At 63.1% G+C, this 55,996-nt stretch carries 55 protein-coding genes (2 of these 55 running past the window's edge); 14 read left to right on the top strand and 41 right to left on the bottom strand.

Annotation, left to right across the window (positions count from 1 at the left end; translation table 11 throughout):
* Positions 1-1,790, bottom strand: the 5' portion of a protein-coding gene (locus ACVOLI_RS01065) for a monovalent cation:proton antiporter-2 (CPA2) family protein (protein ID WP_481533165.1). 22 nt of this gene lie to the left of the window's left edge; only the first 1,790 of its 1,812 coding nucleotides appear in the window; its start codon is at positions 1,788-1,790; its stop codon lies beyond the left edge, outside the window.
* A gap of 326 nt (positions 1,791-2,116) precedes the next feature.
* Here ACVOLI_RS01065 and mgtE point away from each other — a divergent pair, with 326 nt between their 5' ends.
* The 3 genes from mgtE (at position 2,117) to ACVOLI_RS01050 (ending at position 7,551) form a co-directional block, all read left to right on the top strand.
* Positions 2,117-3,487 (top strand): magnesium transporter, encoded by a 1,371-nt coding sequence (gene mgtE, locus ACVOLI_RS01060; protein ID WP_481533164.1) that lies wholly within the window; start codon positions 2,117-2,119, stop codon positions 3,485-3,487.
* A gap of 381 nt (positions 3,488-3,868) precedes the next feature.
* The gene (locus ACVOLI_RS01055; protein ID WP_481533163.1) at positions 3,869-6,574 is read left to right on the top strand and encodes a bifunctional acetate--CoA ligase family protein/GNAT family N-acetyltransferase; all 2,706 of its coding nucleotides are present in this window, start codon (positions 3,869-3,871) and stop codon (positions 6,572-6,574) included.
* A gap of 248 nt (positions 6,575-6,822) precedes the next feature.
* A complete protein-coding gene (locus ACVOLI_RS01050; RefSeq protein ID WP_481533162.1) occupies positions 6,823-7,551 on the top strand; it encodes an alpha/beta fold hydrolase in 729 nt (242 codons plus the stop codon).
* Positions 7,552-7,578: 27 nt separating this feature from the next.
* On the opposite strand, the gene ACVOLI_RS01045 is transcribed toward ACVOLI_RS01050, so the two are convergent.
* Positions 7,579-8,466, bottom strand: coding sequence for an SDR family oxidoreductase (locus tag ACVOLI_RS01045; protein WP_481533161.1), 888 nt, complete (start codon positions 8,464-8,466; stop codon positions 7,579-7,581).
* Positions 8,467-8,584: 118 nt separating this feature from the next.
* Here ACVOLI_RS01045 and ACVOLI_RS01040 point away from each other — a divergent pair, with 118 nt between their 5' ends.
* Entirely contained in the window at positions 8,585-9,502 is a 918-nt protein-coding gene (locus tag ACVOLI_RS01040) for a LysR family transcriptional regulator (protein WP_481533160.1), read from the top strand.
* 80 nt (positions 9,503-9,582) lie between these two features.
* Here the strand turns inward: ACVOLI_RS01040 and dkgB are convergent, their stop codons facing one another.
* Together dkgB and ACVOLI_RS01030 are read right to left on the bottom strand one after the other, a co-directional pair.
* Positions 9,583-10,383: a 2,5-didehydrogluconate reductase DkgB gene (gene dkgB, locus ACVOLI_RS01035; RefSeq protein WP_481533159.1), complete on the bottom strand. Its 801-nt coding sequence runs from the start codon at positions 10,381-10,383 to the stop codon at positions 9,583-9,585.
* 81 nt (positions 10,384-10,464) lie between these two features.
* Complete coding sequence (locus ACVOLI_RS01030) at positions 10,465-11,679, bottom strand: MFS transporter (protein WP_481533158.1); 1,215 nt, start codon at positions 11,677-11,679, stop codon at positions 10,465-10,467.
* Positions 11,680-11,800: 121 nt separating this feature from the next.
* Here ACVOLI_RS01030 and ACVOLI_RS01025 point away from each other — a divergent pair, with 121 nt between their 5' ends.
* Positions 11,801-12,706, top strand: coding sequence for a LysR substrate-binding domain-containing protein (locus ACVOLI_RS01025; RefSeq protein ID WP_481533157.1), 906 nt, complete (start codon positions 11,801-11,803; stop codon positions 12,704-12,706).
* A gap of 266 nt (positions 12,707-12,972) precedes the next feature.
* On the opposite strand, the gene ACVOLI_RS01020 is transcribed toward ACVOLI_RS01025, so the two are convergent.
* Positions 12,973-13,260, bottom strand: a complete 288-nt coding sequence (locus ACVOLI_RS01020) for a hypothetical protein (protein WP_481509538.1) — start codon at positions 13,258-13,260, stop codon at positions 12,973-12,975.
* Between the two features lie 78 nt (positions 13,261-13,338).
* On the bottom strand, positions 13,339-14,295 hold the full coding sequence (locus ACVOLI_RS01015) for an aldo/keto reductase (protein ID WP_282265992.1): 957 nt from the start codon (positions 14,293-14,295) through the stop codon (positions 13,339-13,341).
* A gap of 180 nt (positions 14,296-14,475) precedes the next feature.
* Here ACVOLI_RS01015 and ACVOLI_RS01010 point away from each other — a divergent pair, with 180 nt between their 5' ends.
* The gene (locus ACVOLI_RS01010) at positions 14,476-15,333 is read left to right on the top strand and encodes a class I SAM-dependent methyltransferase (protein ID WP_481533156.1); all 858 of its coding nucleotides are present in this window, start codon (positions 14,476-14,478) and stop codon (positions 15,331-15,333) included.
* Between the two features lie 149 nt (positions 15,334-15,482).
* The gene (locus tag ACVOLI_RS01005) at positions 15,483-16,022 is read left to right on the top strand and encodes a pseudouridine synthase (RefSeq protein ID WP_481533155.1); all 540 of its coding nucleotides are present in this window, start codon (positions 15,483-15,485) and stop codon (positions 16,020-16,022) included.
* A 361-nt stretch (positions 16,023-16,383) separates the two neighbouring features.
* Here ACVOLI_RS01005 and ACVOLI_RS01000 read toward each other — a convergent pair whose 3' ends face one another.
* The 17 genes from ACVOLI_RS01000 to ACVOLI_RS00920 form a co-directional block, all read right to left on the bottom strand.
* A complete protein-coding gene (locus ACVOLI_RS01000; protein WP_481533154.1) occupies positions 16,384-16,734 on the bottom strand; it encodes a hypothetical protein in 351 nt (116 codons plus the stop codon).
* A gap of 374 nt (positions 16,735-17,108) precedes the next feature.
* On the bottom strand, positions 17,109-17,489 hold the full coding sequence (locus ACVOLI_RS00995; protein ID WP_481533153.1) for a VOC family protein: 381 nt from the start codon (positions 17,487-17,489) through the stop codon (positions 17,109-17,111).
* A 326-nt stretch (positions 17,490-17,815) separates the two neighbouring features.
* Positions 17,816-18,142: a hypothetical protein gene (locus tag ACVOLI_RS00990; RefSeq protein WP_481533152.1), complete on the bottom strand. Its 327-nt coding sequence runs from the start codon at positions 18,140-18,142 to the stop codon at positions 17,816-17,818.
* 124 nt (positions 18,143-18,266) lie between these two features.
* On the bottom strand, positions 18,267-18,446 hold the full coding sequence (locus tag ACVOLI_RS00985; protein WP_481533151.1) for a hypothetical protein: 180 nt from the start codon (positions 18,444-18,446) through the stop codon (positions 18,267-18,269).
* Positions 18,443-18,943: a hypothetical protein gene (locus ACVOLI_RS00980; protein ID WP_481533150.1), complete on the bottom strand. Its 501-nt coding sequence runs from the start codon at positions 18,941-18,943 to the stop codon at positions 18,443-18,445. The genes ACVOLI_RS00985 and ACVOLI_RS00980 overlap by 4 nt, the downstream gene beginning before the upstream one ends.
* A gap of 446 nt (positions 18,944-19,389) precedes the next feature.
* The gene (locus ACVOLI_RS00975) at positions 19,390-19,731 is read right to left on the bottom strand and encodes a ribonuclease E inhibitor RraB (protein WP_481533169.1); all 342 of its coding nucleotides are present in this window, start codon (positions 19,729-19,731) and stop codon (positions 19,390-19,392) included.
* 81 nt (positions 19,732-19,812) lie between these two features.
* Positions 19,813-20,133 carry a DUF2004 domain-containing protein gene (locus ACVOLI_RS00970; protein ID WP_481533149.1) on the bottom strand — a complete coding sequence of 107 codons (321 nt, stop codon included), beginning with the start codon at positions 20,131-20,133 and terminating at the stop codon, positions 19,813-19,815.
* A 361-nt stretch (positions 20,134-20,494) separates the two neighbouring features.
* On the bottom strand, positions 20,495-21,010 hold the full coding sequence (locus ACVOLI_RS00965; RefSeq protein WP_481533148.1) for a hypothetical protein: 516 nt from the start codon (positions 21,008-21,010) through the stop codon (positions 20,495-20,497).
* Positions 21,011-21,682: 672 nt separating this feature from the next.
* Positions 21,683-22,093: a hypothetical protein gene (locus tag ACVOLI_RS00960; protein ID WP_481533147.1), complete on the bottom strand. Its 411-nt coding sequence runs from the start codon at positions 22,091-22,093 to the stop codon at positions 21,683-21,685.
* A gap of 107 nt (positions 22,094-22,200) precedes the next feature.
* A complete protein-coding gene (locus ACVOLI_RS00955) occupies positions 22,201-22,416 on the bottom strand; it encodes a hypothetical protein (protein WP_481533146.1) in 216 nt (71 codons plus the stop codon).
* Between the two features lie 122 nt (positions 22,417-22,538).
* Positions 22,539-22,922: a GFA family protein gene (locus ACVOLI_RS00950; RefSeq protein WP_481533145.1), complete on the bottom strand. Its 384-nt coding sequence runs from the start codon at positions 22,920-22,922 to the stop codon at positions 22,539-22,541.
* 79 nt (positions 22,923-23,001) lie between these two features.
* On the bottom strand, positions 23,002-23,367 hold the full coding sequence (locus tag ACVOLI_RS00945) for a TfoX/Sxy family protein (protein ID WP_481533144.1): 366 nt from the start codon (positions 23,365-23,367) through the stop codon (positions 23,002-23,004).
* A 74-nt stretch (positions 23,368-23,441) separates the two neighbouring features.
* Positions 23,442-23,828 carry a ribonuclease E inhibitor RraB gene (locus ACVOLI_RS00940; RefSeq protein ID WP_481533143.1) on the bottom strand — a complete coding sequence of 129 codons (387 nt, stop codon included), beginning with the start codon at positions 23,826-23,828 and terminating at the stop codon, positions 23,442-23,444.
* A 466-nt stretch (positions 23,829-24,294) separates the two neighbouring features.
* Entirely contained in the window at positions 24,295-24,708 is a 414-nt protein-coding gene (locus ACVOLI_RS00935) for a hypothetical protein (protein WP_481533142.1), read from the bottom strand.
* 2,236 nt (positions 24,709-26,944) lie between these two features.
* Positions 26,945-27,448 carry a hypothetical protein gene (locus ACVOLI_RS00930; RefSeq protein WP_481533141.1) on the bottom strand — a complete coding sequence of 168 codons (504 nt, stop codon included), beginning with the start codon at positions 27,446-27,448 and terminating at the stop codon, positions 26,945-26,947.
* Positions 27,449-27,505: 57 nt separating this feature from the next.
* Positions 27,506-27,913 (bottom strand): WapI family immunity protein, encoded by a 408-nt coding sequence (locus ACVOLI_RS00925; RefSeq protein WP_481533140.1) that lies wholly within the window; start codon positions 27,911-27,913, stop codon positions 27,506-27,508.
* Between the two features lie 62 nt (positions 27,914-27,975).
* On the bottom strand, positions 27,976-28,422 hold the full coding sequence (locus ACVOLI_RS00920) for an SseB family protein (RefSeq protein ID WP_481533139.1): 447 nt from the start codon (positions 28,420-28,422) through the stop codon (positions 27,976-27,978).
* Positions 28,423-28,931: 509 nt separating this feature from the next.
* Here ACVOLI_RS00920 and ACVOLI_RS00915 point away from each other — a divergent pair.
* The gene (locus ACVOLI_RS00915; protein WP_481533138.1) at positions 28,932-29,990 is read left to right on the top strand and encodes an integron integrase; all 1,059 of its coding nucleotides are present in this window, start codon (positions 28,932-28,934) and stop codon (positions 29,988-29,990) included.
* Here the strand turns inward: ACVOLI_RS00915 and ACVOLI_RS00910 are convergent.
* Entirely contained in the window at positions 29,978-30,583 is a 606-nt protein-coding gene (locus ACVOLI_RS00910) for a hypothetical protein (RefSeq protein ID WP_481533137.1), read from the bottom strand. The two genes, ACVOLI_RS00915 and ACVOLI_RS00910, sit on opposite strands and share 13 nt — an antisense overlap.
* A 30-nt stretch (positions 30,584-30,613) precedes the next feature.
* Positions 30,614-32,452, bottom strand: coding sequence for a dihydroxy-acid dehydratase (ilvD, locus tag ACVOLI_RS00905; protein WP_481533168.1), 1,839 nt, complete (start codon positions 32,450-32,452; stop codon positions 30,614-30,616).
* A gap of 547 nt (positions 32,453-32,999) precedes the next feature.
* Here ilvD and ACVOLI_RS00900 point away from each other — a divergent pair.
* Both ACVOLI_RS00900 and ACVOLI_RS00895 read left to right on the top strand, forming a co-directional pair.
* Complete coding sequence (locus ACVOLI_RS00900; RefSeq protein ID WP_282272394.1) at positions 33,000-33,566, top strand: DUF1190 domain-containing protein; 567 nt, start codon at positions 33,000-33,002, stop codon at positions 33,564-33,566.
* Positions 33,567-33,570: 4 nt separating this feature from the next.
* Positions 33,571-34,758 carry a glutathionylspermidine synthase family protein gene (locus tag ACVOLI_RS00895; RefSeq protein ID WP_481533136.1) on the top strand — a complete coding sequence of 396 codons (1,188 nt, stop codon included), beginning with the start codon at positions 33,571-33,573 and terminating at the stop codon, positions 34,756-34,758.
* A 183-nt stretch (positions 34,759-34,941) separates the two neighbouring features.
* Here the strand turns inward: ACVOLI_RS00895 and ACVOLI_RS00890 are convergent, their stop codons facing one another.
* From ACVOLI_RS00890 to ACVOLI_RS00840, 11 genes are all read right to left on the bottom strand, one after another.
* Positions 34,942-36,240: a DUF58 domain-containing protein gene (locus ACVOLI_RS00890; RefSeq protein WP_481533135.1), complete on the bottom strand. Its 1,299-nt coding sequence runs from the start codon at positions 36,238-36,240 to the stop codon at positions 34,942-34,944.
* 340 nt (positions 36,241-36,580) lie between these two features.
* A complete protein-coding gene (locus tag ACVOLI_RS00885) occupies positions 36,581-37,606 on the bottom strand; it encodes an AAA family ATPase (protein WP_481533134.1) in 1,026 nt (341 codons plus the stop codon).
* Positions 37,603-38,751: a DUF4350 domain-containing protein gene (locus ACVOLI_RS00880; RefSeq protein WP_481533133.1), complete on the bottom strand. Its 1,149-nt coding sequence runs from the start codon at positions 38,749-38,751 to the stop codon at positions 37,603-37,605. The genes ACVOLI_RS00885 and ACVOLI_RS00880 overlap by 4 nt, the downstream gene beginning before the upstream one ends.
* A complete protein-coding gene (locus ACVOLI_RS00875; RefSeq protein WP_481533132.1) occupies positions 38,748-40,334 on the bottom strand; it encodes a DUF4129 domain-containing protein in 1,587 nt (528 codons plus the stop codon). Before ACVOLI_RS00875 ends, ACVOLI_RS00880 begins: the two co-directional genes overlap by 4 nt.
* On the bottom strand, positions 40,324-41,316 hold the full coding sequence (locus ACVOLI_RS00870) for a stage II sporulation protein M (protein ID WP_481533131.1): 993 nt from the start codon (positions 41,314-41,316) through the stop codon (positions 40,324-40,326). Before ACVOLI_RS00870 ends, ACVOLI_RS00875 begins: the two co-directional genes overlap by 11 nt.
* Positions 41,313-42,008: an RDD family protein gene (locus ACVOLI_RS00865; protein WP_481533130.1), complete on the bottom strand. Its 696-nt coding sequence runs from the start codon at positions 42,006-42,008 to the stop codon at positions 41,313-41,315. Before ACVOLI_RS00865 ends, ACVOLI_RS00870 begins: the two co-directional genes overlap by 4 nt.
* A gap of 183 nt (positions 42,009-42,191) precedes the next feature.
* Positions 42,192-43,103, bottom strand: a complete 912-nt coding sequence (locus ACVOLI_RS00860; RefSeq protein WP_481533167.1) for a DUF2167 domain-containing protein — start codon at positions 43,101-43,103, stop codon at positions 42,192-42,194.
* An 86-nt stretch (positions 43,104-43,189) separates the two neighbouring features.
* Positions 43,190-43,729, bottom strand: coding sequence for a gamma carbonic anhydrase family protein (locus ACVOLI_RS00855; protein WP_481533129.1), 540 nt, complete (start codon positions 43,727-43,729; stop codon positions 43,190-43,192).
* Between the two features lie 64 nt (positions 43,730-43,793).
* Entirely contained in the window at positions 43,794-44,612 is an 819-nt protein-coding gene (locus ACVOLI_RS00850; RefSeq protein ID WP_481533128.1) for a nucleotidyltransferase domain-containing protein, read from the bottom strand.
* 224 nt (positions 44,613-44,836) lie between these two features.
* Positions 44,837-46,726 (bottom strand): tRNA uridine-5-carboxymethylaminomethyl(34) synthesis enzyme MnmG, encoded by a 1,890-nt coding sequence (gene mnmG, locus ACVOLI_RS00845; RefSeq protein ID WP_481533127.1) that lies wholly within the window; start codon positions 46,724-46,726, stop codon positions 44,837-44,839.
* A 490-nt stretch (positions 46,727-47,216) separates the two neighbouring features.
* The gene (locus ACVOLI_RS00840) at positions 47,217-47,831 is read right to left on the bottom strand and encodes a hypothetical protein (protein WP_481533126.1); all 615 of its coding nucleotides are present in this window, start codon (positions 47,829-47,831) and stop codon (positions 47,217-47,219) included.
* A 144-nt stretch (positions 47,832-47,975) separates the two neighbouring features.
* On the opposite strand from ACVOLI_RS00840, the gene ACVOLI_RS00835 reads away from it, so the two are divergent.
* Together ACVOLI_RS00835 and ACVOLI_RS00830 are read left to right on the top strand one after the other, a co-directional pair.
* Positions 47,976-48,938 (top strand): pyridoxal-phosphate dependent enzyme, encoded by a 963-nt coding sequence (locus ACVOLI_RS00835; RefSeq protein ID WP_481533125.1) that lies wholly within the window; start codon positions 47,976-47,978, stop codon positions 48,936-48,938.
* Entirely contained in the window at positions 48,935-49,543 is a 609-nt protein-coding gene (locus tag ACVOLI_RS00830; protein ID WP_282267903.1) for a YdcF family protein, read from the top strand. Before ACVOLI_RS00835 ends, ACVOLI_RS00830 begins: the two co-directional genes overlap by 4 nt.
* A gap of 231 nt (positions 49,544-49,774) precedes the next feature.
* On the opposite strand, the gene bioC is transcribed toward ACVOLI_RS00830, so the two are convergent.
* The 4 genes from bioC to bioB form a co-directional block, all read right to left on the bottom strand.
* On the bottom strand, positions 49,775-50,662 hold the full coding sequence (gene bioC, locus ACVOLI_RS00825) for a malonyl-ACP O-methyltransferase BioC (RefSeq protein ID WP_481533124.1): 888 nt from the start codon (positions 50,660-50,662) through the stop codon (positions 49,775-49,777).
* Positions 50,663-50,761: 99 nt separating this feature from the next.
* Positions 50,762-51,529 (bottom strand): pimeloyl-ACP methyl ester esterase BioH, encoded by a 768-nt coding sequence (bioH, locus tag ACVOLI_RS00820; protein WP_481533123.1) that lies wholly within the window; start codon positions 51,527-51,529, stop codon positions 50,762-50,764.
* A gap of 17 nt (positions 51,530-51,546) precedes the next feature.
* Complete coding sequence (gene bioF / locus ACVOLI_RS00815) at positions 51,547-52,755, bottom strand: 8-amino-7-oxononanoate synthase (protein ID WP_282267899.1); 1,209 nt, start codon at positions 52,753-52,755, stop codon at positions 51,547-51,549.
* 90 nt (positions 52,756-52,845) lie between these two features.
* The gene (gene bioB, locus ACVOLI_RS00810) at positions 52,846-53,874 is read right to left on the bottom strand and encodes a biotin synthase BioB (RefSeq protein ID WP_481513442.1); all 1,029 of its coding nucleotides are present in this window, start codon (positions 53,872-53,874) and stop codon (positions 52,846-52,848) included.
* A gap of 73 nt (positions 53,875-53,947) precedes the next feature.
* Between bioB and ACVOLI_RS00805 the strand changes: the two genes are divergently transcribed.
* Positions 53,948-54,649, top strand: coding sequence for a ComF family protein (locus tag ACVOLI_RS00805; protein ID WP_481533122.1), 702 nt, complete (start codon positions 53,948-53,950; stop codon positions 54,647-54,649).
* Positions 54,650-54,789: 140 nt separating this feature from the next.
* On the top strand, positions 54,790-55,371 hold the full coding sequence (locus ACVOLI_RS00800; RefSeq protein ID WP_481533121.1) for an HdeD family acid-resistance protein: 582 nt from the start codon (positions 54,790-54,792) through the stop codon (positions 55,369-55,371).
* A gap of 158 nt (positions 55,372-55,529) precedes the next feature.
* Here ACVOLI_RS00800 and ubiA read toward each other — a convergent pair whose 3' ends face one another.
* On the bottom strand, positions 55,530-55,996 hold the 3' portion of the coding sequence (gene ubiA, locus ACVOLI_RS00795; RefSeq protein ID WP_481533120.1) for a 4-hydroxybenzoate octaprenyltransferase. Its footprint extends 427 nt past the window's final position; only the last 467 of its 894 coding nucleotides appear in the window; the start codon falls outside the window, past its right edge; it ends in the stop codon at positions 55,530-55,532.

Genomic DNA, 55,996 nt, shown 5'->3' with positions numbered 1-55,996 from the left:
TTCACCGTCGTGCTGTCTGTCGCATCGGCCTCGAACAGATGCATCAGGTCGGCACGGGCATCGCGCGAGGTCTGCATCACCGCCACCTCGTCGTCGTAGACCAGATGCTGCGCCTTGAGCAGCGCTTCATCGTGCTCGCGGAAACGCTGCACGTGGTCGCGCGCGACATTTTCCGGGAAGCCGAGCGCGGTCAGTACACGCTCGCTGGCTTCAAGACTGGAGCCGAATACCTCGCGGAACGGTTCGGCCGACATGTCCAGCAGCTTCCACGCGTGCTGGCGGTTGCGCGCACGCGCCAGCACCGTCGCCTTGGGATACATGCGCCGCACCAGCCGCACCGCACGCAGATTGGTGTCTGGGTCGTCCATCGCCATCACGAACACGCGGATGTGCTCGGCCCCGGCTGCGCGCAGCAGATCGGGGCGGGTTGGGTCGCCGTAGTAGAGCTGGTTGCCGAAGCGGCGCAGGTCCTTGACCGTGTCAGGGTCGGCTTCCAGCGCAACAAAGGGAATGCGCTGTGCGGTCAGCAGACGACCGACGATCTGGCCGAAGCGGCCCATGCCGGCAATCAATACCTGCGGTCGCTGCGCGCCGGCATCCTTCAGCGTTTCATCCGGCTCGGGTTGCGCAGGACGCACAGGCGGCTTGAGCTGCAACGTGCGTTGCAGGGCGAGCAGCAGCAAGGGCGTGATCGCCATCGACAGGCTGACTACCGCCACCAGCCGGTCGTGATTGATCCGCCCAAGCAGATGCGCACGCTCGGCTTCGTTGAACACCACGAAGGCGAACTCGCCGCCCAGCCACAACACGCTGCCAAGCATCAGCGCATTGCGCAGCGACAGGCGTGCGGCCAGGCCCAGCGCGATCAGGATGGAGAACTTCACCGCCAGCAGGATGGCCACGCCCAGCGCGATGATCTCGGGTTCGGCGGCAACCCGCTTCAGGTCGATGCCCATGCCAACGGCGATGAAGAACAGACCAAGCAGCAGACCTTTGAACGGCTCGATCTGCGATTCGATCTCGTGACGGAACTCGGAATCGGCCAGCAATACACCGGCCACAAACGCGCCCAAGCTGGCGCTGAGCCCGGCCTCGGCCATGAACCAGGCTGTGCCCAGCACCACCAGCAGGGCGGTGGCGGTGAACACTTCCGGCATCCGCGTGCGGGCAACGATATTGAACAGCTGGCGCAGCATCGGCCGGCCGAGCACGATCACCAGCATCAGCGCGCCGAGGGCGATGGAGGCATCCTGCCAGCTCAGGGTTTCGTTCTTGACCCCGCCCAGCAAGGGGATGGCCGCCAGCAAGGGGATGGCAACCAGATCCTGGAACAGCAGGATGGCAAAGCCGAGCCGACCGTAGTCGGTATTGAGTGCCTTGTGCTCGGACAGCAGCTGCAGGCCAACTGCGGTGGAGGACAAGGCCAGCGCGGTGCCGATCACCAACGCGCTCTTCCACGAGAAGTGATTGAGCAGCAGCAAGCCACCCAGCACCATCGCACTGAGCAGCACCTGCACCGTGCCGGCACCGAATACCGGCCGCCGCATCACCATCAGCCGCGACGGCGACAGTTCCAGCCCGATCACGAACAACAGCATCACCACGCCGATCTCGGCAGCATTGAGGATGCGGTCGGCGTCCTGCACGAAGCCCAGCACATGCGGCCCCAGCACCACGCCAGCGGCCAGGTAGCCCAGCACCGCGCCCAGCCCGAAGCGCTTGAATACCGGCACGGCGATGACCGCCGCCAGCAGCAGTACCAAGGCTAATTCGAGACCGGTGCCATGCATTTGAAGGGATTCCTTGATTGATTCAGCTGACCGGTCGGGCAGCTGCCTACCGAGGATTTCACATTATGCGGACTGTGCCGTGAGTGAATGCGAACAGCAGCCCTCCATTGGCGGGATGCAGCGGTGCAGGCTTGACCCCGTCGGCCAACAGGACCAGACTCGCGCCGCTGGCGGTAGAGCCGCGCAGCACCTTTCCGGAGTCCAACCCATGTCCAGCGACAGTAGAAGTCGATCGCGATCGTCGACACCAGCGACGGCAACCGCCTGACAGGGCTGGTTCGCCCTGTGCTGGCGTTGCGGTCGCAATCCAGAACAGGCGAATCAACATGAACCAGAAGCAATTTCTGCGGCCAGTCGTGGACGCAGCCACGCTGAGCGCGCCCTTGGCCGATTACAACACCGCCGACGCGGTGGAGTATCTCAACGCCCTGCCATTGCCACTTGCGGCCAATACCCTGGCGGCATTGTCGTTGCCGCGTGCGGTCAAACTGCTGGAAGCCCCTGAGCTGCAACATGCGGGTGAACTGATCGCGGCGTTGCCGCCGGCCCGCGCCGCGGCCCTGCTGGGGCTGATGGCCGACGACCGTGCCACCGATATCGTCCATGAGCTGGATGATGCCGAGCGCGCGCGGCTGATCCCGCTGCTGGCGCCGGAGGCGCGGCGCTCGATCCAGCTGCTGCTGAGCTATCCGCCCAACACCGCCGGTGCCTTGATGACCACCGAGTTCGTCGGCGTGCCGGCAGACTGGACGGTGGCGCAGACCCTGCAGCACATCCGCGAAGTGGAGCGCAGCCGCGAGACGGTCTACGCCATCTATGTGCTGGACCCGCAGACCCGCCAGCTGCAGCAGGTGGTGACCATGCGGCGGCTGATCACCGGCGAGCCCGGGGATTCGATCCTGGCCGTCGCCCAGGTCAATCCGCCGGTGACGGTGGATGCCTTGCTCGACCAGGAAGAGGTGGCGCAGCTGATCCGCCGCCACGACCTGCTGGCGATCCCGGTGGTGGATGCCCAGCAGCAGATGCTGGGGATCGTCACCGTCGACGACATCCTCGATGCGCTGATCGATGAATCCACCGAGGACGTGCACAAGTTCGGCGGCGTGGAAGCCCTGGACAAGCCGTACATGCAGATCGGCTTCCTGGAGATGCTGCGCAAGCGCGCCGGCTGGTTGAGCGTGCTGTTCCTCGGCGAGATGCTCACCGCCAGCGCCATGCAGCACTACGAGGACGAGCTGGCGCGTGCGGTGGTGCTGACCTTGTTCATTCCGCTGATCATGAGCTCAGGCGGCAACTCCGGCTCACAGGCGACCTCGCTGCTGATCCGCTCGCTGGCGTTGCGTGAACTGCGCCTGCGCGACTGGTGGAAGGTCGCGCTGCGCGAGCTGCCAACTGGCGTGGTGCTGGGTGCGATCCTCGGCACCTTGGCGATCATCCGCATCACCGTCTGGCAGCTGGCCGGCCTGCATGACTATGGCGAGCACTGGAAGCTGCTGGCGGTGACCATCGGCGCGGCGCTGATCGGCATCGTCACCTTCGGTTCCTTGTCGGGCTCGATGCTGCCGTTCGTGCTCAAGCGCCTGGGCTTCGATCCGGCCAGCGCCTCGGCCCCGTTCGTGGCAACGCTGGTGGATGTCACCGGCCTGGTGATCTATTTCAGCATCGCCGCAATGATCCTGGGCGGCACGCTGCTCTGAATGTAGTGCCGAGGCATGCTCGGCAGGGGCTTTACCCGTAGAGGGGGACCTGTAGTGCCGAGCCATGCTCGGCAGGGGCGTTGCCCGTAGAGAGGGACCTGTAGTGCCGAGCCATGCTCGGCAAGGGCTCTACCGGCAAACCCAACGGCAAATGCAGAAGCCACCCCTCCCCAACCCTCCCCTTGGCTACGCCAAAGGGAGGGGGCTGAGCCTGTCTCCCTCCCTTGCGCGCAGCGCCGGGGAGGGCCGGGGAGGGGTGCTCTTTGCAGCAATCAAGGCCACTCCCCGCCAACATTCCCAAACACCCCACTTTGATCCAACGCAGCCCACCCAGCACCGCAGCCGTGTACCTTTGACCCGGTACCCGCAACAGGCGTCGCAATGAGCACCTATCACCTGCAGACCGTATTCCGCCCCCGCTCGGTGGCAGTGATTGGCGGCAGCCCACGCGATCGTTCCGCCGGCCGCGCGGTGATCCGCAACCTGCGCGCCGGCGGCTTCGCCGGGCAGATTGGCTGGGTCAGCCCGCGCTATGCCGAAATCGACGGCATGCGCACGGTCAAGAAGCTCAAGGACCTGCCGTGGATTCCGGACCTGGTGGTCATCACCGTGCCGGCAACGCTGTTGCCGCAGGTCGTCAGCCAGGCCGCCGAACTGGGCGTGGCCGCCGCCATCATCCTCACTTCCGGCCTGGGCAAGGGACCGGGCTCGCTGGCCGCACAGGTGGAAGCCGCCGCGCGGCCCAAGGGCATGCGCGTGCTCGGTCCGCATTGCCTGGGCGTCATCGCGCCGCATGCACGGCTCAACGCCAGCATCGCCGCACACACACCGCAGGCCGGCGATCTGGCGCTGATTTCCGAATCCAGCGCGATTGCTGCTGCGCTGGTGGAATGGGGCGTGGCGCGCTCGGTCGGCTTCTCGGCGGTGGTATCGCTGGGCGATGCGCTGGACGTCGACTTCGGCGACCTGCTCGATTACTTCGCCAGCGATTACCGCACCCGCGCCATCCTGCTCTACGTCGACCAGATCAGTGACGCACGCAAGTTCATGTCCGCCGCTCGTGCCGCCGCCCGCGCAAAGCCCGTGGTGGTGGTCAAATCCGGGCGCAAGCCGCGCGGCAGCGCAGAGGTGGTTACCACCCATTCGCAGGCGTTGGCCGATTCCGATGCGGTCTACGGCGCGGCCTTCAACCGCGCTGGCCTGCTGCGGGTGAATGCACTGGACGAGTTGTTCACCGCCGCCGAAACACTGGGCCGGCTTGGCACCTTCCCGGGTCGCCGTTTGGCCATCCTCAGCAATGGCGGCGGTGTTGGCCGGCTGGCCGTGGATCAGCTGCAGGCGCTCGGCGGCAGCCTGGCCGAGCTGTCACCAGCCACCGTCGAGCTGCTGGACCAGGCCTTGCCGCAGGGCTGGTCGCGCGACAATCCGGTCGACATCGTGGTCGATGCCGATGGCGGCCGTTACGCCTCGGCGATTGAAGCGCTGCTGTCCGACGATGCCAACGACGCGGTGCTGGTCATCAACGTACCGACTGCGTTCACTTCTTCGGCAGAAGCCGCGCAGGCGCTGACCACCACGCTCGGGCAGCGCTCGCGGCAGCTGCGCGACAAGCCGGTGTTCGCGGTATGGCTGGGCAATGACGACCGCGCCACGGTTACCCTCAACACCGCCCGCGTGCCGACCTATCCAACCGAAGCCGATGCCGTGCGCGGCTTCCAGCATCTGGTGCGTTACCGCGAGGCGCAGACCGCGCTGATGGAAACGCCACCCAGCCTGCCGGCGGATTTCGTGGTGGACGTGCCAGCCGCACGCGCGCTGGTCGAAGCGGCGCTGGCCAATGATCAGCAATGGCTGGACCCGGTGGCGACGCACAAGTTGCTGCAGGCCTACGGCATTCCGTCGTTGGAAGTGATGGTCGCGCGTGATCCGCACGAAGCGATGGATCTGGCCCAGCCGCTGCTGGAGCAGGGCATGAGCGTGGCGGTGAAGATTCTCTCGCCGGACATCCCGCACAAATCCGAAATCGATGGCGTGCGCTTGAACCTTGGCAGCCTGCGCGCGGTGCAGTCCGCGGCGACCACCATCCTGCAGCGTGCCCGCGAGAAGCGTCCGCAGGCCCGCATCGAGGGTGTGCTGGTGCAACCCAGCCTGACCCGGCCCAAGGCGCGCGAGCTGATCGCCGGCATTGCCGATGATCCGGTGTTCGGGCCGGTAGTGGTGTTCGGCCGTGGTGGTACCGCAGTGGAGGTCATCGACGACAAGACCCTGGCGCTGCCGCCGCTGGATCTGCGGCTTGCCCATGAAGTAATTGGCCGTACCCGCGTCTCGCGCATCCTCAAGGCCTATGGCGATGTGCCAGCGGCGGACGAGCGCGCGGTGGCGATGGTGCTGGTCAAGCTGGCGCAGCTGGCGGCGGATATTCCGGAGATCCGCACGTTGGACCTCAATCCCCTGCTGGCCGATCGCAACGGCGTGATCGCCCTGGATGCGCGTGTGGCAATCACCCCGGTCAAGCGCCTGCACAAGGGCCGCGGCCACCCGCGTTTCGCGATCTTCCCGTATCCCAACGAGTGGGAACGCACGATCGATCTGTCCGACGGTGGCAAGGCGTTCATCCGCCCGGTGCGGCCGGAAGACGATGGCCTGTTCCGGGCATTCTTCGCGCGGGTCACCGACGATGACCTGCGTCTGCGCTTCTTCCAGTCGGTGAAGCATTTCAGCCACGAGTTCATCGCTCGCCTGACCCAGCTGGATTACGCGCGTTCCATCGCGCTGGTGGCGATCGATCCCAAGACCGGCGAGATGCTAGGCGCGGTGCGCCTGCATGCCGATGCCGATTACAACCGCGGCGAGTACGGCATCCTGATCCGCTCGGACCTGAAGGGTCACGGCATCGGCTGGAAGCTGATGCAGATCATGATCGAGTACGCCGGCTGGCTGGGTTTGAACGTTGTGGAAGGGCAGGTGCTGCGTGAGAACAGCACCATGCTGGCAATGTGCCAGAGCCTGGGCTTCAAGGTGAAGGCGGATCCGGATGATTCGACCATCATGAATGTGACGCTGCCGGTGGGTGAGGTTAAGAGTTGAGCGCTGAAGGCTAGGAGCCAAAGGCACCCCTCCCCAACCCTCCCCTGCGCTGCGCGCAAGGGAGGGGGCAGCTCGGCTCCCTCCCTTTGCCGCAGGCAAGGGGAGGGTTGGGGAGGGGGCTCTGCTTAGCTCCCTCCCTTGCGCATAGCGCAGGGGAGGGCTGGGGAGGGGTGCTTTGGCTCTGGCTTTGGCAGTTGCCCAACCCCACCCCTCACCCCCAAACCACCCCAAGGCGCGACAATAGCGCCATGCAAACGAACCAAGACCCAGCAGCCAGGACCCCGCTGCTACTGCTGCCCGGCCTGCTCAACGACGCCACGCTGTGGCAGGCCCAGCTCGAAGCACTCGCCGACATCGCCGATTGCCAGGTCGGCGACCTCACCCAGCAAACCACCATGCGTGCCGTCGCCGAAGACGTACTGGCCAAGGCACCCGCACAGTTCGCCCTGGCCGGCTTCTCCCTCGGCGGTTACGTCGCCCAGGAAATCCTGCGCATCGCCCCGCAGCGGGTGTTGAAACTGGCGCTGCTGGATACCTCGTTCAAACCCGACTCACCCGAGCGCGCCGCACAACGCCTGGCACAGCAGAACAGCGTCCGCCTGCCCGGCACCTTCCATGGTTTCGGCGACAAGCTGATGCGCAGCTACATCGATGCATCGCGGCTGGAGGATCATGCGCTGGTGGATACCGTGCGCAGCATGACCGCACGCCTCGGCGCGGAAGTATTCCTGCGCCAAAGCCAGCTGCAACGTGCAGATGGCAGCGAGGTCCTGCGTGCCTGGCAGGGCCCGGCCTTGATCATCTGCGGGCGTAACGATGCGATCACGCCGCTGTCGGTCAGCGAGCAGATGGCCGCATTGATTCCGCAATCACGCCTGGTGATGATCGAGGACTGCGGCCATCTCGCGCCGTTGGAAAAGCCCGCGGAAGTGAGCGCAGCGCTGCGTGCATGGTTGCTGCAGGCTACGGGTGACTAGTCCCGACAAACGGCTGAGCCGCGCAGTTCAGTACGCAAACGCATCACGGTGTTTGCGGATGAACTCCGCCCAGCGCACCGGCTCGCGGCCGGTGATGGCGGGGAAGTTGTCGAAGGTGGCTTCAATGCCCGGCACGCGTCGCTCGGCGACACGCTGGAAGTTGTCGCGTACGCAGTTCATGTAAGCCATCTCGGCGCCGGCCGCGCGCATGTCCTCCAGGAACACATCCGGGCTCAGCGCCTCGTAGCGGAATGGTTGGCCAAGCAGCTCCGTCATCAGCGCGGCAACCTCGCCATAGGACTTGGCGTCGTAGCCCAGCCGATAGGTCTGCCCGGCATGTCGTTGCGGCCACGCCAGCACCTGTGCGGCGACCGCGGCGACATCATCGCCATCGACCCAGCTGAAGCGCGCATCGCCGGTGTATTGGCGGATGACGCCGTTGACCACGGCGCGGGTGCCGTCGTAGCTCAGCAGGTTCTGCATGAAGGCTTCCGGCCTGAGATGGGTGAACGAAAAGCCATGCCACTCGATATAGCGTTCCACCAGTTGGTGCCAGGCCCAATGCCCGATGCTGGCGTCATCACCGCCGCAGGCACCCAGGTGCACCACATGCTGTACGCCGGCCTGCTTGGCTGCATCGAGGAAAACCTTGCTCTGGCGCAGCATGTCCACGCTGTAGCCGGTGACCAGGAATACGCGGTCAATGCCCTGCAGCGCAGGCAGCAGCGTGTCTTCCTTGTCGAAATCCAGCAGCACTGTGCGGATTCCCTGTGCCTCCAGCGCGGCGGCTTTGGCTGGAGAGCGCACGGCCGCGACCGGCGTTACCGCATCTTCCAACAATAGGTTTCTCAAGGTCTCGGCGCCGATCTGACCGGTAGCGCCGGTGACAAGGACGGTGGGGCGTTGCTGGCTCATTGCTGCCTTGGATGCTTGATAGAAAAGGACGCCCAGCCTATCGTGGAGCCACATTCCGTTCCGCGACGGTTTTTACCGGTTTTACGGAACCTGATTCTTCAATAGCGAAGCCTGCCGCATGCACCCCTCCGAACGCCTGAAAGGCCTCGACGTCTTCGTCTGTGTTGCTGACGCTGGCAGCTTCACTGCAGCTGCGGAGCGGTTGCACCTCACCGCCTCGGCGGTTGGCAAGTCGATTGCGCGATTGGAAGAACGATTGGGTCGCACGTTGTTCCATCGCACCACGCGGCGCATGTCACTTACCGAGGCCGGCATCGCCTTCCACCGGACCTGCACGGAAGTGCTGACGAACCTGGAGGAGGCCGAGGTGGCGCTGAGGGCTGAGGATGACGAGCCAAGTGGACGAGTGCGAATTGATCTGCCGGCCGCATTCGGCCGCTTGCAGGCCTTGCCGATCATCCTGGGTTTTGCCCAGGCCTATCCGCTCACTCGGCCGCAGGTGTCGTTCTCTGACCGCTTCATCGATCCGGTCGAGGACGGTGTCGATATCATCGTGCGCATCGGTGGACCCGATGCGTGGTCGTCGCTGGTCGAGCATCGACTGCTGGGCCATGAGCAGCACGTGTTCTGTGCGGCCCCCGCCTATCTTGCCGCGCATGGGGTGCCGGCAGCGCGTGAGGATCTGCTGGCGCATCGCTGCATCGCCTACGGACGCGCCGATGGCTCGGTCAGCCCGTGGCGCTTCGCAGCCGCAATGCCAGGCGAAGTAGAGCTGCAGATGATGCCGGCTCCGCTGGTAGTGGGAGATGGTGAAGGGCAGGTCACCGCTGCGCTGGTTGGCAGCGGCATCGTGCAGCTGCCTACCTGGTTGGTACGCAGTCATCTTGAGGATGGCGCGTTGGTGGAAGTGCTGCCTCATCTGGCTAGCCAGGGCCTGCCGCTCAGCTTGGCCTGGATGAAAAGTCGGCGTCAGCTGCCCACGGTCAGCCTGTTGCTGGAAACGCTGGTTGAGGGCTTGGCGCCGCGTATCCGCTAGTTGCGCCACAATCGCAGCATCATCGACCGATGGCGGGCAGGTAGCACCAGCCCGCCATGGCTTTACTCAGCAACCGCGCTTCAATCCCAGGCCGGGGCGATACCCGGATTGGCCACGCGCTCACCCCGATCCAGCTCCGCGATCCGTGCCATGTCCTCGGCATCCAGCCGCAGCTGCGCCGCCTGCAGGTTGCCGGCCAGGTTTTCGCGCTTGGTCGACGACGGAATCACCGCATAGCCCTGCTGCAGCGCCCATGCCAACGCGACCTGTGCGGTGCTTGCCTGGTGCTTGTCGGCAATGGCCTGGATCACCGGGTCCTTCAGCACCGCGCCATAGGCTAGGCTCATGAACGCGGTGACATGGATGCCCTGCTCGCGCAGGTAGGCGATCAATGCACGGTTCTGCAGATAGGGATGCACTTCGATCTGGTTGGTGGCGATGGCATCGGCGCCGAGGATGGCGATGGCCTGGCGGGTCAGGTCGATGGTGAAGTTGGAAACACCAATCGCCTTGGTCAAACCCAACGCCTTGGCTTCACGCAATGCACCGAGGAACTCGGCCATCGGCACTTCGTCCTTGGGCGAGGGCCAATGGATCAGCGTCAGGTCGACGTGATCGGTGCGCAGCTTGCGCAGGCTCTCGCGCAGGCTGGCCAGCAGGTCATCGTGGTGGAAGTTGCTGATCCAGATCTTGGTGGTCAGGAACAGCTGCTCGCGCGGCACCGTGCCGCTGGCGATTGCCGCGCCCAGATCGGCCTCGTTTTCGTAGATCTGCGCGGTGTCGAAAGCACGGTAGCCAAGGTCCAGTGCGTTGTGCACGGAGTCGGTGAGTACCTGATCCTTGAGGCGATAGGTGCCAAGGCCAATAGCGGGAATAGTCATTCAAATCTCCAGAAACTCGCGCATACAGGCTACGCCGTGCAGCGCGAACGAAAACCCAAGGGGAAGTAACAGCGTGTTCCGTCAATGCGCGCTGACGGCGATGCCTTCGGCGCGCACATCCATTCCGTCGCGGCGATCCAGGCGGCCACTGAGTACAGTCAGTGCCAATGCACCCAGCACCACCAGCGCGCCGATCCACGGCGTATGCATCAGGCCGATGTGATCGACCACCAGGCCGCCGAGTGATGCACCCAGTGCGATGCCGATGTTGAAGGCGGCGATGTTCAGGCCGGAGGCGACATCGGTTGCCTGCGGCACGAAGCGCTGTGCCTGCTTGACCACGTACACCTGCAGGCCCGGCACATTGCCAAATGCCACCGCACCCAACGCCAGCACGGTCAGCAGCACCAGCCAGCGGTTGTAGGCGGTGAAGGTGAGCACCAGCAACACCAGCGCGAGCAGGCCGAAGATCAAGGTCAATGCAGGAATCGGACCGCGACGGTCAGCCAGTCGCCCGCCCCACAGATTGCCTATGGCCACCGATACGCCGTACACCAGCAGCACCGCGCTCACCGCATTGGCCGAGAAGCCGCTGACGTCCTGCAGGATCGAGGCGAGGAAGGTGAAGGACAGGAAGGTGCCGCCATAGCCCAACGCGGTCATTGCATAGACCAGTAACAGGCGCGGCTGCGCCAGCACGGCGAACTGCTGGCCGAACGTGGCCGGCGCGCTGCGCGGCAGGTCGCGTGGCACGAACAGCAGGCTGCCGAGCAGGGCGATCACGCCCAAGGCAGCGACGGCGAGGAAGGTCGCACGCCAGCCCAGGTGCTGGCCGATGAAGGTGCCCAGCGGCACGCCGGTCACCAGCGCCACCGTCAACCCGGTGAACATGATCGCGATCGCGCTGGCGGCCTTGTCCTTGGGCACCACCGAGGTGGCGATGATCGAGCCGATCGAGAAGAACACGCCGTGGGCAAGTCCGGTCAGCACCCGCGCCACGATCAGCGAGCCATAGCCGGGTGCCATCCACGCAATCAGGTTGCCGACGGTGAACAACAGCATCAGGGCGACCAGCAAGGCCTTGCGTGGCACCCGTCCGGTCAAAGCGGTGAGTACCGGCGCGCCCACGGCAACGCCCAGCGCATACAGGGAAACCAGCAGGCCGGCCGAGGGCAGGCTGACGTGCAGGTCGGCGGCAATGGTCGGGATCAGCCCGACGATGACGAATTCGGTGGTGCCGATGGCGAACGCACCCAGCGTCAGCGCCAGCAAGGCAAGGGGAATTCCGCGTGACATGGGCGAATCCTTGGAAAGGGCTGCGCAGTCTGACGGTGGAATTCTTGCTGAAAAATACGGTTTCCCACCAATTACTATTGATTTAAAGTCAACAATATTCCATCGCCATCTGGCCGCCCTCATGAAAACCACCCTGGATGAAATGCAGGCCTTCATCGCGGTGATCGATACCGGCTCGATCACCGCTGCGGCCGAGCAGCTGGGCCAGACCACCTCGGGCGTCAGCCGGGCGCTGGGGCGGCTGGAAGAGAAGCTCGGCACCACCTTGCTGACCCGCACCACCCGCCGCCTGCAGCTCACCGATGAAGGCGAAGCCTTCCTTGCCCAGGCCCGGGCCATCGTCGCCTCGGTGGATGCCGCCGAAGAGCAGATCGCCGCGCGCCGGGGCACGCCGTCCGGGCGGTTGCGGGTGGATGCGGCGATGCCGTTCATGCTGCACGTGATCGCGCCGCTGGTGGCGGGCTACCGCGCTCGGTTCCCGCAGGTGGCGCTGGAACTCAACAGCAGCGAGCGCTACATCGACCTGCTGGAACGGCGCACCGACGTGGCGATCCGCATTGGTCCGCTGGCGGACTCCACCCTGCATGCCCGGCCCTTGGGTCACAGCCGCCTGCGTGTACTGGCCAGCCCGGCCTACCTGCAGCAGCACGGCACACCGAAGAACGTGGCGCAGCTGCAGGGGCACACCTTGCTGGGCTTCAACGAACCGGATTCGCTGAATCATTGGCCATTGCAGGGTGACGACGGCGAGCGCCTGCACGTGCGACCCGCATTGGCGGTATCCAGCGGTGAGATCCTGCACCGGCTGGCCCTGGAAGGCGTGGGCATCGTCTGCCTGTCCGACTTCCTCACCGAAGCGGCGCGTGCGCGTGGCGAGCTGGTGCAGGTGTTGCCGAAACTGACCTTGGATGCGCGCCAACCGATCCACGCCGTGTATTACCGCAACACTGCGGTATCAGCACGCATCAGCTCGTTCCTGGATTACCTCGCTGACGCAATAGCACAACCGGTTGTGGGAGCGGCGTAAGCCGCGAAGCAGACATCGTCAAAACCAATGGCATGCATGTGATCCGATGAACTTCGGGTGTGGCGGTTCTCGTCGATCGGGGCTGCCGGGAAGGCTCCTGCCGAGCATGGCTCGGCACTACGGGTACGGCGGGTCGCGGCGTGCCTTCGCTCCCTCCCTTTGGCGAAGCCAAGGGGAGGGTTGGGGAGGGGTAGGCTCTTCAGCTTCCGACGTTGCAGTAGCTTCGCGGCTGACGCCGCTCCCACAAAAGCCGACCACAAAGACCTTCAATGCTGCTGGGCATGATGCCAGGCATGGCGCACCAGCCAACGTGCCTCGTCCCAGGAAACCGCCAACGCCGGGCTATGCCGGTGGTAGCTGTCCTGCAGCACTTTGTAGAGCTGTTCTTCGTTGGCGCGTGGATATGCCTGATAGACGTCGTAGCCCATTTCCAGCAGGCGCTGGTAGTGGTCGAAATCGTGTTGGCCAAGATGGCCGATGGCATGCACGCCGCGCCAGTAAGTCAGTTCGGCGTGGCGATCGATGCTGCGCTGGGCTGTAGGTGCGGTCTGCATGGGTAGCACTCCGTTCGCGGTCTACCCCCTGTTCGGCCGATGCTACGACGCGAGCAGGGGGTGCGCAACTCGCCCAATTCAGCTTTCAGCGCTGGCTGCATCCAACTGTGCGACCTGCGCTGGGCTCAAGCCAAGCTGCGCTGCAGCCAGCACTTCCTGCAGCTGCTGCACGCTGGTGGCACTGACGATGGGCGCGGTGATGCCCGGGCGTGCGATCAGCCATGCCAACGCCACCTGTGCCGGCGTCGCCTTGTGGCTGGCGGCCACATCATCCAGCGCCTGCAGAATGCGCAGGCCACGCGGGTTGAGGTAGCGATCAGCGACCTTCGCGCCGCGTGCGGCGCTCTTGCCCACGTCATCGGCGCTGCGGTACTTGCCAGTGAGAAAACCACTGGCCAGCGAGTAATAGCTGATCACGCCGATGCCGTGTTCGCGCGCCAGCGGCTCCAGCTCTGCCTCGTAGCCACTGCGGTCGTAGAGGTTGTATTCCGGCTGCAGGGTTTCGTAGCGCGGCAGGTGATAGTCGGCGGACACCTTGAGCGCATCACGCAGGCGCTCGGCGCTGTAGTTGGACGCACCAATCGCGCGCACCTTGCCCGCCTCGATCAGCCGCGCGAACGCACCCAGGCTTTCTTCCAGTGGCACCGACTCATCGTCTTCATGCGCCTGGTACAGATCGATCACATCGGTCTGCAGCCGACGCAGCGAATCCTCGACCGCTTCATTGATGTTGTCAGCCGACAGGCCCGGATGCTCGGCCCACTTCGCAACCTTGGTGGCGATCACCACCTTGTCGCGCTTGCCGCTGCGCTGCAGCCAGCGGCCGATGATGGTCTCCGATTCGCCGCCGCGGTTGCCCGGCACCCATGCCGGATAGACATCGGCGGTATCGATCAGGTTGAAGCCGGCATCGACGAAGGCATCGAGCAGGCCAAAGGATGTCTTCTCATCGGCACTCCAGCCGAAAACGTTGCCACCAAAAGCGATGGGGCTGACATGGAGACCCGAGCGGCCAAGTTCGCGTGACTGGGGCATGCGTTGCTCCTTTGTTGTTCAGTTCAACAGCATAGACGGCATGCGTTCCAATTCCGTGGCAAGGTCGTGAATACAGCGTTCCGTGCGCCGCTCTCACGCTAACGGGATGTGAACATTTACATGCTGCATTGCACTTGCAGCCGCGTGCTAGGCTCGCGGTTTCAATCGACGGAATTCCGCATGAAGAAGCCTGCCCCGCTGCTGTGTGCCTGTCTGCTGGCGCTTGCCAGCACCCTGTCTGCCGGCACTGCGCTGGCCCATGAAGCCGCTGCCAGCACTGCTGACGCACAGGTGTCGCCGCAGCTGCAGGCTGCCATTGCCGGCAGCTGGCGCACGCCCGCTAATGTGTTGCGCGACGAATACCGTCACCCGGCACAGACGCTTGCGTTCTTTGGTCTGCAACCGACGCAGACGGTCATCGAAATTACACCCGGCGGCGGCTGGTATTCCGAGATTCTTGCACCCTTTCTGCGCGATGGCGGCAAGTACGTTGCCGCCGTTGTTGACCCGGCTGCATTGCCGGCCGGCGGCGGTCGCGATTACCAGCAGCGCTCGCGCGATGGCCTGAGCAAGAAGTTCGCCGCGTCCCCGGCCCAGTTCGATCGCGCCACCGAGGTCGCCTACGATCCGGCGGCCCCGGTGCTGGGCGCACCGGGCTCGGCGGACCTGGTGCTGACCTTCCGCAATGTCCACAACTGGCGTTCCTCCGGGCAGGCCGAAGGCATGTTCAAGGCCTTCTTTGACGTGCTCAAGCCAGGCGGCACCCTGGGTGTGGTCGAGCACCGTGCCAAGGCTGACGTGCCGGCCGATGACGGCAGCGGCTATGTTGGTCAGGCGCAGATAATCGCCATGGCCGAGGCCGCCGGCTTCAAGCTGGCTGGCAGCAGCGAGGTCAATGCCAACCCGCGCGATACCAAGGACTACCCCAAAGGCGTGTGGACGCTGCCGCCGTCCAACAGCCACGATGCTGCAGATGCCGCCAAGTACAAGGCCATCGGTGAAAGCGACCGCATGACGCTGCGCTTCGTGAAGCAGTAACTGCGCAGGAGTAGGGCTTGGAGACGGGAGGGTGAGACAATGTGCGGCCATGCTGTTGGCCGCACGGCCCTCAACCCGGCGCGCGACGGACGGTCGCCGCGCGCAACCAGCAATGCCTCTTCAATCTACCTCCCGAATACCCGCAATACATGCTCATCGCTTTCAACAAGCCCTTCAACGTGCTGTGTCAGTTCACCGACCGCAGCCAGCCGCCGCGCGCGACCCTGGCCGGCTTTGGCCTGCCGCCGAACGTGTATGCGGCGGGCCGCCTGGACTACGACAGCGAAGGCCTGCTGCTGCTCACCGATGATGGCAATCTCGCCCATCGTCTGACCGACCCACGCCACAAGCAGCCCAAAACCTATTGGGTGCAGGTTGAGGGCGTGCCAACCGAAGAGAAGCTGCAGGCGCTGCGTGATGGCGTGCAGCTCAACGATGGACCAACCCTGCCTGCGCGCGTTGAATTGATGCCGGCGGCACCAGCGCTGTGGGAGCGCGACCCGCCCGTGCGTTTCCGCAAGACCGTGCCGGACAGTTGGCTGGCAATCACCCTGCGCGAAGGGCGCAACCGCCAGGTGCGACGGATGACGGCTGCGGTCGGCTTGCCGACACTGCGATTGGTGCGGGCGGTGATGGGGCCCTATGCCCTGGAAGGACTTCAGCCGGGGCAGTGGCGCCAGGTAGGTTGATCTGCGGTGAATGCGCTCAACCCGCATTGTCGCCGGATCCGCTTTGCCGAGATGTGGTGCGATAGGCGACAGGACCTGGTTCGCAAGCACCTTGATCGGCATAGGGTGCGATGCCACTCCCACGTCCTTGTCGAGAGTGGCACCGCATTTACCGCTGAAGGATGGAGTACCATCGACGTGGATACGGCGATAAAACCGAGTCCCGCAAAGATCTGAGAGTCCAGAAACTGCTGGAAGATAGTCAGCCAGCCCTGCGAAAGCCGATGATCGAACCGGGCGCGTGCTCCTGCATCGCTGCGCTGATCGTTGGGCAGCCGCCCAAGCGACTCATTCGATAGTTGCGGCAGCAGCAGCGATGCAACTACCAGATGTCGATGGTGGTTGCGAAACCCGCCGGGTCATACGCATGTATCGTGATCTCCGCTGGGATGAAGCTCTTGCCGCGATAGGTGGGACTGGCTGCATAGCGGCTCAGTTTGCCTGCGCGCATCAGGGGCAACACTGCGCTGGTATCGATCCTGCGCTTCTGCTCCGCAACCCAGGTTGGCACAAACACCATGTTGTCCGCATCGCAATCACCACCAAGTTCTTCCGGAAGCAAATGCAGGAAAGCCAGTTCAAGTCGTCGCACCGCTGCTTCGCACTTTTCTCTTGTATCGAAATGCCAGAAGTCAACGCATCCGGTTTTGCGGGGGCGGTGCCCGTCGTCCATGACGCTCTCCTGTAGCCTTCACAACTGACGCGCGTGCATGGACCAAGGCAGCGTTGCAGCGATGAAGCGTGCTGGGGGGCGCCGCGTTGAAACCCGCAATCAATGTCGCCGTCTTTGGTGCTGAGAGGATACGAGAGTTTTTCGATGTCACCTTGTTACCACTGGGCATGAGCTGGCACAGACGCGGCATGTAAGCATCTGCGCTCACTTGGCGGTAGTGCGCGGCGTGTGGCATCAGCTGAGTCAAGCGTTTGAGCAGCGGGCTGGAGGGCGAATAGTCGCAACGTGTTGATGTCCTGTGGTCGGCGCTATCCGCGCGCGCAGCATCCCCTCGCGCCAACCCGCCGCATGCGATCAAACGCCGCTGGTAGTGCTCACTGCCCGGCAGGCGGTTCCCACAGCTCGATCTTGTTGCCCTCTGGATCCATCACCCAGCCAAACTTCCCTTGCTCGGAGCGCTGCGGTTCACCCACGACATTGCAGCCCTCGTTGCGCAGTGCCGCGAGCAAGGCATCCAGGTCATCCACGCGGAAGTTGATCATGAAAGACGCAGTGGAAGGCGCCATATAGGTGGTGTCTGCGGCAAATGGGCTCCAGATCGTCGCGCCCGCCGGGCTCTCAGCGCCGCCCCACTGAAACACCGCGCCGCCCCAGTCGCTGACATCCAGGCCGAGGTGCTCGCGATACCACGCGGATAGCGATTTTGGATCGTTCGACTTGAAGAAGATGCCACCAATGCCGGTTACGCGCTTCATGCTTGTTCTCCAACGGTGATCAGGGGGGGCTGCATCGCGGGGAGGTGGGACAGCATGTTATCGGTCCAATGCCCGGAATGCTGCAAGAGGGCGCGCCGTGCAGCAGAACCGTGGTGTCCTCTACTTGGGTTGGCCAGTCATAGCTCGGTGGCACATGCGGTTTGCATGGATCACGGGAACTTATGCGTTATAGGCGCGCACGACAAGCCGTAGTGCTGGTACGACGAGCAACCTTTCAGGCCATCGAGTGTAGAAGGATCCGGTAGTGCGCGAAGCCGTCCCGATCTGCTGCCGAAGCGGGATCGGTTGGGTTGAGCTGTCAGGCCTCATATCTGGATGAACAGCGAAGGTGCGTATGCAGACCAATACAATGCGATGGTACCGAGGAGGCTGAAAGAAACTGCAAGGATGACGCGGAAAAATGTAGGCCTCCATGTAGCGAAACCAACAAGAAGCAGACAGATTGCGGGCAACGCCCACCACCATTTGATACTGCGAAATACAAACTGGGAGTAGCCTGATTGAGCGACGTTGAAGCTGCTCCACGCGCCAGTGAACGCATCAATCGCGCCGTGCTGTACGGCGTAAATGAAGTAACCTTGGGCCAAGGTCAGCACCAGCACAACGGCTACGAACAATAGTTTCTTGAGCATGAATTCCTGCTTTTGGAGTGAACCAACCCACGAAGCCAATCCGGTGCGAATGGACTGCGAGGTGGAAGGCTTCCTGGTACTGGGGACACTGGTTGCCCGGCCATTGCGGGCAGCGAAGATACTATCAACTGGAACTGCTAACGGGCGTGGTTTGTCCTTTGGATCTCAGTGCGATAACCCACGCAGCGATCTCCAGTGCCATGCCAATGCCGCCCAGCAACCATGCGCCTGTGCTGGATGAAGCAACGTAAAGGCGGAGTGCGGCAAGAAACAGAAGGATTGCGAAAGCATGCAGGATTTTCATTTGGCCATCTGTTTCTTTGGTTGATCAGGCGCTCGAAGCGAGTGCGCCTTGAATGTACTGCTTGGACCCGCTGTCGTCAGCAAGTGATCCACCAACGCACCAATGGTGCCGGACCCGCAGGCTTCCCAGAAGGCGGTTTCCAACTTTACGTCCGCGATCTCCTCCATAGCTCGGATTGCGTCTTCTATGTCCGCGTCATCGATCGCCGCGAAGCTCGGGCCACCTGCAATGACCAACAGCGAATCTCCCGGAAGAAAATAGGGCGTTGGCCACCGGCAATGCCGGGAGAGAACAACGCCGACAGCGGCGGCCAGCGCTTGGCGATCGCCGCCACCCCAGGCATCCATGGAGCTCGAGGTGCGAGATGCCTGGTTGGAGCGAAGAATCTTGAAGAACGACAGGTCGGGACCTATCCATCTCACCCCTATGAAAAAGCGTTTCCAGCGGCCAGTGGGTGGATAGTGAGATGGGTGCCGGAGCGGTTCGTCGGGATGCATGGTGAGGAACTCTCCATGGGGATGACCGGAAACAAGAGCTCGTTCCCACTGGGCGCAATCCATGGATGTCTCACCGAAAAACTCCGGAGAGCTGTAGTCCGGTAGGCTGCTGGGGAGAGCGGAATTCGATTTGAACGCCGCATTGGTACTATGCCAAGTATTTGGCGACGATTGCGCCCAGGGCGAGTACAGCTCCCGCGATTGATATGAGGCGAATATGCTTGTGCCATCCATACGCCATAAGGGCGAAACCAGCTGCTCCCAAAAGGTTGCGAAGGCTTTGTCCGTAGAAGACGAAATCTACGAGATTGATTGCCGCAAATATCAGGAGAAGTACAAGGAAAAAATTTCTACTGCTAGCCATGCAGGAAAGCCCCGTGATCTTTTCTTTCTTTCAAAGCATGCCTCGACATAGGCTGTGGAACGGCCTCGGTTTGTGTCCACTGTCAGGTCGTTGCCGGCCCAACATCCATGCCGTCATAAGTATCAACGCCGAACTTGTCAGCAAGCGCATAGAGCTCTTGATTTCTTTGGTGCAGCGAGAGGACCGAGTGTGGCTCCAGCTTTTCCACATGCAGGAAATAGTATTCATCCTCGCCTTCGTCAAGCTCCGGAATGAACATTTCAACAAATCGATAGCCTTGCTGATCAAGCTCGCTGGCGAGTGTGCGCAGTTTATCGGCCGATGCGTCAGTGAAGAAATAGCCCCAAAGCATTGGGCCATCGATGTTCCAGTCCGTTGATTTCTGGATGTTCGAGAACATGGTTTCCAGACTTGCGATATCAATCATGCAAACACCTGACTCCATAAGGACGCCGAGCCGCATATCGGATTCGGCCTGGATGAATTGTTCGGAAAGAACTGTTGATCAACTCTCCATCGAGATGCCATCGATGTTACCGCTCTCATCGAAATGCACGGAAATGACGTAATTTGTCACGTCATCGGGGAGCGTAAAGTCGAAGTACTCAATGTCATCGTCACCCCAGGATGAGCCAAGTACCAGAAGGCCAATCACGGTGGATGCCTCGGGAGTCTCTGACTTGAGGTGTTGCTGCCAATAGGTTCCAGGGAGCTCAGCGAGGTGATGCTCAATGAACAGAGTGATGCTGTCCTCTCCGGCCTCGGTACCGAAAGCCTGCTCGATTGCATCACGCGCCTGTTTTTCTCGTTCCAGGGCGGCTGACATTGTCTCTCCTTGATTGTCCAATCCCTATCAGGTGGCGTCGGTCACCAGCTGAGCGCATGGCCAGCGCCGCCTCGCTTGGGCAACCTGACACGTGCCGATGATGCCATGGCGGCAGGAAGGAGTTCACCCGGGAAGGCTTGCCGAACGTCGCAGGCAGAGCGCGAGCAGGGATAGCGGAAGGGCGGGGAGATATAGGGCGAGGGACAAACTTGCCGACGCCTGGATCAGTTGAACCTGCTGCCCGGAGCCGCCGGGCAGCCAGTCGACCTTGCTACGAAAGAAGAAGGCGCAGAGGCGGGACAACACCGTCGGCGGACCCTGGAGCAGCGCGGCGGCAAGAAGTGACAGCTTGAAGGTCGCACTACGACCCGTCCGGCCGAATAGGCTCGCGGCTACCGGTTCGGGGATTGAACGCAAGCTTGTCCCCATTGACCAGTTCCACCACGAACTGGTTGGTGCTGTTGAAGCCGATGTTGTGCACCCAGGCAAGGTGCGACACGGTGCGCAGGAGTTGCGACTTGTGCCGGTAGAGCTGGTCAAGCTTGATGGTGCGAACAAGTCGGTTGCGGTTGTAGAAAAACAGAACTGGCTCGTCCAGTGTCACTTCTACCGGAACGAGGTTCATGCCGCTGTAGCCAACGACCACTGACTCTCCGACATCTGAGAGGAAAAGCCAGCGATGCCATCCGGGTATCTGCCAGGAGTCCTGTCCTGAGACCTGCGGAAACACAAGCGTTGTGTTGCTGGCTGGGTCGGACGTAGCGCAGAGCTTTCGGGTAGCGGAGCAGGTTGTGAACTTTTCCGGCGTAGGCAATGGAGTATCAGCAAGCGCTGGGCTTGTGAGAAGAGCAGCGATGAGTACGATGGAGCGCTTCATGACGCGTAACTCTTGGGCTGTACCGAGTTAGGAAGCGGGTCGGCTTCAATGAAAGGTCAGGCCGCGGGCGAACCTGTCATCGAATGTCCTTGATACCAGGCGACCCATTACGTGTAACTCTCTCGCCGCACGTCGGGCAGCACCAGCCTCCCAACAGGGCTTCACGCATGCTGGATGGCCTTCGGAACCTTGGCAGAGGCGCTTCGCACTTTGGACACGACTTGCGGGGAAGCAAGAGTGCCATAAGAAGTACAGCCACCCCGCCAGAGATACCTGCAATCAGTATAGGTGTCAGCAGTGTGTCCATAGGACTCCTTTGCACGCGAAACTCGGGAGTAGTCAAGCCGAACCGCAAAAGCGATTTCGGCCTGGATTCGCTATCAGGCTGCCGTGATGGCAGCATCACCAGCTTAAGTTGATGCTGGGTGCGCTGTATCGAGCTGCGCGTTCTTTTCCACAGCGGCATCATAGATTTCAAACAGTGATGCTCTGGTGGACCAGATGCCCATGCATACCAAAAGCAAGGCCATTGGCAACAATTTGTAGATTCGCTTCTCAATCATTGGAATTACGTCCTTTGTAAACATCCAGTGAACCGCTTGACTCCGGAGTTCCGTACATCTGCAAAACGGATGCGGCTTGCATGAACTTCCAGCTTCACCCGTCGCCAGCCTAGCTGAATTTGCTCGACAGCGGTGAGTAGAAACAGAGAGCAAGGATGGCGCCGTTTAGGAGTAATGATGCTTCGTAGAACAGTGACGACGGGCGGGAAATGACATGAGGCGCATCAAGAACCGTCAATGCACTCCAGCCCAAGGTGAAGAGCAGATATGCCCACGGGCTGTACGGGAGGAAAAAGGCAATGGCCATGAGCGAGGCAAGATAGCCGACAACCAACACGATGCGCAGGGCACCATGGAACGGATGAGCTTTACTGGATGCAACAACACGCTCCTTGATCTTGAGCCGTTCTTCGCGAAGCAGCTTCGGAAGCGACCTGGCACCAAGCTCATCAGCCACGATGCCGCCAACCGTGACAAAGATAGTTAGCACTACGAGCAGGCGGAACGTCAGTTCAGTCATTGGTATTCTTCACGGGAGGCCCGACTCTGGGATTAAGTTGCGGCGCGTAGCGGCGTCGGCTTGAACGAACTGTCAGGCAGTTGGCGGTGAAGACCTGCTGCCATAGCCTACTTGCTGGAGTCAGAACTCACTTGCCACACAAAGCTGAGAATAATCCCGACCAGCCCAATTGGCACGCAAACGACCCAAGCAACCCAACCCGGGGCTTCCAAAGGAACAAAAGAGAAGGCAGCGACGCCGAGAGCAACAGTGACTGCGAGGCCGACGTAAAGGCGCCAAGACAGGAACAGCTCTCCGAGCTCCAGTAGATCAAGAAGTGCCATCAACCATCTCCTGCTGCCTGACGCTCTGAGTTAAGCCGCGCCGCGAAGTGGCTTCGGTTTGAATGAATTGTTAGGCGGCACCTGCGAACTCACGTGCGCCCAATGTGGAAAGTGGCAAGTGCTCAATCCAGGAACTCCCACGTGTCTGCGCCATCGAAGCGCCTGACTGTGACCGACCCCAAGAGCTCAGCCTCGAAGTTCCGTAGGTTCACCCCGTGGCGAGCACCCGGCGTCGGTTCAATTGGCTCCCAGTGGGTGGAGATGCCGCAAGTCCTGCACCGATAGTTCGTCAGGGTCCGATCGCCCCAGATGTAGCTTTCCGTGTTCTCCGGGTGGCCTTGGATGGAAACCGAGCCAAGCTCGTAGAAGGCCCACAGTCCTCCTGTGCGCCTGCATAACGAGCAGTTACAGCTCGTTGCCGTCTCGGGTGCGGCAGGCAAAGCAAGGCGCACTGATCCGCAATGGCAGGAACCTTGAAGTGATGGTTGAGACTTTTGCGGGTTCATTGGAATGCGCTACTGGTTGTTGTGCCGCCTAACACCTGAATCAAGCCGTGCCGCGGAGCTGATTCAGTTTGAATGATTGTTAGGGCACGGCCTTGCGACTGCGCCTGCTGCCGGCTGTTGTTTTCCGTGGTTTGGCAGGTTTTGGCGCCGGCATGAGCTTGGCGGTCTCTGTAATGAGGTGCCGTAGCGCATCGGTGTCGTCCAGCACCTCATCGGCTACAGGATAGTCCTTTGCACCTGGATACGGTGGCCGCTGCGGCAGGCTTGGTGCCAGCGCGGCGGCCGCAGCCGAGGGTTTGATGAAGAGACTGTTGTCACAAGCAAAAGCGACCACTTTTCCGTCCAGGTAGAGCGCGTACTCACCGAACATCTTTTTGGATGTGAGGCGACTGCCCAGGCCAGCTTGCTCCGTGACGTACTCGATGAAGTCTAGGTCAGTAGCCATGCTGCTCCCGTGGTCTAACTCTGGAATTAAGCCGATTCGCGAGGCGAGTTCGGCTTGAATGAACTGTCAGGGCGCTATTTCACTACGCCCGTGCCCCAGCCATCGTAGTCACCTCCATGCTTGGTCGCTACTGCCTCAAGAGCACGTGTCGTCGCGGTCATTGCATCCAGCTGTGGCACCATCTTACGGGTAGCATGAATTTGCCATTGAGACTCTCCGGACACGCGATCTATCGAACTGATGGTGTAGCCGAGTTGCTCCATATCCGCAGCCGCAGCCTTGGCTTTTCTTTCGGTTGGTACGAACATGAAGAAATCAATGTTATGCGGCTTTGAAACGTTCGATCCGGCAGAAACCAGGTTCTCTATGACGCGAGCGTCCCATTGTTCTGCCATGGACTGAGCCATGCAAGGGCTGGAGATGAGCAGAGAAAGAAAGGTCAGATGGATGAGAACTTTCATGGTGCCCTAACTACGGAATTAGGCCGCGCCGCGACGCGTAGCAGTGCCGGCTTGAATGAGCTGTTAGGCCGCGACGCATGCCTACGGCAGGCGTGCATTTGCCAAGGGTCTGGCTGCGACCAACGCTGCGAGCACCTTTGGCCGGTTATGTGCATTGTTGATACCGGCGGGTAGCCGGCTCTGCCAAGGCTGAAATTCCCAGTGGTCGCCGCCAGTAGAACACTGACGCGTAGAGTTGGAGGGTTTCCGGAAGTAGGCGATCGCAGCCTCAAGCTGAGCATTTGATAAGAACTCTAGCCTGAACTTGGCGATTGCAATAACAAGTACCTCTCGAGCAGGCTCAGGCGCTGGAACGTCAGGCATGTGGTTTCGGTGTACCGAAGAATCGAACATCTCGATTGCAGAGCTTTTCATGCGCGGCCAGAGTCCGGAGTTAAGCCGACCCGCGTGGCGGGGTCGGCTTGAACTAATTGTTAGTGGGTAGTCGCGAGTGCCAGCGGTGAACCTCCTGCAGCTCGCTCGTATAACTGCACTCGTCTGTGGAAATTGCAGAGTGAACTGAAAAGTCAAAGGAGACGATACGTGCACGATTCGTATCCAGACGACCTGTGCGGATCTCCGCCGCTACCGTTGCAGATGAAATGGAATGAGCCGGTATTCGGTTGATGCTTAGTCGATGGGAGAGCCAAGACTGTAGCTCGCCAGCGACGCGGAGTTGGATGTTGCCCGCGATGTCGTGAGATGCAGTGCCTGCAAGAACATCGACAAGAAGGGTGCCGTCAGGTAGCCCTGCAAGTGCCTCAAGATCGTCGCCCATACGCCAGCCGACGAGCATTTGGCAAAGAGTGTTGGCGAAGTCCTGAATGATCTTGCGACGCACTATCTCTGCCCTCTAACTCTGGAATTAAGCCGGGCCGCGAAGCGGGTTCGGCTTGGATGAACTGTCAGGCGCGAAAGCCATGCTGGCTGTGAATTCAAAGTCCCCAGATTGCATCTCGAAGCGCGTCCCATAAATCCTTAAGCTTCTTTCGGCTTCCCATGAAGAAAACGACTCGTACTAGTTGTATCAGCGCGGCGAGTAGAAGAACAAGGAATCCAATCAGCCCAATTGCATCCCTAAATAAGATTCCTGCGATGGCGAGGGCTACAAGTGCTGCCAGAACGGCTAGGTCGGACTTCCGCATTTCTCTTTGCGTAGCAGTGGTCATCGCGCCTAACGCCTGAATTGAGCCGAACCGCGAAGCCGCTTCGGCTTGAATGAACTGTTAGGCGGCGGTGACCCTTACCGCTCCCCGGGCCAATGCTGCCTTGCTTGTGCAACCCAATGCGAGCCGATCATGCCACAGCTTGCGTGATGGAGCTTGCCCCGGAAACCTTGCCGAGCGCTACCGCCGAAGTGCGATGAAATGATTGCGGCAGAGCAGTGAGGTGTAAGACGAAGTGGCGGGCTTGCCGCTGCCAGGAATAGTTGGAACCGTTACCCGGAGCCGACCGGTGATTTGCCGATGTTGCTGCCGAAAGGAGAAGGGCCAGCCAACCCGACGCACCGCCGCCTAACTCTGAAATTAAGCCGCGCCGCGAAGCGGCGTCGGCTTGAATGAACTGTTAGGCACCAAGCCCGCCATCTAGATGCGCAGGTATTGGGCCACGATAGAATGTGCCAGGAACAGGCACAGCACGCCACCCAGTAAAAGCGCCGAGCGTAATGTGCTGAAGCAATGCAACACAGCCAAGGATGGTGCCGGACTCGTCGCCACACCAGATAAAGACCGTCGTGCGATCTCTGGCCGGCATTGCAGCAAGCGCATCCTTATCTAAGGCGTAGATGCTCTCGTCGCCGCCACCGGCCCAGCCGCAGGCATTGAAGTCTGCCCAGACATAGGGCATTGGCTGAGTGGGTAGATGGCCTTCCATTGGTGCCTAACTCTCGAATTAAGCCGACCCGCGCAGCGGGTTCGGCTTGAATGAACTGTTAGGCCACAAGCTAGGGGAACTGCACTTGCGACCCGTACACGACCTCACCAGCTTGGACTCGTAGCTCAATGTCCGCAAGGCGCTGATAGATCCTGCGCCAGTGCCGCACCCAATGCACCAATAGTGGCAGGCCGAACAGAAGGTAGGTGACGACTGCTAGGAAAATGGCTGCGGAAACCTCGCTAGGATGCAGCCAAAGCCATGCCGCGACTACGAAAGAGCTGAAGATGACTCCGCCCACACCTGCGGCAAGAATTGACCGTGAACGCATGGCCGAAACGGCCTTGCGGACATCTGAGAGATCATCAAGCGATATGCGAGCGGAGCTTTCCATGTGCCCTAACTCTGGAATTAAGCCGACTCGCGAAGCGAGTTCGGCTTGAATGAACTGTTAGCCCTCATCCGGATCTGGCTCACGCGGAAGACGTTCCCAAGGTGCGCCAACGGAATCCCGCCAAGCCTGCCAGCCAATCGGAAGATCAGCCAACTCTCCAACGCTCCGGTCCTCTTGATACGCACAACCGAGGCAGACGATGGCGCCATGGGCACTATCATTGGTGGTACCGCAAAGGAACTGCCAATCACCGTCGTGATCGTGACTGACCAACAGGACGGGATAGCCCTCGCGTAGCACCTTGGTTGTGGTGAACGCAGCTAGGTTGGTCGGCTCTGAGAATGGCCAATCGGATGCTGGAAACGAATGTGGATGTTCCTCGACTGAGTCCATTTGGGCTAACTCTGGAATTAAGCCGACCCGCGAAGCGGGTTCGGCTTGAATGAATTGTTAGGGGGCTGGCCAGTGACGCTCAATCGGGAACTCCAATGGCTGAAGCCACCTTGCGCGATATGCAGCATCGCGTGCAATTTTGCGTTGACGGTCGCGAATCTTAGTGATGTACAAAGTATCACCATCAACTAGCTCAACGAGGCCTGTTTCTGACCTTCCCTCGTCCCAGAAGAAGATGCGCTGCGAGTAACCGTTGTTTAGTGAGCCATGCCAGACAAGGAAGTGCCATGACCGGCCATCAGGTCCGTGCATCGGGCCTTCAAGGTTTTGACCACGCCACCAGCTCACACAGCCCCCTAACTCTTGAATTAAGCCGCGCCGCGAAGCGGCGTCGGCTTGAATGAACTGTTAGGCGTCAATCGAAGTCGGTGACGCAAAGAAACCACCATAAACCTCTGGCGCCCTGCCAACAAAAGTACGACTTGGAAATCGTAGCTTGGCTGGTAAGTACTGACCATTCTGGATCATCCATGCGGAGGACCAGAAGTTCATCAAATGGCTCCGGGAAGAGCGCGGCCACTCCATTTTCCACGAGATGCCTGCCTTCTTGCTTTGGCAGGCTCCCCTGGCCATGGCACCCGCCCTGAACAAGCAAAGATGTAAGTGACCCCTCGAACTCCAAGCGATCCAGTGCTGATGCGGCGCGCCGTGAGGCACAGACCTGGCCGAGCTTGGAAAGTGCGACCTCAAACTCACTTGTTTGAGACAGTTCCTCTAGCGGAAAGTCGGCTCCTTCAAAGTAGGGCTTAGTCGAGGCGGTGCCCTTCATTAACACGGAAATCACGTCGCCGCATTCTTGTAGTGCAGAGTGCAGAGAGGCTGAAGCTGGCTTTTCGAACAACCGCCGGAATGGGTCCATGACGCCTAACGCCTGAATTAAGCCGAGCCGCGTAGCGGCTTCGGCTTGAATGAATTGTTAGCCGGCAACCAGGGCGCGGAACTGGCTGAAGATCTTTGGCAACTCGGTCGGCTCCAGCTCAAACCCGCCGGATACCTTTGTGGGCCAGTATGTTGGGCCGCTGTACTGATAGCGTTGAAGGGAGACCTCTGCAACCAAGTGCCCCAAGTTGTCTCGCGATCTTAGCTTGATGGAAAACTCTTCTGGGGTGGCACTTTGTAGCAAAGCCTCGCCGGAGCGAGTGCGCTCAAGAGAGGCTAGGCTCTCGACGAAATCGGACAGGGCTGGTTGTTCCAGCCAAACGGAATCGTATGTGCCACGGAACGCGCCCAAGGTGACACTGACTTGGACGCGCAGGTCGCCCTCGTTCGGTACTCTCTCAAGTACAACGAGGTCTGTATGTTCTTTTTCAGTGCCGATGCGCATGATTTGACGGCTAACTCTGGAATTAAGCCGACCCGCGAAGCGGGTTCGGCTTGAATGAACTGTTAGAGCCCGGCAAGGGGATGTCCGAGGATTGCATGGATGTCTGCGGTGGGAACGCCGGCCCAAGGGCCGGCAGGATTAACTATTAAGCCTGATAGATTGTTTTCTAGGACGAGGTATAGAACGTCCTTTGCTTCCATTGAGAACGTGAGAACTGTTGTGGCGCGACGTAGCGCCTCTGCGTGGCTGGTGAAGGCCAATAGTGCCTCGCCTCCGTCCGGGGAGGATGTAGTCAGTACAGGTATAGCTGCTGCTTGTTGCAATGTCAGTGGTCCTTCCTCCCAGCTCTGGGGAACGCCACGGGACGCGATAAAGAGCTGCCCAGTCTTTAGCGAATCGTAGAACGCACTGCGACTACGAGCACTGGGATCCGTACTCAAGAGCTCGACCGCATCGACGATGCTTCGCGTCTCATTGGCTTTTTTCTTGGCAAACAGAGACCAGATCATAGGGCTCTAACTCTGGAATTAAGCCGCGCCGCGAAGCGGCGTCGGCTTGAATGAACTGTTAGGCGGCGGTGACCCTTACCGCTCCCCGGGCCAATGCTGCCTTGCTGGTGCAACCAAACGCGATCCGATCATGCCACAGCTTGCGGGATGGAGCTTGCCTGGGAAAATTTTCCGAGCGTTGCCGCCGAAGTGCGATGAAATGATTGCGCTAGAGCAGTGAAGCGTAAGACGAAGTGGCGGGCTTGCCGCTGCCAGGAACAGTTGGAACTGTTACCCGGAGCCGACCAGTGACTTGCCGGTGTTGCTGCCGAAAGAAGAAGGGCTAGCCAACCAACACACCGCCGCCTAACTCGTATTGGACCGCCTAACAGCGGTGTAGCGCAGAGTATCCTTGTTTTCTTGCCGCTTTCAAACTGAGAAATTCCCACGTTGAATCATGGATTTAGCCGATAGGGGCAACCAAAGCTGCACTGCATGCTTCCCAGAAACTACCGCTTGGGAGCGGCCATATGCGTTACGACCCTGTTCCAAGCGGTGTAACACCGGCGCAGCCGCCGCGATTGCTGGATAGCGTTAGGGCACAGATTCGTTTGCGGCACTACAGCATCCGTACCGAGCAGGCCTATTTGGGGTGGATCAGGCGGTTCATTCTGGCCAACGGAAAGCGCCATCCCCGCGAGATGGGCGGTGATGAAGTTGCGGCATTCCTCAGCCGGCTGGCGACGGAAGACAAGGTGGCGCCAGCCACCCAGAACCAGGCGTTGGCGGCGTTGCTGTTCCTCTATCGCGAGGTGCTGCGGATGGAACTGCCATGGTTGCAGGACGTTGTGCGTGCGAAGCGCCCCAAACGTTTGCCCGTCGTTCTGCCCGTGGAGGATGTTGCCCGGCTGTTGTCGGCAATCCCGGAAGGTGTCACTGCACTGATGGCGCGCCTGCTGTATGGCACCGGCATGCGACTGATGGAATGCCTTCGCTTGCGGATCAAGGATGTGGACTTCGCGCGCAGTGAGATCTGCGTGCGTGCCGGCAAGGGCAACAAGGATAGGCGTGTTCCGCTGCCCGTGTCGCTGCGTGATCGTTTGCTGCAGCAGCGCGAGCAGGTGTTGTTTCAGCATCAATGCGATCTTGCTGCAGGCGTGGGGCGGGTCCATCTGCCGAATGCCTTGGCAAGGAAGTTCCCATCAGCTGACGTACAACCGGGCTGGCAATACCTGTTCCCTTCGCACAGGATGTCCCGCGACCCACGCACGGGGCGGCGTGGCCGCCATCATCTCAGTGAGGAAGTGCTGCAGCGGGCGATCAAGCAGGCGCGCTTGCAGGTGGCAATCCTGCAGCCGGCCAGCTGCCATACCCTGCGGCACTGTTTTGCCACCCATCTGCTGGACGCGGGCTGCGACATCCGTACCTTGCAGGAGCTGCTGGGCCATAAGGACATCGCCACGACACAGATCTACACGCATGTACTGGGGCGCGGTGCCGGTGCCGTGCTCAGTCCCTTGGATCGGCTGCCGGTGCCGGCTTTGTCGGTGCTGGAAAGCACCCGTGGGCTTGACGATCAGCGCGTGTGAACCGGGCGGAAGCGTGCAACACCGTACTGGTCGCATTCGAATGCGTAGTGGTCGGGGTCAACCACGGTTGCGATGTGTTCGCGGGCCTGGGCCTGATCGCGGCGCCCGCAGGCAATGGTGGTGAACGTCAACGGCGCGAGCATTTCGATCCTTGCCGGGCCATGCATGCCTTCGCAATGGCCGTTGAGCGCTATCCATAGCTGGCCGCCGCGCTCACTCAGCGCAAAGCCGCCGTTGTCGAGGGCAAGGTGCTCGCCGGTGTAGAGCAGCACTTCGGGTTCGTCCTTGCTGGCGAATCTGATCTGCATGCCGGTGATGTCGTTCCAGTGCGTCACTGCGCCTGGGCCGCTGCTGAAAGCCGGGCAGTCATGCACACGAAGGTGCAGCGCATCGGGCGGAAGATCGTCTTCGTCCAGCACGATGCCGTCGGGGTCGATACGCTCGGCGTGGATGTCGAAGTCCCACAGCAGTGCGGGAAGGTGGGCATCCACATAAGCCCCCAGCTCGGCAGTCGTCACCCGATACGGGTGGCCATTCCACAAGCAGCTGGCGGTGGCAGGCAGCGGGGGCGGGCAGGGGGTGGCCGTGTTCATGGCCACATTCTGCCGCGCCCGCTTGCACGGTCAACCGTCCAGCAGCGCCTTGTCGCGCACGGCGCCCTTGTCGGCGCTGGTGGCGAGCAGGGCATAGGCCTTCAGTGCGGTGCTTACCTTGCGTGGGCGTGCCTCGGCCGGCTTCCAGCCCTTGGCATCCTGTTCGCTGCGGCGGCGTGCGAGTTCGGCATCGTCCACCAGCAGGTTGATGCCACGCTGCGGGATGTCGATCAGGATGCGGTCGCCGTCACGCACCAGGCCGATGGTGCCGCCACCTGCGGCTTCGGGCGAGCAGTGGCCGATGCTCAGGCCGGAGGTGCCGCCGGAGAAGCGGCCGTCGGTGAGCAGCGCACAGGCTTTGCCCAGGCCCTTGGATTTCAGGTAGCTGGTCGGATACAGCATTTCCTGCATGCCGGGACCGCCCTTCGGGCCTTCGTAGCGGATCACCACCACGTCGCCGGCCTGTACCTCGTTGCCGAGGATGCCCTTCACTGCGGCGTCCTGGCTTTCATAGACGCGGGCATTGCCTTCGAACACGTGGATGGATTCGTCCACGCCGGCGGTCTTCACCACGCAGCCATCGGCGGCGAGATTGCCGTACAGCACAGCCAGGCCGCCTTCGCTGGAGAACGCATGGGCAACGTCACGAATGCAGCCTTCGGCACGGTCCACATCCAGCGACGGCCAACGCGTGGATTGGCTGAAAGCCACCTGCGTGGGGATACCTGCAGGACCAGCCTTGTAGAACTGATGGACGGCCTGATCCTGGGTCTGGGTAACATCCCATTGCGCGATGGCATCGCCAAGTGTGCGGCTGTGCACGGTGGATGCATCGGTATGCAGCAGGCCGCCACGCGCCAACTCGCCGAGGATGGCCATGATGCCGCCAGCGCGGTGCACGTCTTCGATGTGGTACTTCTGCGTGTTCGGCGCCACTTTGCACAGCTGCGGAACACGTCGCGACAGGCGATCGATATCGCGCTGGTCGAAGGCCACTTCGGCCTCCTGTGCGGCGGCCAGCAGGTGCAGGATGGTATTGGTGGAACCGCCCATGGCGATGTCCAGCGTCATCGCATTTTCAAACGCTTCGAAGGTGGCGACGCCGCGCGGCAATACGTTGGCTTCCTCGCCGCCGTACCAGCGATGGCAGAGCTCGACGATCAGTCGACCGGCGCGCTTGAACAGCGCCTCGCGGTCGCTGTGCGTGGCCACCACGGTGCCGTTGCCAGGCAACGACAGGCCCAGTGCTTCGGTCAGGCAGTTCATCGAATTGGCGGTGAACATGCCCGAGCAGGAACCACAGGTTGGGCAGGCACTGCGTTCGATCGCGGCCACCTGCTCGTCGCTGACCTTGTCATCGCCGGCAGCAACCATCGCGTCGATCAGGTCGAGTTTGTGGTCGGCCAGCTTGGTCTTGCCGGCTTCCATCGGGCCGCCGGAAACGAACACCGCGGGAATGTTCAGGCGCAGTGCGGCCATCAACATGCCGGGGGTGATCTTGTCGCAGTTGGAGATGCACACCAGCGCATCGGCGCAGTGGGCATTGGCCATGTATTCGACCGAGTCGGCGATGATCTCGCGGCTGGGCAGCGAGTACAGCATGCCGTCATGGCCCATCGCGATGCCGTCGTCCACGGCGATGGTGTTGAATTCCTTGGCCACGCCGCCGGCTGCTTCGATCTCGCGCGCCACGAGCTGGCCAAGGTCCTTCAGGTGCACGTGGCCGGGCACGAACTGGGTGAAGGAATTGACCACCGCGACGATGGGTTTGTGGAAGTCGCCATCGGTCATGCCGGTGGCACGCCACAGGGCGCGGGCGCCGGCCATGTTGCGGCCGGCGGTGGAGGTTTTAGAGCGGTATTCGGGCATGGGGGCGAGCTGGAACGGGCTGGCAGAAGTGCAGTGCGATTGATTCTGCATCAAGTTCCCGGTTGCAGCTGCAACCATTGGTTTGCGGTGGTTGTGGGGTGGAGTGGGGCGGTTGAGTGGCAGGTCGATTGGCGGCTGGTGGGGCTGGTGGGGCTGGTGGGAAGAGCGGGGTCAGGCGAAGCCAAGGCCAAAGCTAAAGTCCAAAGCTCAAAGGCACCCCTCCCCAACCCTCCCCTGCGCTGCGCGCAAGGGAGGGGGCTGTTTGCTGCGCTCGTTCAGGCCGCGAGCGAGCCGCCTTTACCCCCTCCCTTGCGCGTAGCGCAGGGGAGGGTTGGGGAGGGGTGCCTTTGGTTTTGGCTCTTCCAACACACCACCACCATCGCCGACGCGCTGAATAGCGAAGCAAGCAGAAAAAAGCTCAAACCCAGGCACCCCAAGGCCTTTCCAGGCATCAGCTGAAAACCGATTCAGTTTCGGGAGTTTTCCGGTTTCCGCCTTGCCGCCTGCATCGGGCATTATTGGGAATCAAATTGACGGGGAACCGACCATGAAGCGATCCAAGGCCACCGCACTGGTGCTGATGAGCGCCGTGCCGCTGCTGCTGACCGCCTGCCAGAAGGAAGAAACGGTGCAGGTGCAGGAAGGGCTGTACACCTCGGTGGAAGCCTGCAGCGAAGCCACCGGCAATCCGTCCAGCTGCCGCGAGGCGTTTGCCACCGCGCAGCAGCAGTCGGCCGATGCCGCGCCCAAGTACGCCAGCAAGGAAGAGTGCGCCAAGGAGTATCCGGCCGAGCAGTGCGTACAGCAGCAGACGAGCGCCGGCACCTCGTTCATCGGCCCGATGATGATGGGCTTCTTCATGTCGCAGATGCTTAATGGCAGCCGTGGCGCCGTGGCCGCACCGCCGGCATCGCAGCCTGCGTTCAAGGACAAGGCCAATGGTTGGGCCAAGCCGGCCGCACCGGGCGGCACCGGCGGTTTGAACACCGGCAGCGGCATTGGTGCTGGCAAGGCTGGCCTGGCTCCGGTCAACGCCACCCCGAACCGCGCCGTCACCGCCAGCCGTGGTGGTTTTGGTGCGCGTAGCGGCGGCCGCAGCAGCGTCGGCGGTTGATGCAGTGAAACGCGTTGCAATTGCCGAACGCGGCAACTGGAAGGCCCGTGCTGCGGAGGCGGGCTTCCGCTTCCACACCATCGACGGTGCACCGTATTGGGATGAAAGCGCGTACTACGCGTTCACCCTGCGCCAGATCGAGAACGATATCGAAGACCCCAGCGCCGAGCTGCACGCGATGGCGATGGATCTGGTGGGCGAGGTTGTGGGCAGCGATGCGTTGATGGCGCAGCTGGCCATCCCCGAGGCATTCCGCGATTGGATCGCCGAAAGCTGGCGCCGCCGTGATCCGCATCTATACGGTCGTCTGGATTTCGCCTACGACGGCAACGGGCCAGCCAAGCTGTACGAACTGAACTACGACACGCCGACCTCGCTGTACGAAGCATCGTTCTTCCAATGGCAGTGGCTGGAAGACCAACGTAACCGTGGCGCATTGCCGCAGCAGGCCGATCAGTTCAACTCCATCCACGAGACCCTGGTGGAGCGCTTCGCCGAGTTGACCTCGCGGCTGCCGCCGCCGCTGTATTTCAGCGCGGTGGGGGAGTCCGAGGAAGACCAGGGCACGGTCGCCTATCTGCGCGATTGCGCGGCACAGGCCGGGCTGCATGCGTCGGCGCTTGCCATCGAGGATATCGGTTTGTCGGCTGATGGGCGCTTTACCGATCTGGATGATGTGGTGATCGGCAGCCTGTTCAAGCTGTATCCGCTGGAAGACCTGATGCGCGAGGAATTCGGCGCAGCCTTGCCACGGTCGGGCGTGCAGTTGCTGGAGCCGGCATGGAAGGCGGTGCTGAGCAACAAGGGCATCCTGCCGTTGTTGTGGGAACGTCACCGCGGTCACCCGAATCTGCTGGAGTCCTACTTCGACGATGGCAGTGCCTTGCCGGCCGGCTGGGTGCGCAAGCCGCTGCATTCGCGCGAGGGCGCCAATGTGGCGATGCACATGAGCGACGGTAGCTGGCAGGAGAGCGAAGGGCCGTACAACGGGCCGAGCATTCGTCAGGCGTTCCATGCGCTGCCGGTGTTTGACGGCAACTACCCGTTGGTGGGTAGCTGGATCGTAGGCGACCGTGCCTGCGGCGTTGGCATCCGTGAAGACAACAGCCGCATCACCCGCGACAGCGCCCGCTTCCTGCCGCACGCCATCATTGATGATGCGCCGCAGGGCACAACGCGGATCTATCTGTAAGTAGTTGCTGGGCTGTTTGTGTTGTGGGAGCGGCGTAAGCCGCGAAGCTTGCGCAACATCAGCAGCGGCAAAACCAACCCCTCCCCAACCCTCCCCTTCGCTGCGCGAAAGGGAGGGGGCAAAAGCGTAGAGCCGAGCCATGCTCGGCTTTTCTTGTGGGAGCGGCGTCAGCCGCGAAGCCGGTTACAGCAGGCCGTCGCGCTTTACTGCGAGGTAGCGTTCGACCAAGGCTGCAGGCAGTTCTTCAGCGGTGACGTCCAGCACCATCACTCTATGGCTACGCAGTGCTTCATGGGCATCGCTGCGCTGCTGCAGGTAAGCGGCAATTGCGCCGGCTTGTATCGCCTCGGGTACGGTTTCCACATCGCGTGCCAAGGCCTGGTCCAGTTCGCGCTCGCGCAGGCTGGCTACGCAGACCAGATGCCGCTTCTGCAGCAGGCGCACGGCGGCCAACAGGTCTTCGATGTCTTCATCGCGGACGTTGGTGACCAGCATCACCAGGCTACGCCGTGATTGCCGCAGCGACAATTCGGTGGCTGCGGCGAGATAGTCGGTAGCTACCGGCCTGGGCTGCAGGTCATAGCTGGCGCGCAACAGGCTGTCGATCGCGCCCATACCGCGCTTCGGTGCGACCCAGCGGCTGTCACCGCCGCTGGCGAACAAGCCGACGCCATCGCCCTGGCGCAGCGCCAGATACGACACCACCAGCGAGGCGTTGAGCACGTGGTCGAAATGCGACAACCCGCCCTCGTCGGCCATCATCCGCCGGCCGGTGTCGATCAGCATCACCAGCTGCTGGTTCTTTTCGTCCTGGTATTCACGCGAGATCAGTTTGCGTGCACGTGACGTGGCCTTCCAGTCAATCTGGCGCAGGCTGTCGCCGACGCGGTACTCGCGCATCTGGTGAAAGTCGGTGCCTTCGCCACGACGGCGCTTCAGGTGCGCACCTACCAGTCGTGATGCCATCTCCGCGCTGAGCAGGGCGAAGCGGGTGAGTGGAGCGAAGTTGGGGTAAACACGCACGGTTTGCTCTGTGCCGACGGTGCGCTGTTGCCGCCATAGGCGCAGTGGTGAATGCAGGCGCAGGTGCACACCATCAAACACGAAGGTGCCGCGGTTGGCCGGGGTGAAGCGGTAGCTGAAACGGGTTTCGCTGGCTTTGCCCAGTTTCAGGCTGCGTGGCAGGCCGTTGCTGTTCCAGCCATCCGGCAGCAGGTCGAATACGTCAACGCGCTGCTTGCCGTAGGAATCCAGCTGCAGCCAGGTTTCGCGTTCGACACCCAGGGCGAGGGAGTCAGGGAGTTCGCGCCGCACCTGCGGGCTGGGTTTGCGCCAGAGCAACGCGAGGTCGATCAGGGCAAGCAGGGCAATAGCCGCAGCACTGATGGTCCATGCCTGCATGGGCAGGTAGTGCAGGGCGACTGGCAGGCCTAGCAGGCCCCAGAGCACCAGCAAGGTGATCAGTAGGGGAGCGGGTCTCACTGCGTGGCCCTGGTTGTTTGGAAATTTTGCGCTTGGCATGGACGAGCGAAAGCAAAAACCGAAGCACCCCTCCCCAACCCTCCCCTCCGCGCTGCGCGCGCAAGGGAGGGGGCAGGAGCTACGGCACCCCTCCCCAACCCTCCCCTCCGCGCTGCGCGCACAAGGAAGGGGGCAGGAGCTACGGCACCCATCCCCAGCCCTCCCCTTCGCGCTGCGCGCGCAAGGGAGGGGGCAGGAGCCAGAGCACCCCTCTCCAGCTCTCCCCTTTGCGCTGCGCGCGCAAGGGCAGGAACTGAGGCAAGGGCTTCGTTTGGCATGCTGGCGCTTCTTGCCGCGTTGCTCACTTGCGCGGCGCCTCCACCTTGGCGAGCAGGGCGGTCAGGGCGTCGTCGGCGGATTGGCCTTCGATCTGCAGTTCCGGGGCCAGCGCGATGCGGTGGCGCAGTGCCGGCTTGGCGATCTCACGCACGTCGTCCGGGGTGACGAAATCGCGGCCGGACAGCACCGCCTGTGCGCGGGCGGCGCGCACCAGCGCGATGCTGCCGCGCGGGCCTGCGCCCAGGGCGATACCGGGCCACTTGCGGGTCGCCGCGACAATGCGCACGGCGTAATCGATTACCTGCGGGTCAACGGTGATCGCGGCAACTGCCTTCTGCAGTTCCACCACATCGGCGCCGCTGAGTACGCGCGGCACCTGGCTGAGGTTGAAGTCGCTGGCGGTGCGGCCGGTGGTGATGGCCTGCACCATCTGCTTCTCGTCTTCCAGCTGTGGGTAGTCGATCAGCACCTTCAGCAGGAAGCGGTCCAGCTGTGCTTCCGGCAGCGGATAGGTGCCTTCCTGCTCGACCGGGTTCTGCGTGGCCATGGTCAGGAACGGCGGGGTCAGCGAGAAGCCCTTGCCTTCGATGGTGACCTGGCCTTCCTGCATCACTTCCAGCAGCGCGGACTGGGTCTTGGCCGGGGCGCGGTTGATTTCGTCGGCCAGCAGCAGGTTGGTGAACACCGGGCCACGACGGATCTTGAAGCTCTCGGTCTTGGGGTCGTACACCGCGTGGCCGCTGACGTCGCTGGGCATCAGGTCGGGGGTGAACTGCACGCGTGCGTACTCCAGCTCCAGCGCCTGTGCCAGTGCGCGGACCAGTAGTGTCTTGCCCAGTCCGGGTACGCCTTCGATCAGTACGTGGCCACCGGCCAGCAAGGCAATCAGGATCTGGTCCAGTACGTCGCTCTGGCCGATGAAGGCATGGCCTACCGCGTCGCGGATGCGCTCGACGCGTTCAATCAGGTCCGTGTTGACCGGCGCAGGAGCAGGCGTCGGCGCGGGTGCATCGCCGGGGAGGGCGGGCGGAGTGAGCTCGTCGGTCATAGCTGGTTTCTCATCTGGATGAGCAAGCGGATGCGGTCGCGCAGGGCCACGTCGTCCTGCGAAGGGGGAATCTGCAATGCGGTCTGCACACGGCCGATCGGCCACTGCAGGTGATCGGCGATGGCCTGTGCCTGGGCGTCGCCAGTCAGCGCGGCAGCCACCGGTGCGCGACGGCGCAGGCGGGTGAGGAAGGCCTGGCGCACGGCGTCGTACAACAGCGGTGACTTGCGGTAGCGGTGCAGGTGCTCGCCGCTGGCGCGCACATGCTCCAGCAGCGAGCGACGGTCTTCGCGCGGCGAGGGCAGCAGGGCGCCGAAGCGCTGGCAGCGCATCCACAGCCACGCCAGCAGCGCGAGCAGCAACGGCACCCATACCGGCCAACCACGCTGGAACAGCGTCTTCCACAGCGATGGCAGCTCCATCGCATAGATCAGGTGGGTGGTGCCCTTGCCGTAGTTGGGTGACAGCACCAGGCGGGCCAGGTCGCGGTGCGGGATGTCGCGCAGGCCGGTGTCGCGCTCGCCGCTGCCATTGAGCAGGAAATCCATGTCGCCCAGCACATCCACCCGGCCCAGGCCGTAACGCAGGCGCGCATAGGCCAGCGTGCCATCGTCGTCTGCATCGGCCCAGCGGCGCTCGGCGCGGGCCTTCCCGGCGAGGGTGAAGCGGTTGCCGCTACAGAACTCGTTGTGGGATTCCTGGCCGGGGACCTGCCAGATCTGGCAACGCGCCGGGACTTCGCTGGTCACCACGCCAAGACGTTCCAGCAGGCCTTGTTCATCACCATCCAGGTCTTCGTCGGCATCGGGCGCCTGCAGTAGCAGGTGACCACCAAATTGCAGCCAGTCCAGCAGGCTCTCGACCTGCGCCGGCGTGAGCAGGCGCGGGTCATCAAGCATCAACACGGTATCGCCGGGCTGCAGCTGCATGGCTGGCAGGTCGAGCTGGCGCCGGGTTTCGGCCTTGCTGCCGTCGCGGATCAGGGCTTCGCGCAGCGCATACAGCGCGTTGTAGGTCGGTTCGCCATAAGCAGGCAGGGTGACTTCTTCGCTGACTTTCTCGTAATTGCGGACGAACCAGAACGCGACCAATGTGGCCAGCACCAGCAGCACGATCACCAGCGTATTGCGCACGGCGGCGTTCATGCCGGCCACCCGTACTGCTGGTGCAGTTCCTTGATCAGCACGTCGAATTCTTCATCGCTGGGCAGACGGCCGGCGTAAGCGGCGTACTGCCAGATGCGTACCATGCGTGCGAACAGGTTGCGATCTGCCTCCTGCGGCATCTTGCGTGATGCACGCAGGCATTGCGCTTCGGTGGCGCCCGGCGGCAACACGGTATTGCCGCGTTCGACCAGCACTTCCACCGAAGCACGGTACAGCAATGCCAGCGCGTGCCGTGGCTTGCCTTCGCGCCACAGCCGGCGCGCGCTGCCGAGGATGTCCGGCGGCAGCACTTCCGGCAGCTGCAGCGCTTCCTGCAACGCAGGCGCCTGCACGTCACGGCTGCGACGGCCATCGCCGCGGAACCACGGCAGCCACCAACGCGCTGTCAGGGCGAGCGCCACCAGCAGCACGCCAAGCAGGATCCACAGGATGCTCTCGCTGATCAGCGCGGCGAACTTGGCGATGGCACCGAGGATCGGGCCGGGATCGGGGTTGTCGCTGTCGTCGGTATCGGGCTTCTTGTCCGATGCCTTCCTTACCCAGCGGGTGACGCTGCGCTTGGCGCCAAGTTGCGGGTCTTCATAGGCACGTGCCGCAGCCTGGCGGAAGCCGGCGGTATCGGCGGGTGCAGCGCCAAACAGCTGTTGCGGCGTGGTCGCGGTAGCGGATTCCGTTCCCGCTTCGTCCGCGGCTTTGTGGTTGCCGTGGCTGCTGACGTCATGCGTATCTGCGCTGTCCTGCGCCCGTGCCTGCAGCGATGGCAATGCGAATACGGCCAGCAGCAACACCAGCATCGGCGCCAGCCCAGCCAGTCGTTCGCGCAGGCGACGGAAGGCGATCTCCACATCCCAGGCTTCCAGCTGGGTGCGACGGTTGAGGTAGAGGCCAAAGCCGGCGCCGCTGTAGAACGGGCTGATCATGGTCATCGCCAACCATGCCAGCAGGTTGAAACCTATCCACGCCCACGCGGGGGTGTCTTGGCCGATCAGTTCCCACGTTGCTCGCAGTGACTCGGACAGCAGCTCCACCGGTACGAACATGAAGATCAAGGCAACACCGGCAAATTGCAGCATGGCCTCGAAATGCCAGCACACCCAGGTGAGCAGGGTGGCGTGACCATAGGCGGCACCGCCGAGTGCATGCCGGCGTCCGCGCCGCTGGCTGGCGTCGCCACCTTCCAGCAGATCGACCGGCATCAGCAGTGAGCGGGCAGGGCTGAGTCGACGCCAGCCGAGATAGGCGCCGACACCGCGCCACCCCCAGTTCCACTGCGCGCGCAGAGTCTGGCCGGTAGTGGGCTCGGCACCAAACGCGCCGCGCGAAATCACATACAGCGGGATACGTTCGAACGCGGGCTTGAGCCACCACAGGATGAAACTGGACACCCAGAAGTTGTCCAGCCACCAGCCAAGCAGGTTGAGCAGCGCAAACACCGGCAGTGTCAGCAGTACCCAGGGCCTCCAGATTGCGGTGGCATGGCGGCGGACCAGGGCGGTGCCCAGTTCCATCGCCTCCCATTGCGAACGCGCACGCAGAGCGACATCAAGCTGGTCAATCCGCATGGTCACCTCCACGCCCGCCGCGCCACAGCCACAACAGCACTGCCGTCCACAGCACGGCAGACACGCTGAGCTTGCCCCACATCGGCACCCATGCGATCGATGACCAGAACGCCTCGATGAAAGCAGCCACCAGCAGCATGAAGGCCACGCCCAGGCACAGCCGTGCGCCAATCACGCCGCCTTCGATCAGTGCATCGATGCGGCGTTTGCGGCCTGGTGCCACCAGGCGCAGGCCAAGCTGCAGGCCGGCACCACCGGCAATGACGATGGCGGTCAGCTCGAATGGCGCGTGCCCGACCACAAAGCGCCAGAACGGATCGCCCGAGCCTATCTGCTGCAGGTGCCCGGCCACCGCACCAATGGTGATGCCGTTGAACAGCAGCACCAGGATGGTGCCGATACCGGCCAGCAAGCCGCTTGCAAACGTGCGCAGGCCGATGCTGATGTTGTTCATGATGTAGTGGCCGAACATCGCCCAGTCGGTGCCGCTGTCGCGGCCCAGGTTGTCGGCCGCGGGGTCATACATCTTTTCAATGTGTGCGAGTTCGCGTGGATCCATCAGCATGTGGATCAGCTCAGGCTTGTATTGCAGCAGCACGAAGATGCCGACCAGCGGAATCGCGAACAGTGCGCACGCCACCCACATCGCGCCTGCCTGGCTGCGTACGGTGCTTGGGAAATCGGCGAACAGGAATTCAAGCGCACGCTGCCAGCGCGGTGCCGGTGTGCGATACAGCAGGTTGTGGCCGCGCTGCATCAGCTGCTGCAGTTGTTCCACCAGCTGCGGGCTGTAGCCACGGCGGCGCGCCAAGGCCAGCTGCTGGCATAGGCGGCGGTAGCGCTGTGGGATGGTTTCATCGCCCAGCACGTCGGGGTCGATGCTGGGCCGCTGCTTCCGCGTGCGTTCGCCACGGCGTTGCAGCCAGTCCTCGAACTGCTGCCATTCGTGCTGATAGCGGGTGACAAACTGTTCCTGTCTCATCGCCGCCCCAGCAACCAGTTGGCCATTGCATACAAACGCACTACGCCAGCCTGGCCGCGATCCTGGCTCAGCCCACTGGCGATGTCGGCCAGCTCACGTTGACGGCCTGGTGAAAGTGCCGGCGCGCGGTCGGCGAAGGCGATCAAGGCAGCCTGTTCGCTGGGCTGCAAGGGCAGCGGCGGTGCGAGTGCGGTATCGATGCGTGCTGGCGGCGTGGCCGGACGTGGCACGGTATGGATTACCAGCGAGCCGGCGACCAGATCGCCCAGGCGCCGGCCATGCGCGTCAAACAGGCAGGTGACCAGGCCCAGCGCGTAACCAAATGGCAGCGCATCGACAGTGCGCAGCAGGTTGCGCACGATCGCCGCCATCCAGCCCAACGGTGCGCCGTCGCGGGCGACTACGCGCAGGCCCAGCACCTTCTTGCCCAAGGTGCGGCCGAACCACACCTCCAGCACGATCGGGTAGGCCCAGAACATCAGGAACATCAGCCCGAGATAAAGACCGCTACCGAATTCGCCCAGCGCGACCAGCAATGGGCTCATCACCATCAGCACGCCAAAGCGCACGCACAGGTCGATCAGCCAGGCCAGGGCACGCGGCACCGGACCGGCAGCGGGCAACTGCAAGGGCACGCCCTCGGGTGTGATGACCTCGCGATAGGTGTCCAGCATCGGCCGCGCTGTGCTCATTGCCTTGGCTCCAGCACCTGCTGGTGGTCCTGCATGCGGCGGATGGAAGCCCGGAGTCCAGCCCGGACGGATGCCTGTGGCATTCGTGTCTCTGCTACGTCCCTATCAGAATGCTGACTTTAGCTGGCGGCAGCAGGAAAACCCAGCCCGCCGGTGGCAGCGGCAGGCCGGGTGGGGCGGGTTTCAGCGCACGGTGCGGTTGTCGTCGCCACGCACGAACAGCTTCCTGATCGCACCGCCGAGGAACAGCACGCCGATCAGCAGCAGTTTCCAGAACTTGGCCAGCAGCAGGCCGAGCTTGGCAAACAGCCCGGCTTTGGCCGCCAAGCCACCGCCGATCAGGGTAGCCACGCCATAGGCGGCGACCTTGTCGGTGCTGGGGTTGTGATCGGCATAACGTGCGCCCTGGTCGAACTCGGCCATTGGCAGCAGCTTGTCCATGCCCTCGCGTACCAGTGCCAGTTCCGACATTCCCGAGACGGCATTCAAGCTCAGGTAGCCATGCCGGCCGAGCACGCGGATGTCGTAGTTGAGGGTGTGATCGGGCTGGTCGTTGAAGGCCAGCTCGCGTGCCCAGTAGAGCTTCTTGCTGCCTGCCTCGTAGCGGGGCGGCACCGCCCAGCCCACCAGGTCGAGCGAGCCATAGCCTGCCTTGATGCGCTCCGGGTTGCTGTCGCGGGTCTCGGCCTGCATGGTCTTGAGCAGGTCGGCGTAGTCGATCTTGCTGGCATCTTCGTCGGACACGTAGCCATCGTCGGACCAGGTCACCACCACCGCCCAGCTGTCCTGCTCGCTCAAGCTCGGGCTGCGCGGCACGATCATGCCCAGCACGCTGTCATCGGGCGGGTTGCCCCACATGTCTTCCAGTACCCGGCGCGCATCAGCCTTGTCCAGATAGCGGAACTCGTCATTCAAATTGAAGTGGGCCCGTGCCTCGGGTACCTCGATCTGCCCGCTGCGGAACTGCAGCGACTGCTCGAACTGCTCCGCACTCATGCCCTCTTCTTGCTGGGCAGCGTCCTGGGCGGAGGCGGAAAAGCAAACCACGCACAGCAGTGCCACAGCCGCCAACAGGCGCTGCGCCACGTTTTTCATCGACTTCATGTCAAACCCTCAAAGGCGTCCCCACGCCGGGCCGGCAGTGTGCACCCGCAGGGGGCTTGCCGACAATGCCTGCTGGCTCAGCCCTGCATGCCGCGGTATTGATCCTTGACCCTGACGTAATGGTCGGCCGAATAGCGCAGGCCCTCGATGTCCTTCTCGCTGAGCTGGCGCATCAGCCGTGCCGGGTTGCCGGCCCACAACTCGCCACTGCGCACCAGCTTGCCCGGTCCGACCACCGCACCGGCGGCGATGAAGGCATTGGCCTCGATGACCGCGCCATCGAGGATGCACGCGCCCATGCCGATCAGGCAGTAATCGCCAATGGTGCAGGCATGGATGATGCAGCCGTGGCCGACAGTAACGCCCTCGCCGATCAGCGTCGGGTAGCCGCCCTTGTTGTAAGGACTTTCGTGGCTGACATGGATGATGGTGCCGTCCTGCACATTGGTGCGTGCACCGATGCGGACGTAGTTCACATCACCGCGGATCACCGTACCCGGCCACACCGACGCATCATCGCCAATCTGCACATCACCGATGATGGTGCAGGTTTCGTCGATATAGACGCGCTCGCCGAGGGTGGGGGTTTTATCCAGGAAGGGGCGCAGTGCGGGCATGGTGATCGCCTCGGGGAACGAATTTGGCAAGCAACATCATAGTCGCTGTTGCCAGTGTGAGATCTCAACGCGGTGCGTGGGCAATGAGCATTTGTCTGAAAAGTCCGTCAAGCGCGTTGGCGTCACCTTGGCCTGCGGTCAACAGGGGCGGTGTATTGCTACGCCGCGCAAGCTCGGCATCAATGTAGTCGCTGATGAGGGCGATGCGAGGGCCATCGGCTACCTCTGCGCTGCGCCGCTTTGTCACCAGCAGTTGATCAATGGCGTTGCGCACCTTGCCCTCGGGGAGCAGGCGATCGAGCAGGTCCTCAAAAGCCATGGGCGGCGGTGTGGGTTCGTTCTCTATCCATTGACAGGCGAGCAACGGCCGCAACACGTAAAGGTATTTCTTGGTGCGTACCCGCTCACCTTTCAGATAGCCGCGATGATTGGCGCTGGCCATGTTGAAGTAATGCCACCAGCTGCCCAGGGGCGAGTGAAACTGCTGTACCGCGGCTTGCAGTTCTGAGATTGCCTGAGCGTCACCTCGATAGTGGATGGGTGAGCGCAGCCACTCGGACAGGGTTGGGTTGGACTTGGAGACCAGGCGCAATGCTTTGCGCAGGTCCCAGCCGCTGATATCCAGCTCGTCGTCGATGGGCAGCTCGATCACATCGCGTTGTGCTTCGCCCGGGCCGGTCCGTTCATTGACGCTCAGGTACCACGGCTGGCGATGGACGTAGATGAAGCGGGCATCGTAGTCGCTGTCCGGCGACGAGAATCCCCAGCCGCGACTGCCGGATTCGCAGGCCATCAACACGCGTACATCGTGCTGGCGTTCGATCTGTTCCAGCGCGGCGAGTACGGCTTGGCGTTTTTCCGGGTCGATCGGATGAATGTCCATATTCTGCGGCTCCTTTAGCGGGAGACGCAGTCTAGTCAGGGTGCGCGCGAAAGGCACCCCTCCCCAACCCTCCCCTCCGCCTTCGGCGCAAGGGAGGGAGCTGTTTCGCGTGTTCTCTCAGCTGGCGGAGCGCCGCTTCTGCCCCCTCCCTTGCGCGAAGCGCAGGGGAGGGCTGGGGAGGGGTTGCTCTTAAGCCCCCGCCACCAAAATCTCCAATCAAAAACTCAAGCCACCTTGCCGCGTCGCGCCCGCTCCAGATGTACCAGCAGCAGGGAAATCGCTGCCGGCGTCATGCCTGGAATGCGCTGTGCCTGACCGATGGTCTGCGGACGCACGCGCTCCAGTTTCTGCAATGCCTCGGCAGACAAGCCACGCACCGAGGCGAAGTCGAAGCCTTCGACAATCGCAGTGTTCTCGTGCCGCTGCTGGCGTTCGATTTCTTCGCGTTGGCGGTCCAGGTAGCCGGCGTACTTGACGCTGATCTCCACCTGCTCGGCCACGCGCGCATCGGCGACGCCCGGTCCGAGTGAGGGCACCTGCATCAGCTTGGCGTAGTCCAGTTCCGGGCGTTTGATCAGGTCCAGCACATTGGTTTCGCGGCTGACTGCCACGCCGGTGGATTCGGCGACTTCGCGGCCCAGTGCATTGCCCGGCGTTGCCCAGATGCCACGCAGGCGCGCGCTCTCGCTGGCAACGGCGGTCTGCTTGGTTTCGAACGCGGACCAGCGGCGATCATCGACCAGGCCCAGCTTGCGGCCGGTCGGGGTCAGGCGGGTGTCGGCATTGTCTTCGCGCAGCTGCAGCCGGTATTCGGCGCGACTGGTGAACATGCGGTAGGGCTCGCTGGTGCCGTGGGTGATCAGGTCGTCGACCAGCACGCCGATATAGGCTTCGTCGCGACGTGGGCACCAGCCGTCCTTGCCCTGCACGAGCAAGGCGGCGTTGATGCCTGCCAACAAGCCCTGCGCACCGGCTTCTTCATAGCCTGTGGTGCCGTTGATCTGGCCGGCGAAGAACAGGCCATTGACCTGGCGGGTTTCCAGCGTGTTCTTCAGGCCGCGAGGGTCGAAGAAGTCGTATTCGATGGCGTAGCCTGGGCGGGTGATGTGCGCCTGCTCGAAGCCACGGATGCTGCGTACCAGCTCCAGCTGCACGTCGAACGGCAGCGAGGTGGAAATGCCGTTGGGATAGATCTCCACCACGTCCAGGCCTTCGGGCTCGACGAAGATCTGGTGGCTGTCCTTCTCGGCGAAACGCACCACCTTGTCTTCGATCGACGGGCAGTAACGCGGGCCGATGCCTTCGATCTGGCCGCTGTACAGCGGCGAGCGGTGCAGTGCGCCACGGATGATGTCGTGGGTGCGTTCGCTGGTATGGGTGATCCAGCAGCTGACCTGCTGCGGATGCTCGCTGACATCGCCGAGGTAGGACATCACCGGCAGCGGGTCGTCGCCGGGCTGCTCGTCCATCACGCTGTAATCCAGCGAACGGCCGTCGATGCGCGGCGGAGTGCCGGTCTTCAGGCGATCAATGACGAACGGGCGCTCGCGCAGGCGCGCGGCCAGCGTGGTCGCCGGCGGGTCGCCCATGCGGCCTGCGGTGTATTGGGTTTCGCCGATATGGATCTTGCCGGCCAGGAAGGTGCCGGCGGTGAGCACGACTGCAACAGCGTGGAAGGTCAGTCCGGTCTGGGTGATGGCGCCACGCACGGCGTCGCCTTCAATCACCAGATCATCGACGGCTGCCTGGAACACGGTCAGGTTCGGCTGCGACTCGACGATGCCGCGGATCGCCATCCGGTACAGGTTGCGGTCGGCCTGGCAGCGGGTGGCGCGCACGGCCGGGCCCTTGGAGGCATTGAGTGTGCGCCACTGGATGCCGGCGCGATCGGCGGCATGCGCCATCGCTCCGCCGAGCGCATCGATCTCCTTGACCAGGTGACCCTTGCCAATGCCGCCGATGGCCGGGTTGCAGCTCATCGCGCCGACGGTTTCGACGTTGTGGGTCAGTAGCAGGGTGCGGGCGCCGCCGCGCGCTGCAGCCAGCGCCGCCTCGGTGCCGGCGTGGCCGCCGCCAATGACGATGACGTCGTAACGGTAGAAGGAGTCGCTCATGGGCGTGAGATCGGTCAGAAAGTGTGAAGTCCGTCAGATGGGTATTTCCCACGATGTGACGGCGTATGTGGTGATTTTACTGCCAAGCGCAATCAGGTACGCATCAACCCTAAAGTTGGCACGCAACCTGCAGTTAATACATTGCACCCAACGTGGCATGCGACATAGGCGCAACAAGGTCGGAATTGGAACAGGGGCCGACCGAAGCGTACGTTGGGGTAGCAGGGGCCGGTAGTCGGGGGACTACCGGCCTTGCAGTCCAGCAGGGCCCGCCTTGGCGGGAAAGCGTTGAAAGACAAAGCCCCGGCCTAGGCCGGGGCTTTGTCTTTATTAGGCGCCGATGTCCGACAGGGCCGGAACAGGGGGGATCCAGATTTCCTGGCGGACATCGACATTGAACTGTCTGGGCGGGACCGGTTGGGTCACTAAGCGACGCAAGCGGTCACCCGTAGGGCCAAGAATGCCTGCATTTGCGCCAATTGCAACCTTTTTATCGTTCCTGGATGCGAGCGCCGTTCGGTTGCCGGGTTTGTGACGGCTGTCGGGCCGGCATCGGCCGTGCCTGAATAGCCGGACGCGCTGCAGGCTGAGGCCGCTGCATCGCCTGCTGCATGGGCTGGGCGCGCTGCATTGGCTGGTTGTTGGCACGCGGCGGCGGCCGGCTCAGATTGTCCAGATTGCGCCACGGCGATTTGTTGCCGCCGCCGTTCACCGGCGGTGGTGGTCGGGTCGGCCGGCCGTCATTGCCGCCGTTGCCCGGCGGGCGTGGGCGGTTGCCACCATGGTTGTGATCGCCGTCTCCGCCCGGGCGCGGGCCGTTGCCATGGCCGGGCGGACGCGGACCATTGCCGTGATACGGCGGGCGCGGGCGGTTGTAGTTGGGGCGGTAGACCGGGTAGCCGTAGTTGCCGTAGCCGTAATAGCCACTGCCATAGCCGTAACCGCCGTAGCCGTAGCCACTGTTCGGATAGCCATAGGGATAGCTGTACTGCACCGAGGGAGCGCCGTGGTAATAGCCGCCCGAACCGCCGCCTACGTAGTCGTACGTGGCACAGCCAGACAGGCCCAACAGCAGGCCGGTGGAAACAATCAGGCGCTTGATCATGAGAAATCCCCCCCTCGTGGGTATGGCAGCCAGCTTCGGGCCACGGCGTTGAATCGGCCCTTAATTCGCATCTACATGGCTGAACATACAACGTGTGCGCAGATGAGATGGTCGCAGGCCCGGGGCCTGGGCTAACCTTTCACCATGAATGAACTTCCTTTGCCCGGATTTGCCGAGGTTCTGGCAGCAGCGGCGCGGATTGCCGCCCATGCGACGGTCACCCCGGTGCTGCGCTCACGCACGCTGGATGCACTGGCCGGCGCCAGCCTGCACTTCAAGGCCGAACACCTGCAGCGCAGCGGCGCGTTCAAGTTCCGCGGGGCCTGCAACGCGGTGTGGTCGCTGGATGTGGAGCATGCCAGTCACGGTGTGGTGACACATTCCTCCGGCAACCACGGTGCCGCACTGGCCTTGGCGGCGCGCTCGCGCGGGGTTCCCTGCCATGTAGTGGTGCCCGAGGGTGCGGTGGCGGCCAAGCTGGCCAATATCGAACGCAACCAGGCCACCCTCTGGCGCTGTGCACCCACCCAGGCCGCGCGCGAAGCCGAGTGCCTGCGTGTGCAGCGCGAAACCGGGGCGACCCTGGTTCACCCTTATACCGACCCGCGGGTCATCGCCGGGCAGGGCACCGCCGTGCTCGAACTGATTCGCCAGGCCGGAACGCAACTGGATGTACTGGTCGTGCCGGTAGGCGGTGGTGGATTGGCCGCAGGCACCCTGCTGGCGATGCAGCAGCTGCTGCCGAACTGCGAGCTGGTACTGGCCGAGCCGGCCGGGGCTGCCGACACCGCGCGTTCGCTGGCGGCGGGTGAGCGCTTGATCGATTTCGTGCCCGACACACTGTGCGATGGCCTGCGCGGCGCACTGGGCGCGCCCAATTTCGAGCTGCTGCACGGCGCGGCACAGGTGATCAGCGTGGACGACGCCGATACCGTGGCCGCGATGCGCTTGATCTGGCAGGTGATGAAGCAGACCGTCGAACCGTCCTCGGCGATCACCCTGGCGGCCGTGCTGTCCCAGCCGCAGCGTTTTGCCGGGCGCACGGTGGGGCTGGTGTTGTCCGGTGGCAATGTGGACCTGGATGCCTTGCCCTGGGTGCAGGCATGAAGGCAGCTGTTCGGCGCACAGGGTTGATGGGCTGGGTGTGGCGCTTGTGTGTGTTGCTGCTGTTGTGGCTGCTGGGCGTGGCGGCGTGGATCATCTGGGTAGGTGACCGTGACCAGGCCGCACCTGCCGATGCCATCATCGTGCTCGGTGCTGCGGCGTATGACGCCAAGCCTTCGCCGGTATTTGAAGAGCGCATCCGCCATGGCCTGGACCTGTACCGGCAGGGCTATGCACCGAAGTTGATTTTCACCGGCGGCTTTGGCGGTACGGGCGCGCGTTTTTCCGAATCACAGGTGGCGCGGCGTTATGCGCTGAAGCAGAAGGTTCCGGGCAAGGACATCCTGATCGAAACCCGCTCGCGCACCACCCGGCAGAATCTGGTTGAAGCCAAGCAGGTCATGGCCAAGCACGACATGCACAAGGTGATCGTGGTCAGCGACCCGCTGCACATGGCGCGCGCGTTGCGTCTATCGAAGGAGTTGGGGATCGATGCGCTGGCGTCATCCACACCAAGCACGCGCTTCCGCAGCTTCCACACCAGCTGGCGTTTCCTGCTGCAGGAAGTGTATTTCTTCCACCGCGACCTGTTTGTAAAAGGGGCTTGAGCGGCCCGGCATCAGCTCCCCGTTCTTGTGGGAGCGGCGTGAGCCGCGAAGCTGGTGCACTGTCCGCTGGATTGTCTGCAAGGGCCCTGCCGAGCATGGCTCGGCACTACGGCTTTAGCCCCTCTCCCGCCTGCGGGAGAGGGGTTGGGGTGAGGGCAGTCTTTCGCTGGTAAAGCCCCTGCCGAGCATGGCTCGGCACTACGGAGCAGCACCTGCCCCTGTCCCGAATCCTTATTCCTGCGTCTTCCGCCGAATCGGAATGGCCGACAGCGGCACGCTCGCCACGTCCTGCCCCTGCTCACGGATCGGTGCGCCCGGTGCCGGTGCCCAGGCATGCGCATACACCACTTCCCAGCTGCTCGGCAGCTTGCCGTCAGCGCGACGCATCGGCTCGTAAGCATCGCGTGCTGCCGCAAAACGGCTGCGCCCGGTCAGCGTGTGGCGACGGTTGTGCATGGCGTTGGTGGCGCCAATGGCCTTGAGTTCGCGCATCAGCGTTGGCAGGTCGTCGTAGGTCAGGGTGAACATGTCGCGGTCCAGTACCGGATCGCGGAAGCCAGCCATCATCAAGGCGTCACCGAACTGGGCGATCTGCACGAAGTGGCTTACATGCGAAGTGTCATCGGCCTGCGCAAATGCCTGGCGCAGTTCCACCAGCGTGTCGTGGGCAAACGTTGAACAGACCAGCAGGCCATTGGGCTTGAGCACGCGGCGGAAGCCGGCAAATACCGCCGGCAGGTCTTCCACCCACTGCAGGCACAGGTTGCTGTAGATCACGTCGACGCTGTTGTCGGCCAGCGGCAGGGCGCGGGCATCGGCGCAGACACGCGAGAACGGGCGCCACCAGCCAGCCTGTTTCTTGGCCTCGGCCAACATCGGCAGGGCCAGGTCCAGCGCGATCACCTGTGCCTTGGGCCAGCGCTTCTTCATCGCCGCGGTGGCATGGGCCGGGCCGCTGCCCACGTCCAACACCACCTGCGGCTGCCGGTCTTCCAGGTAGTCCAGCGACTCCAGCAGGCGCTTGGCCACTTCCTGCTGCAGCACGGCGGCGGCGTGGTAGCTGCTGGCGGCGCGCGAGAAGGCGCGGCGGACGTGTTTGGGATCGAACAGAGAAGACATGGCGGTGATTCGGTTTCGTGATTCGGGATGGGAAGCGCTGCGGTGCTCAGGCAGCCGACGACATCATCGGCCAGCCAGCACCAATGGCCGCGTAACCGCTCACGCGCAGCCAGCAACGAACTGTTGCAGCAGCCCGGCAACGTGATCGGCGTGGCCGAGGAACGGGGCGTGGCCGCCACCGTCGATGGTGTGGGCGTTGTGCAGGCCTGCCGGCGCCAGTGCGGCGGCCTGGTGCATGGCCTTGGACGGCACCAGCCGGTCGCGCTGGCCGCCTATCCACAGGCCGGGTTTGTGCAGGCTGGGCAGGCTGCCGCGCAGGTCGCTGCGCTCCAGCAGGGCCAGACCTTCGTGCAGGGCGCGGGGGGCCGGTTCGCCGCGTTCGACCAGCGCATCGCGCAGGGTGCGCAGTTCGCTGCGGGCGTGCTGCGAGCCCATCACGTCCAGGGCGAGGAAGCGCTCCAGGGTGCCGCGGTAGTCCTGTTCCAGATCGCGGCCGAACTGCTCGAACACCACCGGCTCCACCGCATCTGGCCAGTCGGCGTCGCGGACGAAGCGTGGCGTCGCTGCCAGCATTGTCAGCCCGCGCACCTGCGGCAGCGTGGCCGCGCCGTGCAGGGCGACCAGCCCGCCCAGCGACCAGCCGCACCACACCGCTACCGGGGTGGCGCTGGCGATGGCATTGACCAGGTAGGGCAAGCGCAAGGGTGTGGCGTCGTCGCGGCTGTGGCCATGCCCGGGCAGGTCGACCACGTGCAGCTCGAAGTGCGGCGCCAGCCGTTCCACCAGCGGCGCGAAGATGCCGCCATGCAGTGCCCAGCCGTGGATCAGGACCAATGCCGGGCCGCTGCCGGTGACGTGGATATGCATGGCGTTACAACCGGTTCTCAGGCAACAGTGTTCAGGGACTTCTGGTACAGCACCACGTCGCGGGCCTTGGCGATGGCGTCCACCAGCGCCTTGACCTGCTCGAGGGTATGCAGCGCGGACAAGGTCACGCGCAGGCGCGCCTTGCCTTCGGGCACGGTCGGCGGACGGATCGCGCTGACCAGGAAGCCGGACTGCTCCAGCGTCGCCGACAAGGCCATCACCGTCGCTTCGTCGCCGCACAGCAGCGGTTGGATCGGGGTTTCCGAGGCCATCAGCTCCAGCCCGTTGCGGCGCGCGCCCTCGCGGAAGCTGGCGATCAGTTCGGTGAGCTTGTCGCGGCGCCAATGGTCGCGACGCGCCAGCTTCACCGCTGCCAGCGAGGCGGCCGCCTGTGCCGCCGGCAGGGCGGTGGTGTAGATGTAGGGGCGTGCGGTTTCGGCCAGGTGCTGGATCAGCGCGTCTTCGCCCACAACCACCGCGCCGTGGCTGCCCAGTGCCTTGCCCAGGGTGGCCAGCTGCAGCGGAACCTCCTTCACGCCCAGGCCGGCGTCGGCGACGCAGCCGCGGCCGTGTTCGCCGATCACACCAATGCCGTGGGCGTCGTCCACATAGAACAGCGCCTCCTGCATGCGTGCCACCAGCGACAGTGAGCGCAGCGGGGCGATGTCACCATCCATGCTGAAGACGCCGTCGGTGACCAGCATGGCGGCGCCGTCGGCGGTGTTCTTGAGCTGGCGCATGGCGCCTTCGCTGTCCAGGTGCGGATAGCGGCGCAGGCGGCAGCCGGCCAGGCGGCTGGCATCAAGCAGGCTGGCGTGGTTGAGCCGGTCCTGCACGCAGATGTCGGTTTCTTCGCTCAGCAGCGCCTGCTGCACGGCCAGGTTGGCCATGAAGCCGCTGTCGAACAGCAGGGCGCGCGGATAGCCGAGCCAGTCGGCCATCTCGCGTTCCAGCTGCTCATGCACGCTGTGGTGGCCACAGACCAGGTGCGAGGCGGTGCTGCCGGCGCCTTCGCGGCCGGCGGCGTCCTGCAGCGCGGCGATCACCTCGAACTGTTGCGACAGGCCGAGGTAGTCATTGCTGCAGAAGCCGGTCAACCAGCGCCCGTCCAGTTCCAAACGCACCCCGTCACGGCGGCTGATGCTGCGCCTGGTGCGGATGCGGCCCTGGGCAAGCCGCAGCTTGCGCTGGGCGTGGATGCGGTCGTGGATGTCAGGACGGGCCATGGCAAGGTTCATGGTCAAGCGGGCGGCTAGCGTACCCGGTTGCCTGTAAGAATGCCCCAAGCGGCGCCCCGGTGCGGGGCGCCGGTGGGCTCAGGCGCTGCGGGCGCAGAGCGGGGCGATATCCAGGTGCACGGTACCGGGATGGTCGTGGTCGTCGGCGTCCACATGGACCTGCATCGGGCTGATGCCGAGGCGGGCGAACAGGGCTTGGTCGCGCTCGGTGTCCGGGTTGCCGGTGGTCAGCAGCTTTTCGCCGTAGAAGATGGAGTTGGCGCCAGCCAGGAAGCACAGCGCCTGCAGCTCATCGCTCATGCTCTCGCGGCCGGCTGACAGCCGCACCATCGAGCGCGGCATCACGATGCGGGCCACGGCGATCATGCGCACGAACTCGAACGGGTCCAGCTCGGCGCTGCCGTGCAACGGGGTACCGGCGACCTGCACCAGGCGGTTGATCGGCACCGAGTCCGGGTGCGCCGGCAGGTTGGCCAGCGCCTGCAGCAGGCCGGCGCGGTGCTCGCGGGTTTCACCCATGCCGACGATGCCGCCGCAGCAGGTCTTCATGCCGGCGTTGCGCACGTGCTCCAGCGTGTCCAGGCGGTCCTGGTACTGGCGGGTATGGATGATGGAGTCGTAGTAATCCGGCGCGGTGTCCAGATTGTGGTTGTAGTAGTCCAGCCCGGCGTCCTTCAGCGCCTGCGCCTGGTGGCCCTCGAGCATGCCCAGGGTGGCGCAGGTCTCCAGGCCCAGCGACTTCACCTCGCGGATCATCGCCGCGACCTTGGGGATGTCACGGTCCTTGGGCGAGCGCCAGGCCGCACCCATGCAGAAGCGCGAGGCGCCAGCCTGCTTGGCGGCGCGGGCACGGGCCACCACGCTGTCGGTGTCCATCAGCTTCTGCGCGTCCACGCCGGTGTCATAGCGCTGGGCCTGCGGGCAGTAGGCGCAGTCTTCCGGGCAACCGCCGGTCTTGACCGAGAGCAGGGTGGAGACCTGTACCTGCGCCGGGTCGAAGTGCTGGCGATGCACGCTGGCGGCGCGGTGCAGCAGCTCGGGGAAGGGCAGTTCGAGCAGGGACAGCAGCTCTTCGCGCTTCCAGTCGTGGCGGATGACGGTGGACATCGGTGTTACCTGACAGATGGGGCGATGGAAGCGGCGCAGTCTGGTCAGCATACACATTGCTGTCAACCATCAAATGAAGAGTCTGGTTTACAGGGTCGGGGGCGGGCTATCGGCCTTGCTGTTCCCGCCGCGCTGCCTGGTCTGCGGGGAGGACGGTGTGCCGGGGCGGGACCTGTGCCTGGCCTGCGGCGCCGGATTGCCTTGGCAACATGCCGCTTGCTGGCGTTGTGCGCTGCCGTTGCCGGGTACCGACGCGGATGGGTTGTGCGGTGCCTGCCAGCGCTCACGCTCGCCCTTGCAGGCAGTGCAGGCGGCATTTACCTACAACGCGCCGATCGATGGCCTGCTACTGCGCTTCAAGTTTCACCATGATCTCAGCGCTGGGCGTTTGCTGTCAGCGCTGATGCTGGATGCATTGCGCGCTGCCGAGCGCCCGCAGGCGATCGTGCCGGTGCCGCTGCATCTGTCGCGGCTGCGTCAGCGCGGCTATGACCAGACCTGGGAGCTGGCCAAGCCGCTGGCGCGCGCGCTGCAGCTACCGTTGTGCCGGGGCCTGCATCGGCGCCGTTCCACCCAGCCACAATCGGAGCTGGATGCGATGGAGCGCAAACGCAACCTGCGTGGCGCCTTCATTGCGGTGGGGCAGTTGCCGGCACATGTGGTTCTGTTGGATGACGTGATGACCACCGGTGCCACCTTGCATGCGGCAGCGCTCACACTACACCGCGCCGGTGTCCAGCGGGTGGATGCCTGGGTCTGTGCGCGGGTGCCGTGAGCGCTGGTATGCCTGCAAGGCCGCGCCTGCGTTGCAACTGGCTTGAAACACCGGATGTCATCTCTACATGCCATGACTACGGCTATGGGCCTAGACTGGGATCGAAAGGCCTTATACCTGTTCAACATGAGGAGACAGACATGGGTGCTTCCCCGGGTTTTCCTGCTGGATCGCTGTTTGGCACATTGACGCGCAACTGGTGGGTGCTGCTGCTGTTCGGCCTGTTTGCGGTGATATTCGGCGTGCTGGCGGTGATGGCGCCGGTGCGCACCGCAGCTGTCCTGGCGTGGTGGCTTGGCATCATGGCCATTGTTGAAGGCGTGGTGGTGCTGCTCTCGGCCTTCAGCGGCTCGGCACCGGTCTCGCGCGGTTGGGCGCTGTTCTATGCGCTGGCTTCCATCGCCTTTGGCGTGCTGGCGGTGATCAATCCGCTGGCAACGGCGAGCGTACTGCTGCTGTTCCTGGCCGCCTGGCTGGTGGTTGGCGGTATCTACCGCATCGTGTTCGCCATCCGCGTGCGCAAGCAGATCAGTGGCGAGTGGATGCTGATTGTCAGCGGCCTGCTGGCGGTGGCATTGGGCGTGATGTTCGCGTTGAACCCGATTGCGGGCCTGGCAGTGACCTCGCTGTGGATCGGTGTGCTGGCCTTGATCTACGGCGTGCTGCAGATAATTGCAGCGTTCCGCCTGCGTTCGCTGGGGAAGAGCATCGGCGCGGTCTAATGCTGTTTGTAGGAGCGGCGTAAGCCGCGAAGCAGACAGTCCATCAGATCCAAGAAAGACTGCGCCATCCGACATTGTGGGCTTCGCGGCTTACGCCGCTCCTACAAAGGGTCAACGGCACGGCAACAACGAAACGGCCCGCACTGCGGGCCGTTTCTTCAATCCAGATACTGGCTGGCGACGATGCCGGCGAACAGCACCGCGCCGACCCAGTTGTTGTGCAGGAAGGCCTTGAAACAGGGCTCACGCTCGCGGTCCCGGCACAGCCAGAACTCGTAAACCACCAAGACCATCGCCACGCCGATGCCGGCCCAATACGCCCAGCCCAGACCCGCGCGCTGCCCGACCAGCGCCATCGCAGCGAAGAACAGCGCGTACAGGATGCCCTGGATGACCAGGTCCAGATCGCCGAACAGGATGGCGGTGGAATGCGAACCGACCTTCAGGTCATCGTCGCGGTCGACCATGGCGTACCAGGTGTCATAGGCGGTGGACCAGAGGATGTTGGCGGCATACAGCACCCAGCCCAGCGGCGGAACCTCGCCCTGGATGGCGGCGAAGGCCATCGGGATGCCCCAGCCGAAGGCCATACCCAGGTACACCTGCGGCAGATGCGTGTAGCGCT

Source organism: Stenotrophomonas sp. STEN029 (assembly GCF_056760015.1).
Note: the sequence above shows the minus strand (reverse complement) of the source record. Positions and strands in the feature narration are given on the sequence as shown.

Bases quoted from the DNA above. Each gene is read 5' to 3' on its own strand.
- mgtE (WP_481533164.1), top strand. From the start codon at position 2,117: ATGAACCAGAAGCAATTTCTGCGGCCAGTCGTGGACGCAGCCACGCTG.
- ACVOLI_RS01055 (WP_481533163.1), top strand. From the start codon at position 3,869: ATGAGCACCTATCACCTGCAGACCGTATTCCGCCCCCGCTCGGTGGCA.
- ACVOLI_RS01050 (WP_481533162.1), top strand. From the start codon at position 6,823: ATGCAAACGAACCAAGACCCAGCAGCCAGGACCCCGCTGCTACTGCTG.
- ACVOLI_RS01045 (WP_481533161.1), bottom strand. From the start codon at position 8,466: ATGAGCCAGCAACGCCCCACCGTCCTTGTCACCGGCGCTACCGGTCAG.
- ACVOLI_RS01040 (WP_481533160.1), top strand. From the start codon at position 8,585: ATGCACCCCTCCGAACGCCTGAAAGGCCTCGACGTCTTCGTCTGTGTT.
- dkgB (WP_481533159.1), bottom strand. From the start codon at position 10,383: ATGACTATTCCCGCTATTGGCCTTGGCACCTATCGCCTCAAGGATCAG.
- ACVOLI_RS01030 (WP_481533158.1), bottom strand. From the start codon at position 11,679: ATGTCACGCGGAATTCCCCTTGCCTTGCTGGCGCTGACGCTGGGTGCG.
- ACVOLI_RS01025 (WP_481533157.1), top strand. From the start codon at position 11,801: ATGAAAACCACCCTGGATGAAATGCAGGCCTTCATCGCGGTGATCGAT.
- ACVOLI_RS01020 (WP_481509538.1), bottom strand. From the start codon at position 13,260: ATGCAGACCGCACCTACAGCCCAGCGCAGCATCGATCGCCACGCCGAA.
- ACVOLI_RS01015 (WP_282265992.1), bottom strand. From the start codon at position 14,295: ATGCCCCAGTCACGCGAACTTGGCCGCTCGGGTCTCCATGTCAGCCCC.
- ACVOLI_RS01010 (WP_481533156.1), top strand. From the start codon at position 14,476: ATGAAGAAGCCTGCCCCGCTGCTGTGTGCCTGTCTGCTGGCGCTTGCC.
- ACVOLI_RS01005 (WP_481533155.1), top strand. From the start codon at position 15,483: ATGCTCATCGCTTTCAACAAGCCCTTCAACGTGCTGTGTCAGTTCACC.
- ACVOLI_RS01000 (WP_481533154.1), bottom strand. From the start codon at position 16,734: ATGGACGACGGGCACCGCCCCCGCAAAACCGGATGCGTTGACTTCTGG.
- ACVOLI_RS00995 (WP_481533153.1), bottom strand. From the start codon at position 17,489: ATGAAGCGCGTAACCGGCATTGGTGGCATCTTCTTCAAGTCGAACGAT.
- ACVOLI_RS00990 (WP_481533152.1), bottom strand. From the start codon at position 18,142: ATGCTCAAGAAACTATTGTTCGTAGCCGTTGTGCTGGTGCTGACCTTG.
- ACVOLI_RS00985 (WP_481533151.1), bottom strand. From the start codon at position 18,446: ATGAAAATCCTGCATGCTTTCGCAATCCTTCTGTTTCTTGCCGCACTC.
- ACVOLI_RS00980 (WP_481533150.1), bottom strand. From the start codon at position 18,943: ATGCATCCCGACGAACCGCTCCGGCACCCATCTCACTATCCACCCACT.
- ACVOLI_RS00970 (WP_481533149.1), bottom strand. From the start codon at position 20,133: ATGTCAGCCGCCCTGGAACGAGAAAAACAGGCGCGTGATGCAATCGAG.
- ACVOLI_RS00965 (WP_481533148.1), bottom strand. From the start codon at position 21,010: ATGAAGCGCTCCATCGTACTCATCGCTGCTCTTCTCACAAGCCCAGCG.
- ACVOLI_RS00960 (WP_481533147.1), bottom strand. From the start codon at position 22,093: ATGACTGAACTGACGTTCCGCCTGCTCGTAGTGCTAACTATCTTTGTC.
- ACVOLI_RS00955 (WP_481533146.1), bottom strand. From the start codon at position 22,416: ATGGCACTTCTTGATCTACTGGAGCTCGGAGAGCTGTTCCTGTCTTGG.
- ACVOLI_RS00950 (WP_481533145.1), bottom strand. From the start codon at position 22,922: ATGAACCCGCAAAAGTCTCAACCATCACTTCAAGGTTCCTGCCATTGC.
- ACVOLI_RS00945 (WP_481533144.1), bottom strand. From the start codon at position 23,367: ATGGCTACTGACCTAGACTTCATCGAGTACGTCACGGAGCAAGCTGGC.
- ACVOLI_RS00940 (WP_481533143.1), bottom strand. From the start codon at position 23,828: ATGAAAGTTCTCATCCATCTGACCTTTCTTTCTCTGCTCATCTCCAGC.
- ACVOLI_RS00930 (WP_481533141.1), bottom strand. From the start codon at position 27,448: ATGGACCCATTCCGGCGGTTGTTCGAAAAGCCAGCTTCAGCCTCTCTG.
- ACVOLI_RS00925 (WP_481533140.1), bottom strand. From the start codon at position 27,913: ATGCGCATCGGCACTGAAAAAGAACATACAGACCTCGTTGTACTTGAG.
- ACVOLI_RS00920 (WP_481533139.1), bottom strand. From the start codon at position 28,422: ATGATCTGGTCTCTGTTTGCCAAGAAAAAAGCCAATGAGACGCGAAGC.
- ACVOLI_RS00915 (WP_481533138.1), top strand. From the start codon at position 28,932: ATGCGTTACGACCCTGTTCCAAGCGGTGTAACACCGGCGCAGCCGCCG.
- ACVOLI_RS00910 (WP_481533137.1), bottom strand. From the start codon at position 30,583: ATGAACACGGCCACCCCCTGCCCGCCCCCGCTGCCTGCCACCGCCAGC.
- ilvD (WP_481533168.1), bottom strand. From the start codon at position 32,452: ATGCCCGAATACCGCTCTAAAACCTCCACCGCCGGCCGCAACATGGCC.
- ACVOLI_RS00900 (WP_282272394.1), top strand. From the start codon at position 33,000: ATGAAGCGATCCAAGGCCACCGCACTGGTGCTGATGAGCGCCGTGCCG.
- ACVOLI_RS00885 (WP_481533134.1), bottom strand. From the start codon at position 37,606: ATGACCGACGAGCTCACTCCGCCCGCCCTCCCCGGCGATGCACCCGCG.
- ACVOLI_RS00880 (WP_481533133.1), bottom strand. From the start codon at position 38,751: ATGAACGCCGCCGTGCGCAATACGCTGGTGATCGTGCTGCTGGTGCTG.
- ACVOLI_RS00875 (WP_481533132.1), bottom strand. From the start codon at position 40,334: ATGCGGATTGACCAGCTTGATGTCGCTCTGCGTGCGCGTTCGCAATGG.
- ACVOLI_RS00870 (WP_481533131.1), bottom strand. From the start codon at position 41,316: ATGAGACAGGAACAGTTTGTCACCCGCTATCAGCACGAATGGCAGCAG.
- ACVOLI_RS00865 (WP_481533130.1), bottom strand. From the start codon at position 42,008: ATGAGCACAGCGCGGCCGATGCTGGACACCTATCGCGAGGTCATCACA.
- ACVOLI_RS00860 (WP_481533167.1), bottom strand. From the start codon at position 43,103: ATGAAAAACGTGGCGCAGCGCCTGTTGGCGGCTGTGGCACTGCTGTGC.
- ACVOLI_RS00855 (WP_481533129.1), bottom strand. From the start codon at position 43,729: ATGCCCGCACTGCGCCCCTTCCTGGATAAAACCCCCACCCTCGGCGAG.
- ACVOLI_RS00850 (WP_481533128.1), bottom strand. From the start codon at position 44,612: ATGGACATTCATCCGATCGACCCGGAAAAACGCCAAGCCGTACTCGCC.
- mnmG (WP_481533127.1), bottom strand. From the start codon at position 46,726: ATGAGCGACTCCTTCTACCGTTACGACGTCATCGTCATTGGCGGCGGC.
- ACVOLI_RS00840 (WP_481533126.1), bottom strand. From the start codon at position 47,831: ATGATCAAGCGCCTGATTGTTTCCACCGGCCTGCTGTTGGGCCTGTCT.
- ACVOLI_RS00835 (WP_481533125.1), top strand. From the start codon at position 47,976: ATGAATGAACTTCCTTTGCCCGGATTTGCCGAGGTTCTGGCAGCAGCG.
- ACVOLI_RS00830 (WP_282267903.1), top strand. From the start codon at position 48,935: ATGAAGGCAGCTGTTCGGCGCACAGGGTTGATGGGCTGGGTGTGGCGC.
- bioC (WP_481533124.1), bottom strand. From the start codon at position 50,662: ATGTCTTCTCTGTTCGATCCCAAACACGTCCGCCGCGCCTTCTCGCGC.
- bioH (WP_481533123.1), bottom strand. From the start codon at position 51,529: ATGCATATCCACGTCACCGGCAGCGGCCCGGCATTGGTCCTGATCCAC.
- bioF (WP_282267899.1), bottom strand. From the start codon at position 52,755: ATGGCCCGTCCTGACATCCACGACCGCATCCACGCCCAGCGCAAGCTG.
- bioB (WP_481513442.1), bottom strand. From the start codon at position 53,874: ATGTCCACCGTCATCCGCCACGACTGGAAGCGCGAAGAGCTGCTGTCC.
- ACVOLI_RS00805 (WP_481533122.1), top strand. From the start codon at position 53,948: ATGAAGAGTCTGGTTTACAGGGTCGGGGGCGGGCTATCGGCCTTGCTG.
- ACVOLI_RS00800 (WP_481533121.1), top strand. From the start codon at position 54,790: ATGGGTGCTTCCCCGGGTTTTCCTGCTGGATCGCTGTTTGGCACATTG.